Origin of the sequence: Micromonospora cathayae (genome assembly GCF_028993575.1) — a bacterium.
Lineage (GTDB): Bacteria > Actinomycetota > Actinomycetes > Mycobacteriales > Micromonosporaceae > Micromonospora > Micromonospora cathayae.
In genome coordinates, this window is the sequence record NZ_CP118615.1 from 4,453,407 (window position 1) to 4,511,077 (window position 57,671).

39 protein-coding genes (2 of these 39 cut by a window edge) are annotated in these 57,671 nt (G+C 73.1%); 25 read left to right on the forward strand and 14 right to left on the reverse strand.

What is annotated here, in order from left to right; all coding sequences use genetic code 11:
* Both PVK37_RS20260 and PVK37_RS20265 read right to left on the reverse strand, forming a co-directional pair.
* Nucleotides 1-1,129, reverse strand: partial view of a helix-turn-helix domain-containing protein gene (locus PVK37_RS20260; protein ID WP_275029134.1) — the 5' portion only. 74 nt of this gene lie to the left of the window's left edge; only the first 1,129 of its 1,203 coding nucleotides appear in the window; it begins with the start codon at nt 1,127-1,129; the stop codon falls past the left edge of the window.
* A gap of 340 nt (nt 1,130-1,469) precedes the next feature.
* A complete protein-coding gene (locus PVK37_RS20265) occupies nt 1,470-2,771 on the reverse strand; it encodes a helix-turn-helix domain-containing protein (protein WP_275029135.1) in 1,302 nt (433 codons plus the stop codon).
* 172 nt (nt 2,772-2,943) lie between these two features.
* On the opposite strand from PVK37_RS20265, the gene PVK37_RS20270 reads away from it, so the two are divergent.
* Both PVK37_RS20270 and PVK37_RS20275 read left to right on the forward strand, forming a co-directional pair.
* Nucleotides 2,944-3,309: a hypothetical protein gene (locus PVK37_RS20270; RefSeq protein WP_275029136.1), complete on the forward strand. Its 366-nt coding sequence runs from the start codon at nt 2,944-2,946 to the stop codon at nt 3,307-3,309.
* A gap of 150 nt (nt 3,310-3,459) precedes the next feature.
* Complete coding sequence (locus PVK37_RS20275) at nt 3,460-5,874, forward strand: ATP-binding protein (RefSeq protein ID WP_275029138.1); 2,415 nt, start codon at nt 3,460-3,462, stop codon at nt 5,872-5,874.
* Between the two features lie 67 nt (nt 5,875-5,941).
* Here PVK37_RS20275 and PVK37_RS20280 read toward each other — a convergent pair whose 3' ends face one another.
* The 3 genes from PVK37_RS20280 to PVK37_RS20290 form a co-directional block, all read right to left on the reverse strand.
* Nucleotides 5,942-7,627, reverse strand: a complete 1,686-nt coding sequence (locus PVK37_RS20280) for a glycoside hydrolase family 99 protein (protein WP_275029140.1) — start codon at nt 7,625-7,627, stop codon at nt 5,942-5,944.
* A gap of 113 nt (nt 7,628-7,740) precedes the next feature.
* On the reverse strand, nt 7,741-11,106 hold the full coding sequence (locus PVK37_RS20285) for a CARDB domain-containing protein (protein WP_275029142.1): 3,366 nt from the start codon (nt 11,104-11,106) through the stop codon (nt 7,741-7,743).
* Nucleotides 11,107-11,433: 327 nt separating this feature from the next.
* A complete protein-coding gene (locus PVK37_RS20290; protein ID WP_275029143.1) occupies nt 11,434-13,476 on the reverse strand; it encodes a glycosyl hydrolase family 28-related protein in 2,043 nt (680 codons plus the stop codon).
* A gap of 330 nt (nt 13,477-13,806) precedes the next feature.
* On the opposite strand from PVK37_RS20290, the gene PVK37_RS20295 reads away from it, so the two are divergent.
* From PVK37_RS20295 to PVK37_RS20395, 21 genes are all read left to right on the forward strand, one after another.
* Nucleotides 13,807-14,808 (forward strand): LacI family DNA-binding transcriptional regulator, encoded by a 1,002-nt coding sequence (locus tag PVK37_RS20295; protein WP_275029145.1) that lies wholly within the window; start codon nt 13,807-13,809, stop codon nt 14,806-14,808.
* Between the two features lie 468 nt (nt 14,809-15,276).
* A complete protein-coding gene (locus tag PVK37_RS20300) occupies nt 15,277-16,656 on the forward strand; it encodes an ABC transporter substrate-binding protein (RefSeq protein ID WP_275029146.1) in 1,380 nt (459 codons plus the stop codon).
* A gap of 83 nt (nt 16,657-16,739) precedes the next feature.
* On the forward strand, nt 16,740-17,696 hold the full coding sequence (locus PVK37_RS20305) for a carbohydrate ABC transporter permease (RefSeq protein WP_275029147.1): 957 nt from the start codon (nt 16,740-16,742) through the stop codon (nt 17,694-17,696).
* 12 nt (nt 17,697-17,708) lie between these two features.
* Nucleotides 17,709-18,596: a carbohydrate ABC transporter permease gene (locus PVK37_RS20310; RefSeq protein WP_275029148.1), complete on the forward strand. Its 888-nt coding sequence runs from the start codon at nt 17,709-17,711 to the stop codon at nt 18,594-18,596.
* A gap of 133 nt (nt 18,597-18,729) precedes the next feature.
* Nucleotides 18,730-20,370 carry a glycoside hydrolase family 13 protein gene (locus tag PVK37_RS20315; RefSeq protein ID WP_275029149.1) on the forward strand — a complete coding sequence of 547 codons (1,641 nt, stop codon included), beginning with the start codon at nt 18,730-18,732 and terminating at the stop codon, nt 20,368-20,370.
* A 148-nt stretch (nt 20,371-20,518) separates the two neighbouring features.
* The gene (locus tag PVK37_RS20320; RefSeq protein WP_275029150.1) at nt 20,519-23,431 is read left to right on the forward strand and encodes a discoidin domain-containing protein; all 2,913 of its coding nucleotides are present in this window, start codon (nt 20,519-20,521) and stop codon (nt 23,429-23,431) included.
* A 121-nt stretch (nt 23,432-23,552) separates the two neighbouring features.
* On the forward strand, nt 23,553-27,854 hold the full coding sequence (locus PVK37_RS20325) for a discoidin domain-containing protein (protein ID WP_275029151.1): 4,302 nt from the start codon (nt 23,553-23,555) through the stop codon (nt 27,852-27,854).
* 253 nt (nt 27,855-28,107) lie between these two features.
* Complete coding sequence (locus tag PVK37_RS20330) at nt 28,108-29,121, forward strand: sporulation protein (RefSeq protein WP_275029153.1); 1,014 nt, start codon at nt 28,108-28,110, stop codon at nt 29,119-29,121.
* A 343-nt stretch (nt 29,122-29,464) separates the two neighbouring features.
* Nucleotides 29,465-29,554 carry a K(+)-transporting ATPase subunit F gene (kdpF, locus tag PVK37_RS20335; protein WP_275029154.1) on the forward strand — a complete coding sequence of 30 codons (90 nt, stop codon included), beginning with the start codon at nt 29,465-29,467 and terminating at the stop codon, nt 29,552-29,554.
* The gene (gene kdpA / locus PVK37_RS20340; RefSeq protein WP_275029155.1) at nt 29,554-31,209 is read left to right on the forward strand and encodes a potassium-transporting ATPase subunit KdpA; all 1,656 of its coding nucleotides are present in this window, start codon (nt 29,554-29,556) and stop codon (nt 31,207-31,209) included. The genes kdpF and kdpA overlap by 1 nt, the downstream gene beginning before the upstream one ends.
* A 20-nt stretch (nt 31,210-31,229) precedes the next feature.
* Nucleotides 31,230-33,428 (forward strand): potassium-transporting ATPase subunit KdpB, encoded by a 2,199-nt coding sequence (gene kdpB / locus PVK37_RS20345; RefSeq protein WP_275029156.1) that lies wholly within the window; start codon nt 31,230-31,232, stop codon nt 33,426-33,428.
* Nucleotides 33,428-34,324, forward strand: a complete 897-nt coding sequence (locus PVK37_RS20350; protein WP_275029157.1) for a potassium-transporting ATPase subunit C — start codon at nt 33,428-33,430, stop codon at nt 34,322-34,324. The genes kdpB and PVK37_RS20350 overlap by 1 nt, the downstream gene beginning before the upstream one ends.
* 3 nt (nt 34,325-34,327) lie before the next feature.
* Nucleotides 34,328-36,880, forward strand: a complete 2,553-nt coding sequence (locus PVK37_RS20355) for a DUF4118 domain-containing protein (RefSeq protein WP_275029158.1) — start codon at nt 34,328-34,330, stop codon at nt 36,878-36,880.
* Nucleotides 36,877-37,566, forward strand: coding sequence for a response regulator (locus PVK37_RS20360; protein WP_275029159.1), 690 nt, complete (start codon nt 36,877-36,879; stop codon nt 37,564-37,566). Before PVK37_RS20355 ends, PVK37_RS20360 begins: the two co-directional genes overlap by 4 nt.
* A gap of 111 nt (nt 37,567-37,677) precedes the next feature.
* Nucleotides 37,678-38,709 carry a 3-oxoacyl-ACP synthase III family protein gene (locus tag PVK37_RS20365; RefSeq protein WP_275029160.1) on the forward strand — a complete coding sequence of 344 codons (1,032 nt, stop codon included), beginning with the start codon at nt 37,678-37,680 and terminating at the stop codon, nt 38,707-38,709.
* On the forward strand, nt 38,706-39,443 hold the full coding sequence (locus PVK37_RS20370; protein WP_275029162.1) for a glycosyltransferase family 2 protein: 738 nt from the start codon (nt 38,706-38,708) through the stop codon (nt 39,441-39,443). The genes PVK37_RS20365 and PVK37_RS20370 overlap by 4 nt, the downstream gene beginning before the upstream one ends.
* 41 nt (nt 39,444-39,484) lie before the next feature.
* Entirely contained in the window at nt 39,485-40,969 is a 1,485-nt protein-coding gene (locus tag PVK37_RS20375) for a class I adenylate-forming enzyme family protein (RefSeq protein WP_275029163.1), read from the forward strand.
* Between the two features lie 151 nt (nt 40,970-41,120).
* Complete coding sequence (locus PVK37_RS20380) at nt 41,121-42,203, forward strand: cytochrome P450 family protein (RefSeq protein WP_275029164.1); 1,083 nt, start codon at nt 41,121-41,123, stop codon at nt 42,201-42,203.
* A complete protein-coding gene (locus PVK37_RS20385; RefSeq protein ID WP_275029165.1) occupies nt 42,200-43,123 on the forward strand; it encodes an NAD-dependent epimerase/dehydratase family protein in 924 nt (307 codons plus the stop codon). Before PVK37_RS20380 ends, PVK37_RS20385 begins: the two co-directional genes overlap by 4 nt.
* A gap of 372 nt (nt 43,124-43,495) precedes the next feature.
* On the forward strand, nt 43,496-44,545 hold the full coding sequence (locus tag PVK37_RS20390; protein WP_275029166.1) for a S1 family peptidase: 1,050 nt from the start codon (nt 43,496-43,498) through the stop codon (nt 44,543-44,545).
* A 119-nt stretch (nt 44,546-44,664) separates the two neighbouring features.
* Nucleotides 44,665-45,768: an NYN domain-containing protein gene (locus PVK37_RS20395; protein ID WP_275029167.1), complete on the forward strand. Its 1,104-nt coding sequence runs from the start codon at nt 44,665-44,667 to the stop codon at nt 45,766-45,768.
* 55 nt (nt 45,769-45,823) lie between these two features.
* Here the strand turns inward: PVK37_RS20395 and PVK37_RS20400 are convergent, their stop codons facing one another.
* From PVK37_RS20400 to PVK37_RS20440, 9 genes are all read right to left on the reverse strand, one after another.
* Nucleotides 45,824-50,083, reverse strand: a complete 4,260-nt coding sequence (locus PVK37_RS20400; RefSeq protein ID WP_275029169.1) for an nSTAND1 domain-containing NTPase — start codon at nt 50,081-50,083, stop codon at nt 45,824-45,826.
* 113 nt (nt 50,084-50,196) lie between these two features.
* A complete protein-coding gene (locus PVK37_RS20405; protein ID WP_423790825.1) occupies nt 50,197-50,499 on the reverse strand; it encodes a DUF4190 domain-containing protein in 303 nt (100 codons plus the stop codon).
* 73 nt (nt 50,500-50,572) lie between these two features.
* On the reverse strand, nt 50,573-51,316 hold the full coding sequence (locus PVK37_RS20410) for a cation efflux transmembrane domain-containing protein (RefSeq protein WP_423790826.1): 744 nt from the start codon (nt 51,314-51,316) through the stop codon (nt 50,573-50,575).
* Nucleotides 51,307-51,651 (reverse strand): ArsR/SmtB family transcription factor, encoded by a 345-nt coding sequence (locus PVK37_RS20415; protein WP_480212887.1) that lies wholly within the window; start codon nt 51,649-51,651, stop codon nt 51,307-51,309. The genes PVK37_RS20410 and PVK37_RS20415 overlap by 10 nt, the downstream gene beginning before the upstream one ends.
* Before the next feature lie 202 nt (nt 51,652-51,853).
* Nucleotides 51,854-53,383 carry an MFS transporter gene (locus tag PVK37_RS20420; RefSeq protein WP_275029174.1) on the reverse strand — a complete coding sequence of 510 codons (1,530 nt, stop codon included), beginning with the start codon at nt 53,381-53,383 and terminating at the stop codon, nt 51,854-51,856.
* A gap of 155 nt (nt 53,384-53,538) precedes the next feature.
* Entirely contained in the window at nt 53,539-54,021 is a 483-nt protein-coding gene (locus PVK37_RS20425; RefSeq protein ID WP_275029176.1) for an SRPBCC family protein, read from the reverse strand.
* The gene (locus tag PVK37_RS20430; RefSeq protein ID WP_275029178.1) at nt 54,018-54,677 is read right to left on the reverse strand and encodes a flavin reductase family protein; all 660 of its coding nucleotides are present in this window, start codon (nt 54,675-54,677) and stop codon (nt 54,018-54,020) included. The genes PVK37_RS20425 and PVK37_RS20430 overlap by 4 nt, the downstream gene beginning before the upstream one ends.
* A gap of 17 nt (nt 54,678-54,694) precedes the next feature.
* Nucleotides 54,695-55,588, reverse strand: a complete 894-nt coding sequence (locus PVK37_RS20435) for a M56 family metallopeptidase (RefSeq protein WP_275029179.1) — start codon at nt 55,586-55,588, stop codon at nt 54,695-54,697.
* 37 nt (nt 55,589-55,625) lie between these two features.
* A complete protein-coding gene (locus PVK37_RS20440) occupies nt 55,626-55,997 on the reverse strand; it encodes a BlaI/MecI/CopY family transcriptional regulator (RefSeq protein WP_275029180.1) in 372 nt (123 codons plus the stop codon).
* A gap of 347 nt (nt 55,998-56,344) precedes the next feature.
* On the opposite strand from PVK37_RS20440, the gene PVK37_RS20445 reads away from it, so the two are divergent.
* A complete protein-coding gene (locus PVK37_RS20445) occupies nt 56,345-57,487 on the forward strand; it encodes a LuxE/PaaK family acyltransferase (RefSeq protein WP_275029181.1) in 1,143 nt (380 codons plus the stop codon).
* A 13-nt stretch (nt 57,488-57,500) separates the two neighbouring features.
* Nucleotides 57,501-57,671 carry the start of an iron-sulfur cluster assembly scaffold protein gene (locus tag PVK37_RS20450; protein ID WP_275029182.1) on the forward strand. The gene runs 231 nt beyond the window's last position, so 171 of the gene's 402 nt are visible here — the first part of the coding sequence; the start codon lies at nt 57,501-57,503; its stop codon lies beyond the right edge, outside the window.

A 57,671-nucleotide genomic window follows, 5' to 3' on the forward strand; every position in this document is an offset into this window, starting at 1 on the left:
GCAGGTCCCGGGCCACCGGCCGATGACGGATCTCGGCGGGCGCGGTCTGCACGGCCTCGGTCAGTACGCGGGCGGCGTTGGCCACGTCGTCGACGTGCAGGTAGGCGCGGGCGGTGTCGACCAGGTGGGCGGCCCGGTGCTCGGCCGGCAGCCACCGCCAACCCGCCTGCCTGGTGGTCCTCTCGTGCCAGTCGATGGCGTCGTGCGCGTTGCCGAGTTCGATCGCGGCGGCGGCACGGGCCAGGGCGACCGCGGTCGGTCCGAAGGCGGTGTGGTGGTGGTCGACCCCGTCCCGGAGGTGTCCGGCCATGCCGGTCGCCTCGTCGATCAATTCGGCGGTGGCGCGGTCGTCCCCGGCCTGCGCCGCCGCCAGCGCGGCCTGGACCAGCAGGGTCCCGCAGAGGGATACGTCGGCCGGGGTGCCGTACTCGATCACGGTCGGAGCGATCCGGTAGGCGGCGGCGAGCGTCACCGACTTCGCCGTCCCCGCCCGCCCCGCCGCCCGCAGCGCCTGGCCGAGCTGCACGGCCGCGGCGGCGACCAGGGTCCGGTCGCCGGTGGCGGCGATCATCGCCCGGTCCGCCGCCAGCCAGGCCAGGTCGGCGACCTCCAGCTTGACCAGCAGGGCGGCTGTGATCCGGTACGCGTCGACCAGCAGCGCCCGGCCGGTGTCCGGCGCGGTGGCGTGCGTGCGCGGGGCGTCGACCAGCAGATCCGGCAGCAACTCGACCACCTGCCGGTAGCGGGCGTGCTGGAAGGTGGTCCAGGCGTGGGTGACCTCGCGGGCCATCCGGTCGACGGGCAGCACCGGGCGGCGGCCGGTTGGGCGGCCGAGCGGAATCTCGTACCGGGACAGCGCTGTCCGAACCCGCTCCACCGCCTCGGCGCGCGCATCCACCTCGACCGGCCGGGCGACCCGGCCCAGCAGTACCGCCGGGTCGATCCGCAGCACGGCGGCGATGTCCTGGAGTGTGGACAGTCTGTCCAGCGTCCGGACGCCGCGTTCGACCTTGTCCACCCAGCTCTTCGACTTGCCGAGCCGGTCGGCGAACAGCTGCTGCGACAGCTTCCGCCGGATGCGCCAGTACGCCACCCGCCGGCCGATCGGCAACCGCTCAGTGTTGTCCACGCCGCCACCGCCGATCGGGTAGTGCCCGGGTGGTCTCCTCTACCGGTATCCGGTCGGCCTCGGCGAGCGCGAGAATCCGCCGTCTCGCGGCCTCCCGTTCCGCCGCCTGGATCCGCTCACCCCGGCTCTGCGCCGGATCGCCCTGCGTACCGTCGTCCACTCGCGTCCTCCCGGAATGGGGGCGCGGCGGTGGTGCTCGGGGGAAGACCGACCACCGCCGCGCCCGGCTGACGGACGCGACCGACAGCGGTACCGAAGGACCGGTGTCCGTTGCGCCCTGAACACAGCGTGTGACGAAGTGGCGGCGTGATCCAGGTGAACCTTGTCCTCTCCTGTCCGCCTAGCTGGATGTCCTGACGGCGGACAGGTCGGCCGACAGGTCCAGGAAGTCACTCACCGCAGCCGCGTTCGGGGCAGTCTCGGTCAGGATCCGGCGTAGCTCAGCCACTCGACGGACCGCCCGGTGCGACTGCGCCCGACGGGCCAGGTCCAGTGCCCGCTGTGCCGCGTCGGTCGCCTGTTCGATCTCCCCGGCCTGCACCAGGCTCTCGGCGAGCCAGGTGAGGTAGAGCGACGTCTCGCGGGGAACGTCCTGCCCGTACCGGGCAGTCACCCGCTCCAGGATCGGTACCGATCGCAGCGGTCGCCGCAGCTCCGTCCACACCCGGCCGGTCATGATCTCCACCTCGTCCGGCGTGAGCCAGTACGCCCACGGCGGAGCAGCGTCCGGGTCCCGGTCCGCGTACACCTCCTCCACGGCACCCAACGCCCGCTCCGCCAGGTCTGGGTCGCCAGCACGGGCATGAGCCCACGCCACCCGTTCCAGTAACAGCGCCTGGCCGGTGGCCTCGGCCGACTGCCGGCCACCGGCGTGCGCGGATCGGGCCAGGGTGACCGCCTCGCGCCGGTCTCCGATGTTCGCCTCGAGATAGCTGAGGGTGCTGAGACAGTTGGCCGCACTGGCCGGGTCGCCGCCGGCGTGTGCGGCCCGCAGGCCGGCCAGGTAGTACCGGCGGGCCTCGGTGACCAGACCGGCGTCCTCGGCCACGAAGCCGGCGAGCTGACACAGGTCTGCTATCACCGAGAGCAGTCGCCGGCTGACGAGTTCGGAGTGGCTGCCCTCGCGGAGCAGGTCAGCGGTTACCGCCAACTCCGCGGTGACCATCGCATGGGTCTCCGCGCCGCCGACGTGGTCGTCCAGGCGTCGAAGTTGGTGGACCCGTCGCTCGACGTGAACGACAGTGCCGAGTCCCACCCGCCGGCCGGCGCTCAACTCGTACCGTTGTGGGGGGTCTGCTATGAGCCACTGATGCGCCAGGGCGCTGGCGTTCTCCGGGGTCGGGCCGGTGCTGACGAGTTGTTCGGCGAGTTGTTCGGCGTCGCACTGCCGCCAGCCCAGCATCCGGTCGATCGTCCACCGTCCGCCATCCACCGTCATCGCGAGAGTGGCGAGTTCGTTGCCGGTGTGCAGAGCGTCATCCAGGCGTCGGGCCACCTCCATGGTCGGCGGCTTGCGACCGTGCGCGAGATCGTGGAGATAGCTTTTGCCGTAGTAGGTGCGGGCGGCGAGCGCGCGGTAGGTGATTCCCTGTTCCTTGAGTACTTCCCGTAGGCGTGCCGAGAAGCGCGAAGATGCAGACATGACAGGCTCCCAGTGATCGGCTGGGCGACGAGCTGGCAATCGTCGGTACGAGGGGCCGGCGCTTCGGACCGTACCCCGAAGGCCCGAGGCGAGCACACTGTGGGTGCGCGTTTCGTCACCCAGTGGTTCGTGGGGCTGTGGGTGATCCGGCGGTCACCGGGTCATTGGACAAATGCGAAAACTGCTGGCGGCGCGGGCCAACCGGCCGCCGGTGCCGTTCGCGGGTGTTCCGGCAGGATCTATAGTCATCGAAACTCATCGTTTCGAGGTCTCGGAGGACGCCGTGCGCCCCTCGATCCGCCGTACCCTGACCCGGGCCTTCGCCATCGGGGCCACCCTCGCCGCGGTCTCCACCGTGGCCCTCGTCGCCGCACCCGCCCAGGCGTACGAGATCACCTGGTACGGCCCGTACGGGTACTACGAGTGCGAGGCCGCGTACGACGCCCTGATGAACAGCGGCGCGCCGGTGCCCCGGACGGTGACCTGCCAGTACCACGACGTGAACGGTCCGGGCTGGTACTACGGCACCCTGGGCTGATCCTGCCGACCGGCCCCTCCTGGCGGGAACCTGACGGTGTGCCCGCGAAGCCGGCACGGGTAGTTACCCTGACGTCAGTCCATGGAGGACGGCCGGCGGGTACGGGCGGACCCTGGGCGCGGGCCGCGCCGGCGCGGGGAGGTTCGCGTCGTGTCGGAGAGCGGGCGGGAAGCGCTGCTGCGGTTCGTGGACGAACTCCGGCGGCTCCGGCAGGTCGCCGGTGGGCCGTCGCTGAACGCGCTGGTCGCGGTGGCCGCCCACCGGGGCCGTCCACTGGCCCGCTCCACCCTCAGCGACAAGCTCAACGCCAAGTCGTTGCCGGAGTGGGACTTCGTCGTCGGGTACGTCGACGCCTGCGCCGCGTACGCCGCGCAACTCGGGATCGACCTGCCGGCGGACCTGACCGACCTGGCCCGGTGGGACGCCGCGCACTGGCGACTGTTGCGGGCGGCCGACGCGACCCGGGCCGAGCACCGGCTGGCCGCCCAGGCCCGCACCGAACTGGGCCGCCAGGCCCGCACCGGCGGGACACCGGTGCCGGACACCCCGGCGGGACAGACCCGACCGTGGGTGGTGCCCCGGCAGTTGCCGGCGGCGGTCCGGCACTTCGTCGGACGGTCCGCCCCCCTCGCCGCGCTGAGCAGCCTGGCCGACGGCCCGGCCGACACGGTGGTCATCTCCGCGATCGGCGGTACGGCGGGGGTCGGCAAGACCGCCCTCGCCGTGCACTGGGCGCACCAGGTGGCCGACCGGTTCCCCGACGGCCAGCTCTACGTCAACCTGCGTGGCTTCGACCCGGACGGCAACCTGCTCGACCCGGCCGAGGCGCTCGGCGGTTTCCTGGAGGCGCTGGCCGTACCGGCGCACCGGATCCCCGCCGGGCTGCCCGCGCAGGCGGCGCTGTTCCGCAGCCTGCTGGCCGGGCGGCGGATGCTGGTCGTGCTGGACAACGCGCGCCACGCAGACCAGGTCCGGCCGCTGCTGCCCGGCACCCCGGGCAGTCTGGTGCTGGTGACCAGCCGGCACCAACTGCCGGGGCTGGTCGCCACCGAGGGCGCGCATCCGCTGGTACTGGACCTGCTGTCGCCGGCCGAGGCGCGCGACCTGCTGGCCCGGCGGGTCGGCGGCCGGCGGGTGGCCGACGAACCGGAGGCGGTGGACCGGATCGTCGACGCGTCGGCCCGGCTGCCGCTGGCCCTGGCCATCGTGTCGGCGCGCGCCGCCACCCACCCGGGTTTCCCGCTCGCCCGGCTCGCCGAGGAACTGACCGACTCCCGCCTGGACGCCCTCTGCGGCGGGGACACCGGCACCGACGTCCGGGCGGTGCTGTCCTGGTCGTACCGGAGTCTGGACCCGTCGGCGGCGGCGCTGTTCCGGCGGCTGGGCCTGCACCCCGGACCGGACCTGTCGGTCGCCGCCGCCGCGAGCCTCGCGGCGCAGCCGGTCGACCGGGTACGGCCGGTGCTGGCCGCGCTGACCAGGGCGAACCTGCTCACCGAGCACACCCCCGGCCGGTACCTGCTGCACGACCTGCTCGCCGCGTACGCCGCCGAACAGGCCCGGACCGTCGACCCGGAACCGGACCGGCGGGCCGCCGTGGGCCGGCTGCTCGACCACTACCTGCACACCGCCCACCGCGCCGACCTGCTGCTGCACCAGCACCGGGACCCGGTCGACCTGTCGGCGGCCCGGACCGGCACGACGGTGCCGGAGCTGGTCGACCGGGACGGGGCGTGGGCCTGGCTCAGCGCCGAGCATCGCACCCTGCTGGCCGCCGTCATGCTGGCGGAGGCCGACGGTTTCGACGCGCACGCCTGGCAGATCGCCTGGTGCGTGAACACCTACCTGGACCGGGTGGGCGCCTGGCGGGACCAGTCGACCGCACAGCAGGTGGCGCTGCGGGCCGCCGCGCGGGCCGGGGACCGTAACGGGCAGGCGCGGGCGCACCGCAACCGCGCGGTGGCGTGCCTGCGGTTGGGCGGCCATGACGAGGCCCGCGCGCACCTGGACCGGGCCGTCGAGCTGTACGACGCCCTCGGTGACCTGGTCGGTGGGGCACGGGCCCAGCTCAACCTGGGCAACGTGGCGGAACGGCTGGGCGAGCACCGGCGGGCCCTCGCGCACGCGCAGCGGGCCTACGACCTGTTCGAGGCGGCCGGCCACGACCACGGGCAGGCCAACGCGCTGAACAACATCGGCTGGTGCCACGGCCAGCTCGGTGACCACCAGCGGGCGCTGGACTACTGCCGGCGGGCGCTGACCCAGCAGCAGCGGGTGGGTAACCGGTACTGGGAGGCGCACACCTGGGACAGCGTCGGCACCGCCCACCACCATCTCGGCGAGTACCCGCAGGCCGTCGAGTGCTACACCAGCGCGCTGGCGATCTACCGGGAGGTGGGCGAACGGTACTTCGAGGCCACCACCCTGACCCACCTGGGCGACACCTGGTGTGCCGCCGGTGACCCCGAGCAGGCGCGTACCGCCTGGCGACAGGCGGTCGACGTCCTCGACCGGCTCGGCCACCCGGACGCCGCGCAGGTCCGGGCCCGGCTCGACGGCCGCTGAGCACCCCCGATGGCTGTCGCCCACCGCGCCCGGCCGACGGCCGCCGGCCGTCGAGCCGGGTCCTCGGTCAGCCGGCGTACAGCTCCACCTGGGCGAGCTGGCCGGCGGGCCATCCGGTGTTGCCGGTGACGTGGACCCGCACGTACCGGGTGGCGGTGCCGGGCAGGGTGATCGTCACCTGGTTGCCGGTGGCGGGGTCGAAGACCCGGCCGGCCGACCCGGCCAGTGTGCCGAAGGTGGTGCCGTCGGTGCTGCCCTGCACGGACAGGGTCTGGGTGCGTCGTTCCCAGCCGGCCGGCAGGGCCAGCACCAGTCGGGTCACCGGCTGGTTGCCGCCCAGGTCGACCTGCCACCACTGGGGGAACGCGCCGTTGGCCGACTCCCAGTAGCTGCCCCGGTCGCCGTCGACCGCGTTCCCGGGCGGGTACGGGCCGTTCTGGCTGCTGCTGGCGGTGGCCGGCCGGCCGGCGGCGAGGTTGCCCCCGGGCGGTGGTGGCGTGCCGACCACCGGCGGGGTGGGCCGGACCGGGGTCAGCGCGAGCTGACCCTTGAGCATCCGGCCGCCGTCGGCGGTGATCCGTAGGTAGTAGTCGGCGGAGCAGAAGGTGCCGTCCTCGTCGAGGGCCCGGATGCCGACGCCGGCCGGCGTGGTCGCCTGCGTCTCGCTGGTCTTGGCGATCTGGTTGCCCTCGTTGTACTCGTCGAACATGGACACGTACAGGCCCTGGGCGGGCAGCCGGATCATGTTGTAGAGGTGCCGCCAGTAGAAGTCGCCGTGCCGGCGGTGCCCGGCCGACAGGTCGCCGGGCATCACACAGGGCTGGTAGTCGATGCCGTGCGCGGCGCAGTCGGCCAGGTCGGGGACGTTGACGTTGGTGTGGAACCAGTCCAGCCCGTCCAGGGTGCCGGTCCGGCCGACCATCCACGGCGAGAGCATGTCGAACGCGTGGTACACCTCGGAGAAGCCGGGCCGGGAGTCGTTGATGCCCTGCCGCCAGTACGTCGGCACGCCGCCGATGACGTAGCAGCCCTGCGCCTTGAACCAGCGCACCACGTCCAGGCAGGGGGCCGGGGCGAACGGTCGGCCGTCGTCGTTGAACCCGAACCCCCAGATGCAGACGACCGGTCTGCCGTTCTGCCGCGCGTACGCCGGGGAGGCGGTGTGCGCGGACATCTTCGTCGTCCAGTCCTCCTTGAGCTGGGACTGCATCGCGGTCCAACTCGTCACGTCGTACATGACGTAGAACTTGCGGCCGTACCGTTCGGCGGCGCTGCGGACCTTGACCGCCATCGCGTCCCGGGTCGGTCCCTCGTCGCCGAACGGGTTGAACCGCTGCAACGCGGCGGTGTCGCAGCCGTGCTCGCGCATCCACCGGAAGTGGGTGTCCACGGTCTGCTGGTCGTAGGAGGAGAACAGCCGGGCCGGCTGGCCGTTGCCGAGCGCCGGGTACGCGGTGGAGTAGCCGTGCGTGTAGTCCCGCATGTCCGGCCAGGAGACGATGGTGGTGTTGGCCGGCGAGGGCGGCTGGAAGCGGTCCCGGCTCCAGTGCCACCAGCCGCCGATCGGCGCGCCGTCACCGGGGCAACTGAACCAGCCCTGGTAGCCGACGGTGATCTTGCCGACCACGTCGCCGGGCGGGCTGGCCGCGGCGGCGGACGCGATGCCGCCCGGCATCAGGTCGCGGGGCGGGACGGCGGCCAGTGCGGTTCCGGCCGCCACGGATCCGATGAGCGTACGGCGGGTGAGTCCCATGACGATCCCTCCTCATGAGGGCTGAGCGGAACGGACGGTTGTCGTGCGGGCAGGCCCGGCGTGGGATGTCACCGTCGGCGAGCGGCGACATCCCACGCCGAGGATCACGGGGCTCAGCCGCCGGTGATGGCGAAGCTCGAGCCGGGTTGCGTGACGATGTGGCCGTCGGCCGAGTTGGTGATGGTGACGTTGGTCAGCCGGGCGTTGCCGCGCGCGCCGGCCATCGCCAGGATGCCGGCCCCGTGGTTCGACTTGTCGATCTTCACGTTGGTGACGGCGACGTTCGGCATGTTGCCGCCGCCGGTCTTGAACTGGATGCCGTCGTAGGTCGAGTCGTGGATCTCGGTGTCCCGGATGGTGACGCCGGTGATGTCGGAACCGGCCGGGAACAGCGTGATCGCCCCGAACTCCTGGTCCTCGTTCCAGAAGACGCCACCGCACCGGTAGAGCGCGTTGTTGGCGATCAGCGTGGTACCCGAGAACGGCAGCGGACTGTGGTCCGTCGCCAGCATGATGCCCGGGTAGTTCATCGTGTCGGAGATCAGGTTGTTCTCGATGGTGTTGCCGTAACCGCCGTAGACCGCGATGCCGTTCGCCCGCCAGGGCAGCTGGATGGTGTTGTTGACGAAGTGGTTGTCGTGCGCGACGTCCACCGTCGTGTCCTTGACGCGGGGGTTGGCCCAGACCGCCAGGGCGTCGTCACCGGTGGTGCGGAACGACGAGTTGAACACCCGGGAGTTGCGGGTGCCGTTGGAGAAGTTGATGCCGTCGGCGTAGGTGTCGCGGATCCGCATGCCGCTGAACTCGAGGCCGTCCCCGGGGTTCCAGTACGCCGGGGTGTCCGAGTAGTCCCGGCCGACCCAGGCACCGACGTTGACGTGTTCGATCCAGACGTTGCTGATCTTCGTGTTCCGGCCGAGCCGTCCGTTGATCCCGTGGCCGCGATGGGCCCGGTTGGTCGTCATGCCGAAGATGGCCAGGTCGGAGATCTGGGTGTTGTCGTCGATGTCGAAGCCGACGTTGCCCTCATGCGGATGGTTGATGTTGCCCACCACGTTCTGCGGCTCGGTCAGCGTGTAGAGCTGCGAGTGCCACATGCCGGCGCCCCGGACGGTGACGTTGCGGATGCCCTGCTGGTTGTACTGCCCCCGGTTCGGGTCCGGGGAGAGGATCTTCTGCTCCTGCCGCCACTGACCGGCCGGGATCCAGACGCAGCCGATGACGCCGTTCTGGTCGTCCGTGACGGCCCGCTGGATGGCGGCGGTGTCGTCGAGCCCGTCGTTCGGCACCGCCCCGTACGAGGTGATCGAGGTGCACTCGGCCGGCTTGCTGGCCGCAGGTGCCACCTGCTCCAGGTCGATGACGTCGATGACGTAGAACGCGGCCGTGTCGGTGGCGTCCCGTTGGAGCCGGAACCGGGTGCCGGCCGGGTAGGACTGCGCCAGCAGCGCGTGCGACTCGTCGAACAACCGCCGCGCGTCGGCCTGCGGGGTGTTCGTCAGCGACTCGGTGTCGTCGGTGGTGCCGTAGAGCCAACTGTGCTTCGACGACAGGGTCAGCTTCCGGACGAACGTGTCGTTGACGTAGAGGCTGATGCTGGCGTTGGTGCCGCCGCCGTTCGGGGCGTCCGGGATGGAGTTGCGCACCACGATGGAGTTGGCCGGGATGGTCGAGGTGAACTCGACGAACTGCCCGGTGCCGGTCAGCCGCACCGACCTGCGGCCGGAGGACTCGGTGCCGAAGTTGGTGTGCCCGAACGTGCGCAGCGGGTCGGCCTCCAGCAGGGTGCCCTGGTAGCGGCCGGCCTCGGCCTCGTACGAGACCCACGGTGCCGCCGCGCCCCGCCCGACCACGATCGAACGGGAGAACACGTTGTTGGCCTCGTTGGTCTCCGCGACGACGTTGGTGGCGTCGGCGGTGGCGGTGACGGTGGCCCCGCCGGCGGTGGCGGTCCAGGTGCCGCTGACCGGCACGCTGACCGTTGCCCCGGCGGCCACCCCCGGGGTGGTGCCGTTCAGGGTGGTGCCGCCGACGACGAGCCGGGTGACCGAGGTGGCGCTGGTGCCGGTGATGCCCCGGTTGCGGACCGCCACGGTGAAGGAGACCGCCGCGCCGACCGCCGGGTTCGGCGGGTTGGGGGTGACGTCCACGACCTGGAGGTCGGGGCCGGGGGCCGGGGTGACCACCAGGTCGGTGGCGGCGGTGAAGGTGTTGTTGTCGTTGTTCTGCTCGGCGACCGTGTTGGCCGGGTCGACCACCGCCGAGACGCGGTAGCTGCCCGCCGTCCGGGTGCCGACGGTCGCCGTGACGGTGGTGGTGGCACCGGCGGCGAGGGCCCCGACCGGGGCGCTGCCCACCACCGTGCCGCCCAGCCGGAAGTCCACCGTGGTAGCGCCCGCGGCGGCGGTGCCCGCGTTGCGGACCGTGGCCGACAGCGTGACCGGGGTGGCCTCGCTCGGCGTGGCCGGGGTCCAGCCCGCCGTGGTGACCACCAGGTCGGGGTTGGGCGCCCAGGCGCCCCGTACCTGGAGGTCGGCCACCTGCCCGCCCGGCGCGCCGGTGTTGCCGAGGAACCTCAGTTGCAGGTCGGCCACCCGACCGGTGACCGGGATCGTCACGGTGTTCTGGTTGCCCGACGGGCTGAAGGAGTAGTCGGCGGCAGCCTTCAGCGAGGTGAAGCCGCCGGCCGGGTCGGCGCGGCCGAGGACCTGGACGTTCTGGGTCCGGGGTCCCCAGACCGGGTCCGGGTTGAGCCTGATCACGATCGCGGTGAGGTCGGCGGTGGCGCCCAGCTTCACGGTGAGGGTGGCCGGGAACCCGGCGGACTCCCAGTACGAGGTGAGGCTGCCGTCGGTGGCATTGGCCGCGACGAAGGAGAACGTCGACGAGGACGCCTCGATCGGCTTGCCGGTGGCCAGGTTCGTGCCGCCCGGGTCACCGGGATCGACCGGGCCGCCGGCCACGCCGTAGACCTCGAACTCGGCGACCTGGGCGGCGGGCCAGCCGGTGTTGCCTGTGACGTGCACCCGTACGTACCGCACCCGGGTCGCGGCGACGTCGATGGTGACGGTGTTGGCCGAGGCCGGGTCGAACACCCGCCCGGCCGACGCGGAGAGCGTGCCGAAGCTGCCGCCGTCGGCGCTGCCCTGCACGGCGAGGGTCTGCGTCCGGGTGCCCCAGTCGGTCGACGGTGGCAGCTTCAGCTTCACCTGGTCGATCTCGACGCTGCCGCCGAGGTCGACCTGGACCCACTGCGGGAACGCGTGCGACGGGCTCTCCCAGTAGGTGGCCGGGTTGCCGTCGGTGACGTGGGAGGCGACGTAGGGGCCGTTGGCCCCGCTCGCCGTGGCCGGTCGGCCGGCGGCCAGGTTGGGGCCGCCGGCCGCGAGCGCCGGGGTGGGCGCGAGCGCCGCGCCGCCGACCAGCGCGACCGCGAGGAAGCCGCCGACCAGCAGCCTGCGGATTCGGGTACGTGTCATGACGTCCTTCCTGGAGCACCACAGAGATCCGGGCGTGCGGCGACAGGCCGGTCCGGGCACCGGGCGGCGCGCCGTACGCTGCGCCGCGCGGACGCCGGGAGGGGGAGAGGCGGGAGGCGGTGCCCAGGCCGCGACCGGACGACCACGCTTATTTCATCTGTCGATGCAGAGCTTGCACCTCTACGTCGACTTCTTTCAGTGCGATGGGTCTCAATGTTTCAGACGGGATACGGATCCGTCAATGGTTGGGGTCGGCCGGCCCTGGAAGCACGGCGTCCCCGGCGCCGGAGTGGACGACCACCCTCGGCACCGGGGACGACCGGTGGGTCACCAGGCCGACGGCGGCGGTGGCGGCACGACCGGCGGGCGGTCGTCGCAGGTGATGGTGTTGGGCAACTGCCACGGGGCGAGCCAGCCGCCGTCGTTGCCGCCGAGGTCGGTCAGGCCGAACTCGGACCCGGCCGGGGTGAAGTGGAAGGAACCGCAGTTGTTGACGCCGACCGCGCCCACGTGTCGGGCGTCGACGTTGGCGAACGCGGCCGAACCGGCGGTACGGGCGCTCACCACCGAGGTCCCGGTCCCGTCCACCCGGAGGTCCGAGAAGCGCACGTTCGTGATCGAGTACCGGTCCTTCACCGCCCACTCGCTGACCAGCATGACGGCGTTGTAGGTGCTGTCCAGGTAGTGGTCACCGACCACCCGGATGTCGGCGTCGATGCTGCGGTCCAGGGCGTAGAACCAGATCGCGCCCAGACCGATCTTCCAGTTCAGCTCGTAGGTGCCGGCGCGGACGGTGGTGTTGTCCCGGATCGACAGGTGCCCGGTGAACGGCTCCGCGCCGAACCGGGCGCCGACCTGGATCGCGCTGCCCTCCCGGACCGGGTCGGCCACCAGGTTGCCGGAGACCGTGTTGTCCGTGCCGCCGTAGAGGGCGATGCCGTTGGCGAGGACCGGCGACTGCACGGTGTTGCGGTCGATGGTGTTGCCGGCGTTGCCGACCTTCTCCGACCACATGGCGAGGGCGTCGTCGCCGGTGTTGCGGACGAAGTTGTTCCGGACGACGGAGTTGGTCACGCCGGTGTGGAGGTTCAGCCCGTCGGCGATCTGGTCCACGATGATGGTGTTGGTGACCCGTACGTCGGTCATCGGCCCGTCGAACCAGAGCCCCACCTTGGTGTGGCGCAGGTGGAGCCCGTCGATGCTGGAGTGGCTCAGCGCCCCGCCGACCCCGTTGACCTGGTCGGTGTCGATCCGCTCCCGGACGTCGCCCTCGACCGCGAAGCCGGACAGGTGGACGTTGCGGCTGCCGCCCTCCGCCGCCGGCCGGCCGTAGAAGCCGACCCCGGTGTGCACCGAGCCGTCGGGGGCCGGGGTGTCCAGCGCGACCTCGCGGCCCTTGACCACGGTGTACCAGTTGCCGGCGCCCAGGATGGTGACGTCGTCCACGACGATGTGCCGGTTCACCTGGTACGTGCCGGGCGGCAGGTAGACCGGGAGCTTGGTCCGGTGGGCGACGGCGACCGCCCGGTCGATGGCGGCGGCGGAGTCCCGGCGACCGGTCGGGTCCGCCCCGAAGGCCAGCACGTTCGCCGCGACCGGCACGATGCGGGGCGGCCCGACCAGCTCCGAGTCGAGCAGGTCGATGACCGTCCAGGCGGCGACGCTGCGCCTTGGGACGGTCAGCCGCAGCACGCTGCCCGCCGGGTACGTCCGGTCGAGGCGCAGCCGCTGCTCGTCGTAGAAGTGGTGCGGCCGGAACGGCTTGGCGACCACCGGCGCGGGGGTGGTCTCCGCCGGCACGCAGGAGCACTCGGTGATCCACCAGTCCGGGTGCAGCAGGTCGGCGGTGGGGTCGTTGGTGAACGGGTACTGGTTGTACAGCCAGGCGTACTGCGAGGTGAGCGTCATGGTCCGGACCGGCCGGCGGTCGACCGAGACGTCCAGCGGCGCGGTGATGCCACCGCCGGTGGGCGCGTCCGGGATGCTGTACCGGACGGTGACCGCGTTGGTTGCGGCTGGCAGGGTGAACTCGACGTACTGGCCGGGGGCGAGGCTGACCGCCCGGCGGCCGGACGCCTCCGAGGTCAGGGTGTACGGCGTCCGGTCCGGACCGATCGGTGTGCCGTCGGTCCGGGCGTGCTCCGCCTCCTGCTCGAGGAACCTGACGTCGGCACCCCGGCCGGCGACGAGCGCCGGGTCCAGGGCGGCCCGGGTGACCACCGGGACGGGGTTCGCGGGGGAGCCGCCGTGGGCGCGGGCGGTACCGACGCCGCCGCCGGTCACCGTGGTCGCCACGACGACGGCCAGGGTGGCCGCGACGGTTCGCCAGCGGGCCCGTCGATCCGGCCGGGTGGTGGTGGGTCGAGACATCGCGTGTCTCCGTTTCTGCTGCGGGACCCGACGACCGGCATCGACGCCGCGAACGCCCCCGACGTGTCGCGGTGGGATGCCAGAAGCGAGGCGAATGGTTCCGGCGATGTTATTTCCATGACCTGCCTCTCTTCAAGCACGTCTCTGTCCGGTACTTGCAGGACGGCTCGCCCGGCCTTTACCTCGGGAGAGCTGCCCCGCCCCCGCAGCCGGACCGGCGCGTCGGGCGGACCCCGAGGGCGCGGCGGATGCCTGCCGCCGCTCGAAACGTGACGTGACACGTCAACAGGCAGCTCATTTCTTGCAGAACCAGTGCAGTACCATCACGGCGTGACGAAGCGACTGACCGAGGTGGCGAAGAAGGCCGGCGTCAGCGAGGCCACCGTGAGCCGGGTGCTCAACGGTCGCGGCGGCGTCGCGGAGGCCACCCGGACAGCCGTGCTGACCGCGCTGGACGTGCTCGGTTACGAGCGGCCGACCAAGTTGCGCGGGGAACGGGCCCGGCTGGTGGGGCTGGTGCTGCCGGAGTTGCAGAACCCGATCTTCCCGGCGCTGGCCGAGGTGGTGACCGGGTCACTGGCCCAGCGTGGCTTCACCCCGGCGCTGGTCGCCCGCACCATCGGTGGCGTCTCCGAGGCCGACTACGTCGAGATGCTGCTGGACCACCAGGTGTCGGGTCTCATCTTCGCCGGCGGGTCGTACGCGTTCGTCGACGCCCCGCACGACCACTACCGGCGGTTGACCGACCGGGGCCTGCCGGTGGTGCTGGTGAACGCGGGTGTGGACGGGCTGGGCTTCGCCCGGGTGTCGACGGACGACGCGGTCGCGGTGGAGCAGGCGTACGGGCACCTGCGGTCGCTCGGGCACGAACGGATCGGCCTGGTCCTGGGGCCGGAGGGACACGTGCCGTCGCGCCGCAAACTGGACGCGATCGTGGCGGCGGCGAGCTGGGCCGACGCCGCGAAGTGGGTGGAGCGCTCCAGCTTCTCCATGGAGGGGGCCCGGGTCGCCGCGGCCCGGTTGATCGAGCGGGGCGTGACCGGCATCGTCTGCGCCAGCGACGTGCTGGCGCTCGGCGCGATCCGGGCCGCCCGGCGACTCGGCCGTACGGTGCCGACCGACGTGTCGGTGGTCGGCTTCGACGACTCCGCGTTCATGACCTGCACCGACCCGCCGTTGACCACGGTGCGGCAGCCGATCGAGACGATGGGGCAGGCCGCGGTCGACCTGTTGGTCACCCAGATCGAGGGGGCCGGCGTGCTCCACGACGAGCTGCTCTTCGAGCCCGAGCTGGTGGTACGCGGCTCCACCGCCCCGGCCCCGGGCCGCTGACCCGCCGTCCCTCCGCTCCGGGCCGTCCTCCGCTCCGGGCCGCCCCCGCTCCGGGCCGCTGACCGTCGCCCAGCCCCGGGTCGCTGACCCGCCGCCGACGTCCCGCCCGCTGACCCGGACCCTGTCCCGGGTCCGCTGACCCGCGTCCGTGCGGGCCTCTCTCCCGACGCCCCGGCCCCGGTCGGGCCGTCGGGCTGCCCAGCAGGGCGGCGAGCCGCCACATCCCGGCCCTGCGACACGACCGAGCTGCCGTCTGTTGGCGTCCAGTCGTGTCTTTTCATCATGACGTCGAAACCTTGCCGTCATCAGTCCGTCTCGTTACAGTGTCCCCACTCACACCTGACACCACCCAGCTCCACGGCCCGGTCACCTGCGCACGGGGATCGGCGGCTGCGCACCACCACCACCTGACGGTCCCGTGGATCGGCAACGGCCCTGGAGACTCACGTTCGGCGAAGGGATGGACGGATGTCCGTACCGCAGTACCGGAGGGCCGCGGCGTTGGCGCTCGCGGCCGGCCTGGGGCTCGGCCTCACGGCCTGCTCCACCAAGAGCGACGACGGCGGCACCACCGCAGCCGGCAAGGTCACCATCACCGTCGACTGCCAGCCGGTCGGCTCGCAGCAGGAACTACTGAAGAACTGGAACGACGACGTCGCCGAGTTCCAGCGACAGAACCCGGACATCGTCGTCAAGAGCGTCAGCGTCGGCGAGCAGTGCAACAACCCGCCGGACTTCACCGCCCGCCTCGCCGGCGGCACGGTGACCGACGTGTTCTACGGGTACATGACCGACCTCCAGCAGGTGCTCGACTCCGGTCAGGCGATGGACCTCACCGGGTTCGTCACCAAGGACACCGTCCCGACCTGGGACAGCGTCGACCCGGCGCTGAAGGAGGCGTTCAGCGACGGCGGCAAGCTGTACGCCGTACCGGTGAAGAACTACTCGATGGGTCTGGTCTACAACAAGGTCCTGTTCCAGCGGGCCGGACTCGACGTGAACAACCCGCCGAAGACCTGGCCCGAGGTGCGGGCCGCCGCCAAGAAGATCGCCGCGCTCGGCGACGGCATCGCCGGCTACGCCGAGTACAGCGCCGGCAACACCGGCGGCTGGCACTTCACCTCGCTGCTCTACTCCCAGGGCGGCCAGGTGCTCACCCCCGACGGCAAGAAGGCCGACTTCAACAACGCCCTGGGCAGGCAGGTCCTCCAGAACCTCAAGGACATGCGGTACGGCGACAACAGCATGGGCGCCCGGCAACTGCTCCAGTGGGGCGACCTGCTGACCAACGCGGGTGCCGGCAAGGTCGGCATGTTCGTCGGCGCGCCGGACGCCACCCAGGCGATCGTCAGCCAGTTCCAGGGCACGTTCCAGGACTGGGCGATGGGTCCGCTGCCCGGCCAGGACGGGCCGGCCAAGGGGACGCTCGGCGGCGGCGAGGGCTACTTCTTCAAGAAGGGCCTCACCCCCGAGCAGGTCGAGGCCGGTCTGAAGTGGATCGCGTACCAGAAGCTGACGCCGGGCAAGGGCCAGTTCGACTACGTCCGGGCCAAGCCGCAGAACTACCCGGTGGGCCTGCCGCAGCCGCTGCTGTTCGCAGGCGGTAGCGAGGCCCAGAAGCAGGAACTCGAGCTGCGCAAGGCGAACGCCAACGTGGACACCGCGAACTTCGCGGTCTTCGAGGCCAACCCGGTCCCGATCAAGGGTGAGCCGCGCAACGCGCAGGCGATCTACGCGGTGCTCGACGCCGCGATGTCCGGGGTGCTGACGAACCCGAACGCGAACATCGACGCGCTGCTCAAGACGGCCGAGGAGAAGGTCAACAAGCTGCTCGCCGCGCAGAGCTGACCCGCCCGGTGGGGGCCGGCGTCCCCGGCCCCCACCCCGTCCGCGCCGCACCGTCCGGCCACCGAAACCCATCAGGAGTCGCCTTGGCGATCACCACCGCCCCGGGGATCACGAGAACACCGGGTCGCCCCGCGTCGCCGTACCCGTCCGGGCCCCGCCGTCCGGGCCTCGGCCGCCGGGTACGGGACAACCTCACCGGGCACGCGTTCCTGATCGGCGCGGTGGCCTGCTTCGCGTTCTTCTCCTGGTACCCGATGATCCGTGGCGTCGTGATGAGCTTCCAGCGCACCCGGCGCGGGGTCACCACCTGGGTGGGCTGGGACAACTACGAGCGCATCCTCGCCGACCCCAGCTTCTGGGCCGCCTGGAAGAACACCTTCTCCTTCACCTTCCTCGCCCTGCTCCTCGGGTACGCGGTGCCCTTCTTCGTGGCGATCGTGCTCAACGAGTTCCGGCACGCCAAGGGGTACCTGCGGATCCTGGTCTACCTGCCGGTGATGCTGCCGCCGGCCTCGGCGCTGTTCCTGTTCAAGTTCTACGCCTACGACCCCAGCGACGCCGGACTGTTCAACTCGATCCTCACCGCGCTGCACCTGCCCACCTCACAGTGGATGCAGAGCGCCGAGATGACCATGCCGGCGATGGTGATCGCGTCGACCTGGATGAACATGGGCGGCGCGGTGCTGATCTACCTGGCCGCTCTCCAGAACATCCCCGGCGAACTCTACGAGGCGGCCGAACTCGACGGCGCGGGGATCTGGCGGCGCATCCGGCACGTGACGATCCCGCAGACCCGGCTGATCCTCGCGCTGCTGGCGATGCTCCAGATCGTCGCCACCATGCAGTTCTTCGTCGAGCCGCTGATCCTCGCCAACGGCACCGGCACCGAGGACTCCGCGACCTCGGTGGCGTACCTCATCTACCAGCACGGGTTCTTCCAGAACGACCTCAACGGCGCGGCCGCCCTCGGCGTGATCATGCTCGTGGTGCTGGCCGGCTTCTCCGCCGCGTACCTGCGGCTCAGCGCGAGACAGGACTAGGAGGGGCCAGCCATGGCACCGGACACCGCGAGCCGGACGCTCGTCTCTCCCGCCCAGCTCCGCCGGGGACGCGGCAGGGTCGTCTACTGGACGCTGCTCACCGTCGTCGTGGTGGGCTTCACCCTGGTCTTCCTCGGACCGCTGTACTGGATGGTCACCGGCGCGCTGAAATCCGGCCAGGAGATCGCGCAGACCCCGCCGACGCTGTTCCCGAAGGACCCGCAGCCGCAGAACTACGTCGACGCGTGGCACAATCTCGACCTCGCCAAGCTGCTGTTCAACACGTTCTACTACGCGGCCGGCGCGCTGGTCTTCCAGCTCGTCCTCGACACCGCCGCGGCGTACGCGCTGTCGAAGCTGCGACCCGTGTTCGGCAACCTGATCCTCGGGCTGATGCTGGCGACGCTGATGATCCCGGCGATGGTGCTCGTCGTCCCGCAGTACGTGACCGTGATCGACCTGCCGATCCTGCACGTCAACCTGCTCGACTCGCCGTTCGCCATCTGGCTGCCGGCGGTCGCCAACGCGTTCAACATCTTCCTGCTGAAACGGTTCTTCGACTCCATACCCGAGGAGCTGATGGCCGCCGCCCTGGTGGACGGGGCGACGCCGCTGCGCACCCTCTGGTCGATCATCCTGCCGATGTCGCGGCCGATCCTGGGGGTGGTCTCGATCTTCGCCGTGACGGCGGTCTGGAAGGACTTCCTCTGGCCCAAGCTGGTCATGCCGTCACCCGAGACCCGGACGGTCAGTGTCGGCATCTACGCCTTCTCCGGCGGTACCCCGATGAACGTGGTGATCGCCGCGTCGGTCATCGCCGCGATCCCGACCGTCCTCATCTTCCTGATCTTCCAGCGGAACATCATGTCCGGCCTGACCACGGGCAGCCTCAAGGGCTGACCCGCCCGGGCGGGAACCCGAACGCACCGACGCGCCACCAGCACAACCCCCCGCGGCGAACGACGACCGTTCGCCCGGAACCCATCCAGGTCCGGCGAAGCCGCCGACGTGCCGACGCAGAAAGCAGGTGCTCGTGACCACAGCAGACGGTAGTCCGTGGTGGCGTGGTGCGGTGATCTACCAGGTCTACCCGCGCAGCTTCGCCGACGGCAACGGTGACGGCATCGGTGACATCGCCGGCATCCGGGCCCGGCTGCCCCACCTGTCGGCGCTCGGCGTCGATGCGATCTGGTTCAGTCCCTGGTACCCGTCCCCGATGGCCGACGCCGGCTACGACGTGGCCGACTACCGCGACATCGACCCGGTCTTCGGCACCCTCGGCGAGGCGGAGGCGCTGATCACGGAGGCACACGACCTCGGCATCCGGATCATCGTGGACGTGGTGCCGAACCACTGCTCCGACGCGCATCCCTGGTTCCAGGCGGCCCTCGCCGGCGGACCGGGCGCGCCGGAGCGGGAGCTGTTCTGGTTCCGCCCCGGCCGGGGCCCGGGCGGCGACCTGCCGCCCACCGACTGGGTGGGCGAGTTCGGCGGCGGAACCTGGACCCGGACCACGAACCCGGACGGCACCCCCGGCGACTGGTACCTGCACCTGTTCACCGCCCAGCAGCCCGACTTCAACTGGGACCACCCCCGGGTGCGGGCCGAGTTCACCGACATCCTGCGGTTCTGGTTCGACCGGGGCGTGGACGGCATCCGGATCGACTCGGCCGGACTGCTGGTCAAGGACCCCACCCTGCCCGAGACCCGGCCCGACCGGCCACACCCGTTCCGGGACCTGGACGGGGTGCACGAGATCTACCGCTACTGGCGGCGGCTCGCCGACGGGTACCCCGGCGACCGGGCCCTGATCGGCGAGGTGTGGATGCCGGACCGGCAGCGGTTCGCCAACTACCTGCGCCCGGACGAACTGCACGCCGCGTTCAACTTCGACTTCCTCGGCTGCGCCTGGGACGCCGCCGCGCTGCGCGCGTGCATCGACGGGACGTTGCACGCGCACGCGCCGGTCGCCGCGCCGGCCACCTGGGTGCTGTCCAACCACGACGTCACCCGGCACGTCACCCGGTACGGCCGGACGGACACCACGTTCAGCTTCGCCGCCAAACGCGAGGGCATCCCCACCGACCTGGAGCTGGGCACCCGCCGGGCCCGCGCCGCCGCGCTGCTGTCGCTGTCGCTGCCCGGCGCGGTCTACGTCTACCAGGGCGAGGAACTGGGCCTCTACGAGGTGGAGGACATCCCGTACGCGCTGCGCCAGGACCCGATGTGGGAACGCTCCGGCCGGGTCGACCCCGGTCGGGACGGCTGCCGGGTGCCGCTGCCGTGGGCCGGCGACGAGCCGTCGTTCGGGTTCAGCCCGGACGGCGCGACGGCCGCGCCCTGGCTGCCGCAGCCGGCCGACTGGAAGGACCGCACCGTCCAGGCGCAGACCGGCGACCCGACCTCGATGCTGGAGCTGTACCGGGCGGCGATCCGCATCCGGCGCGCCGAGGCGTCCCTCGGCGACGGCGAGCTGACCTGGCTGCCCGCCCCGGCCGGGGTGCTCGCCTTCCGCCGGGGTCCGGGCTTCCGCTGCCTGGTGAACCTCGCCGACGTACCGGTCCCGCTGCCCACGGACGGGACACCGCTGCTGGCCAGCGGGCCGCTCGACGACGGCCTGCTGCCCCCGGACACCGCCGTCTGGCTGCGCACCGTCACCCCGACCGACGACTGACCACCCCGGATGCCGGCGGCGCGTCCCCGCCGCCGGCACCCGGTCACCGCGGCCCGCACCGGGCTGCCGGACAGAAGGAGGAACCGGGACCGCACCGCCGCACCGCACACGGGGACCTGGCCGCCGGACGAAAGGGAGAGCACCGCTCATGGCCGACCACACCACCCCGCACCACCGTCCACCCCGAACCCGGGTCCGCGCCGGCCTGGCCGCCCTCGCCGCGACCACGCTGGTCGCGGCCTCGGTCACCGTGGTCGCGCTGACCTCCACCGCCACCCCGGCGCGGGCCGCCGGGCTGTCCCCGTTCGACATTCCCGGCCGGGGCGCGACCGTCCCGTTCGTCGAGCACGAGGCCGAGGAGGTCACCCACACCGGCACCCGGATCGGCCCGGACCGCCGCTACGGCACCCTGCCGTCGGAGGCGTCCGGCCGGGAGGCGGTCACCCTCGACGCGGTCGGCGAGTACGTCGAGTTCACCCTCACCGCCCCGGCCGACGCGGTGACCTTCCGGTACAGCCTGCCGGACAACGCCGCCGGCACCGGCCGGGACGCCACCATCGACCTGCGGGTCAACGGCACCCTGGTCCGGGCGGTCCCGGTCACCTCCCGGTACGGCTGGTACTACGGCGGATACCCGTTCAACAACAACCCCGGCGACACCAACCCGCACCACTTCTACGACGAGACCCGCGCCTTCCTCGGCGGCACCCACCCGGCCGGCACGAAGGTCCGCCTCCAGGTGTCCTCGACCGCCCAGTCGCCCACCTTCACCATCGACCTGGCCGACTTCGAGCTGGTCGGCGCGCCGATCGCCAAGCCGGCGGGGGTGCTGGACGTGGTGACCGACTTCGGGGCCGACCCGACCGGAGCCACCGACTCCACCGCGAAGTTCCAGGCCGCCGTGGACGCCGGCAGGACTCAGGGGCGGGCGGTGTGGATCCCCACCGGCACCTTCACCCTCTGGGACCACGTGGTCGTCGACGGGGTCACCCTGCGCGGCGCGGGCCCGTGGTACTCGGTGCTCGGCGGCCGGCACCCCACCGACCGCAAACGTGCCGTGGGCATCTACGGCAAGTACGTGCCCGGCGGCGGTTACACCGGCGAGATCCGCCCGCACGAGGCGAACGGACCGAGCCGCAACGTCACCCTGCGGGACTTCGCCATCATCGGCGACATCCGGGAACGGGTGGACGACGACCAGGTCAACGCCATGGGCGGCGCGATGACCGACTCGGTGGTGGACAACGTCTGGATGCAGCACACCAAGGTCGGGGCCTGGATGGACGGCCCGATGAACAACTTCACCATCCGCAACAGCCGGATCCTGGACCAGACCGCCGACGGGGTGAACTTCCACACCGGCGTCACCAACTCGACGGTCACCAACACGTTCGTCCGCAACACCGGCGACGACGCCCTCGCCATGTGGGCGCAGAACGTGCCGAACGTCAACAACGCCTTCACCTTCAACACCATCGGCGTGACCATCCTCGCCAACCACCTGGTCAGCTACGGTGGCCGGGACATCAGGATCACCGACAACGTGACCGCGGACTCGGTCACCAACGGCGGGGGCATCCACATCGCGAACCGGTACCCCGGGGTGCAGGGGCCGACCGCCGTGCTGGGCACCTGGACGGTCGCCCGCAACACCCTGATCCGCAACGGCAACTCCGACTACAACTGGAACTTCGGGGTCGGCGCGATCTGGTTCTCCGCACTGAACGAGGCGTTCCAGAACCCGACCGTCAACATCACCGACACCGACATCCTGGACAGCTCCTACGCCGCGCTGCACTGGATCGAGGGCCAGACCAACGGGATCAACCTCAACAACGTCCGCATCGACAGGGCGGGCACGTACGCGCTCCAGGTGCAGGCCGCCAGCCGGGTCTCGTTCACCAACGTCCGGGCCACCGGCATCGCCCAGGCCAACCCGATGCACAACTGCGTGGGTAGCGGGTTCCAGATCACCCAGGGCGCCGGCAACTCCGGCTGGTACACGTCCACCCCGTACTGCGGGCCGTGGCCGGAGCCGCGGTGGGGGAGCGGCCCGACCACCCCGCCGACCACCGGTAACCCGACCACCCCGCCGCCCACCACGCCCCCGCCCACGACCCCACCGCCGACCACGCCGCCCCCGTCCGGTGGCAACCTGGCCGCCGGCCGCCCGGTCACCGCGTCCAGCAGCAACCAGACGTACGCGCCGGCCAACGCGGTCGACGGCAACCCGGCCAGCTACTGGGAGAGCGCCAACAACGCGTTCCCGCAGACCCTGACCGTGGACCTCGGCGCGGCCCGGTCGGTCGACCGGGTGGTGCTGAGACTGCCCGCCGGCTGGGAGCGCCGGACCCAGACCATCGCGGTGGCCGGCTCCACCGACGGCGGCACGTACACCACCCTCGCGGCGGCGTCCGGCCGGACCTTCGACCCGGCGACCGGCAACACCGTCACCGTCGGCCTGCCGGCCGGTGACCGCCGCTTCGTCCGGCTGACCGTCAGCGCCAACACCGGCTGGCCGGCGGCCCAGGTGTCGGAGTTCGAGGTGTACGGCGGCACCCCGCCGACCACGCCCCCGCCGACCACGCCCCCGCCGACCACGCCGCCCCCGACCACGCCCCCGCCGACCACGGCCCCGCCCACCGGGAACCTCGCCGCCGGCCGTCCGGCCACCGCCACCAGCCACGCCGACGTGTACGTCGCCGGCAACACCACCGACGGCAACCCGAACACCTACTGGGAGAGCGCCAACAACGCCTTCCCCCAGTCGCTGACCGTGGACCTCGGCACGGTCCGGCCGGTGTCCCGGCTGGTGCTGCGGCTGCCCCAGCAGGCGGCCTGGCAGACCCGCACCCAGACGCTCGCCGTGCTCGGCTCCACCGACGGCACGACGTACACCACGCTGCGGGCCTCCGCCGGCTACACCTTCAACCCCACCAGCGGGAACGTCGTCACCATCAGTTTGCCGGCCGGGGACCGCCGCTTCCTCCGGCTCACCGTCACCGGCAACACCGGCTGGCCCGCCGGACAGCTCGCCGAGTTCGAGGCGTACGCCACCTAGCGGTGCGGGGCCCTTTCTGACGCCTCGTGCACCGGAAGGGCCCCGCCCGACACGTCACCCCCTGGCACCACCCGCCCCTCCGCACCCCCACCCCCGCCCCGGAGAGAGGTGTACCCCCACCATGTCCAGAATCCGTACCAGACTTGTCGCGGCGCTGGCCGCGCTCGGCCTGGCCGTCACCGTGGCACCGGCACTGCCCGCCGCGCCCGCCGCCGCGGCCGGCGGTCCCAACCTCGCCGCCGGCCGACCCGCCTCGGTCAGCAGCACCAACGGCCCGTACGTCGCGGCCAACCTGACCGACGGCAACCAGGCCAGCTACTGGGAGAGCAGCGGCGCGCTCCCGCAGTGGGCCCAGGTCGACCTGGGCGCCGCCGTCGCCGTCGACCAGGTCAGGCTGAAGCTGCCGGCCGGCTGGGAGGGACGTACCCAGACCCTGTCGGTCCAGGGCAGCACGGACGGCGGCGGCTTCAGCACCCTCGTCGCCTCGGCCGGGCAGGCGTTCGGCCCGGCCAACGGCAACACCGTCACCGTCAACCTGCCGGTCGCCACCGTCCGGTACGTCCGGGTCGCCGTCACCGCGAACACCGGCTGGCCCGCCGCCCAGCTCGCCGAACTCGAGGTGTACGGGGTCTCCACCTCGTCGACCAACCTCGCCCTCGGCCGGAGCACGACGGCCAGCGGACACTCCGACGTGTACGTCGCCGGCAACGCCACCGACGGCAACCCGGGCAGCTACTGGGAGAGCCCGAACAACGCCTTCCCGCAGTGGCTCCGGGTGGACCTGGGCAGCGCCGTCGGCGTGAACCGGGTGGTACTGAAGCTGCCGCCCGGCTGGGAGGCCCGCACCCAGACGCTGACCGTGCAGGGCAGCACCGACGGGTCCACGTTCTCGACGCTCGTCGCCTCGGCCGGGTACGCCTTCAACCCGGCCAGCGGCAACACCGTGACCATCACCTTCGGCACCGCCACCACCCGGTACCTGCGGCTGCACGTCACCGCCAACACCGGCTGGCCCGCCGGGCAGCTCTCCGAGCTGGAGGTCTACGGCCCGTCGACCGGTGACACGGTCGCGCCGACCGCGCCGGGCAACCTCGCGTTCACCGAGCCGGCCCCCGGGCAGATCCGGCTGACCTGGTCGGCGTCGACCGACAACGTCGGGGTGACCGGGTACGACGTGTACGCCAACGGCACGCTGCGCACCAGCGTGACCGGCACCACCCTGACCTACACCGACACCCAGCCGGCCAGCGCCACGGTCACGTACCACGTCCGGGCGAAGGACGCCGCCGGCAACCAGTCCGCCAGCAGCAACACCGTCACCCGGACCGGGGACACCGGCGACACCGTCGCGCCGTCCGCGCCGACCAACCTGGCGTACACCCGGCCCGCTGCGGGGCAGATCCGGTTGACCTGGTCGGCGTCGACGGACAACGTCGGGGTGACCGGGTACGACGTGTACGCCAACGGCACCCTTCGGGGCAGCGTGAACGGTACGACGCTCAGCTACACCGACACCCAGCCGGACACCGCCACCGTCTCGTACCACGTGCGGGCGAAGGACGCGGCGGGCAACGTGTCGGCGACCAGCAACACCGTCACCCGGCCCGGTGACACCCCGGGCGGCGGCACCAACCTGGCCGTCGGCAAGCCGGCCACCGCCTCGTCGGTGGTGCACGTGTTCGAGGCGGCCAACGCCGTCGACGACAACGTGGCCACCTACTGGGAGGGCGCGCCCGGGGCGTACCCGAGCACGCTGACCGTGGCGCTGGGCGCGAACGCCAGCATCAGCGCGATCGTGGTCAAGCTCAACCCCGACCCGGCGTGGGGACCGCGTACCCAGACCTTCCAGGTGCTCGGCCGCGAGCAGTCGGCGTCGGGTTTCACCAGCCTGGTCGGCTCGGCGACGTACTCGTTCAGCCCGGCCGGCAGCAACACGGTGACCGTCCCGGTCAGCGCGACCGCTGCCGACGTCCGCCTCCAGTTCACCGCGAACTCCGGTTCGTCCAACGGGCAGGTCGCCGAACTCCAGGTGATCGGTACCCCGGCCCCGAACCCGGACCTGACGGTCACCGGCCTGACCGCCTCGCCGTCCGCGCCGGTCGAGACCGACCCGATCACCCTGTCGGCCACCGTCCGCAACGCCGGCACCGCCGTCGCCGGGGCCACCGCCGTGGGCCTCTACCTGGGTACCACCAAGGTCGGCACCGCCACCGTCGGGGCGCTCGCCGCCGGGGCGTCGACCACCGTCTCGGCGGCGGTCGGGCCGCAGAACGCCGGCACGTACCCGCTGACCGCGAAGGTCGACGAGGCCAACACGGTCATCGAGCAGAACGAGGCGAACAACAGCTTCACCAGCCCGACCGCGCTGACGGTACGCCCGGTGGACAGCTCCGACCTGGTCGCCTCGGCGGTCACCTGGTCGCCGGGCACCCCCAGCGCCGGCAACACGGTCAGCTTCGCGGTCACCATCCGCAACCAGGGCACCGTCGCCTCGGCCGGCGGCGCGCACGGCATCACGCTGACCGTGCGCAACGACGCCGGCACCGTGGTCCGGACCCTGACCGGCTCGTACACCGGCACCATCGCCGCCGGGGCGACCGCCGGCCCGCTGAACCTGGGCACCTGGACGGCGGCGAACGGCCGGTACACCGTCCGGGTGGTGCTCGCCGACGACGCCAACGAGCTGCCCGTCAAGCGGGCCAACAACACCAGCGACCGGCCGCTGTTCGTCGGTCGCGGGGCCAACCTCGGCTACGACATGTACGAGGCCGAGGACGGCACGGCCGGCGGCGGGGCGCAGGTGATCGGGCCGAACCGGACCATCGGCGACCTGGCGGGTGAGGCGTCCGGCCGGCGCGCGGTCACCCTCAACACCACCGGCGCGTACGTCGAGTGGACCACCAAGGCCCCGACGAACACCCTGGTCACCCGCTTCTCCATCCCGGACGCGGCCGGTGGCGGGGGGATCAGCTCGACGTTGAACATCTACGTCGACGGGGTGCTGCACAAGCCGATCAGCCTCACCTCCCGCTACACCTGGCTGTACGGCGCGGAGGCCAGCCCCGGCAACTCGCCCGGCGCGGGCGGCCCCCGGCACATCTACGACGAGGCCAACGTGATGTTGAACTCGACGATCCCGGCGGGCAGCCGGATCCGGCTCCAGAAGGACCCGGCGAACAGCACCACGTACGCGATCGACTTCGTGAACCTGGAGCTGGTCGCGCCCCGGGCCAACCCGGACCCGGCCCGCTACCGGGTGCCCAACGGGTTCAGCCACGCCGACGTGCAGGCCGCGCTGGACGCGGTCCGGATGGACACCACCGGCAACCTGGTCGGGGTGTACCTGCCGGCCGGCAGCTACGAGACCGCGCAGAAGTTCCAGGTGTACGGCAAGCCGGTCCGGGTGGTCGGCGCGGGCATGTGGTACACCCGGTTCCAGACCCCGCAGTCCCAGGAGAACACCGACGCCGGGTTCCGGGTGGAGTCCTCGGCCAGCGGGTCGACCTTCGCGCACCTGGCGTTCTTCGGCAACTACACCAACCGGATCGACGGGCCGGGCAAGGTGTGGGGTGAGCTGAAGGACGTGGACAACCTGACCCTGGACAGCGTCTGGGTGGAGCACACCGTCTGCGCGTACTGGGGGGTGAGCGTCAGCGGGTTGCAGATCCGGGACAGCCGGTTCCGCAACACCTTCGCCGACGCGGTCAACCTCACCAACGGCAGCACGAACAACCTGGTCACCAACTCGGAGGGCCGGTCCAACGGGGACGACGCGTTCGCGTTGTTCTCCGCCACCGACCAGGGCGCGTCCACCGGCAACCACGGCAACGTGTTCGAGAACCTGACCGCCACGCTGACCTGGCGGGCGGCCGGGGTGGCGGTGTACGGCGGCTACGACAACGTGTTCCGCAACATGTACATCGCGGACATGCTGACGTACTCCGGCATCACCATCAGCTCGCTGGACTTCGGGTACCCCTTCGTCGGGTTCGGGGCCAGCCCACCGACCCGGTTCGAGAACATCTCGCTGATCCGGGCCGGCGGTCACTTCTGGGGCGCGCAGACCTTCCCGGCGATCTGGGTCTTCTCCGCCTCGAAGGAGTTCCGGGGCATCCGGGTCAGTGACGTCGACATCGTCGACCCGACGTACTCGGGGATCATGTTCCAGACCAAGTACAACGGGGCGGGGCAGCCGGAGAACCCGGTCACCGACACGGTCTTTACCAACGTGTCGATCTCCGGGGCGCGCAGGAGCGGGGACGCCTTCGACGCGAAGTCCGGCTTCGGTGTCTGGGTCAACGAGATGCCCGAGCAGGGACAGGGCCCGGCGGTCGGCTCGGCCACCTTCGTCAACCTGCGGCTGAGCGACAACCACCAGGACATCCGGAACACCACGTCCACCTTCACCATCAACCGGAGCTGACCGGTACGTCCCGGTACGCCGTCGGGAGGGCTCCCCGGCGGCGTACCGCCGTGCACGGCACATGACGGTTCCGTGACATTACCGGGAGTCGCGGTGGCGGGCGGCCGTTTGCCAGGTTGCCCTGCTAGCTTCCGCCGCCGACGGGATCCACTGAGGACGGCGTGGATTCCGTTGCCCCGCAAGGGCCGTAGCTGGGAATCCCACGCGACATGCCGTTGGTGGGCTCCGGTCAGCCGTCACAGGAGGACGATTCGTGATGTTCAAGAGGATGCTGGGTGCCTTCGGCGTCGGCGGCCCCAGCGTCGACACGGTCCTGTCCAATCCGAGCACCCGACCCGGGCTGGTCCTGGGCGGGCAGGTGAACCTCACCGGCGGCAGCCACGACGTGGAGATCGACCACGTCACCGTCGGACTGGTCACCCGGGTGGAGATGGACGGCGCCGAGGAGGAGTACGACGCGTTCGTCGAGTTCCACCGCGTGCAGGTGGCCGGCGGCGTGCACCTGCGGGAGGGGGAGCACCTCGCCCTGCCGTTCCAGGTCGCGATGCCGTGGGAGACCCCGGTGACCGACCTGTACGGGCAGAACCTGCACGGTATGACCATGGGCCTGCGCACCGAGGTTGCCGTCCGGGGCGCGGTCGACAAGGGCGACCTCGACCAGGTGTACGTGCACCCGCTGCCGGTGCAGGAGCGCATCCTGGAGGCGTTCGGCCGGCTCGGGTTCGCCTTCAAGGGGGCCGACCTGGAGCGGGGGCACATCCACGGCCTGCACCAGACGCTGCCGTTCTACCAGGAGATCGAGTTCTTCGCCGCCCCGCAGTACGCGCACGGCGTGAACGAGGTCGAGGTGACCTTCGTCGCCAGCGAGTACGGGGTGGACGTGGTCCTCGAGTTCGACAAGCGCGGCGGCCTGTTCACCGAGGGCCACGACTCGTACGGTCGCTACCACGTCGCCCACGCCGACGCCGACCACGTCGACTGGGCGGCGCAGGTCGACGGCTGGGTCCGCCAGGCCCTCGACCAGTACCACGTCCTCCGGTCCGGATACGCGCAGCCCGGGTACGGCGCGCCCGGCTACGGCCACCCCGGCTACCACGGGCACAAGGAGGAGCACCACCACGAGGGGCACGGCGGCTCCGGGATGGGTGCCGTCGCCGCCGGCGTGGTCGGCGGGGCCGCACTCGGCTTCGCCGGTGGGATGGTCGCCGACGAGGTCTTCGACGCCTTCGAGGGCGACGAGGACGAGGACGGCGACGAGGAGGAGTAGCCCGCCGCCGGACGACGCCGCGGGTGACAGCCGGTCGCCCGCGGCGTCGTGGCGTCCGGGGTCCGTCCCGTCAGCGGGCCCCGGACGTGGCGGTGACCGGCCTCACCCGGCCGGCGGCCGGTGTGAAAAGCGCGTCAAGGAACACCCGGTCGCCGTCATGGTCGCGTTATGGGCCGTGCCCGAACCGCGGTCGGAGCGTTGTGATTGCCCGGCACGGCCGGGAGGCGGCCGTGCGGGACCCGTTCCGCGATGAGGAGTCGGCCGTGTCTGACGTGGTGTTCGTACTGGTGACGGTGGGGCTGTTCGCGGCGCTCGCCCTCGTGGTGAGGGGCGTGGAGAAGCTGTGAACGCCGTCAACGCCGTCGGTCTGGTGCTGGCGCTCGGCCTGGCCGTACTGCTGGTGGTCGCGCTGCTGTTCCCGGAGCGGTTCTGATGGGCACGGCGACCGCCGGGACGCTGTTCGTCGTCTCGCTCGTGGTGGTGCTGGCCGTGGCGCACCGGCCGGTCGGCGACCACCTGTACGCCGTGGTCGCCGGACGGCGGCACTCCCGCATCGAGCGGGGCGTCTACCGGCTGGTCGGGGTGGACCCGGCCGGCGAGCAGTCCTGGGGGGTGTACGCCCGCAGCGTGCTCGCCTTCTCCGCCGTCTCGATCCTGTTCCTGTACGCGTTCCAACGGTTGCAGCAGCACCTGTGGCTGTCGCTCGGGGTCGACGCGGTCCCCGCGCACGGGGCGTGGAACACCGCCGTGTCGTTCGTGACCAACACCAACTGGCAGTGGTACGCGGGCGAGTCGACCATGGGCCACCTGGTGCAGATGGCCGGGCTGGCGGTGCAGAACTTCGTCTCCGCCGCCGTCGGCATCGCGGTGGCGGTGGCGCTGGTCCGCGGGTTCGCCGGCAGCCGTACCGACGGGCTGGGCAACTTCTGGGTCGACCTGACCCGGATCGTCCTGCGGGTGCTGCTGCCGCTCTCCGTGCTCGGCGCGATCGTGCTGATGCTCGGCGGGGTGGTGCAGAACCTCTCCGCCGGCACCGAGATCGGCACCCTGACCGGGGGAACCCAGAGGATCACCGGCGGCCCGGTGGCCAGCCAGGAGGTGATCAAGGAGCTGGGTACCAACGGCGGCGGCTTCTACAACGCCAACAGCGCCCACCCGTTCGAGAACCCGACCACCTGGACCAACTGGTTCGAGATCCTCCTGCTACTGGTGATCCCGTTCAGCCTGCCCCGGGTGTTCGGCCGGATGACCGGCCAGCCCCGGCAGGGCCACGCGGTGGTCGCGGTGATGGCGGTCCTGGCGGTCGCCAGCGTCGCCCTGACCAACGTCTTCGAGTTGGCCGGCGACGGCACCGTCCCGCAGGCGGTGGGCGCGGCGCTGGAGGGCAAGGAGGTGCGGTTCGGCGTGTCGGACTCGGCGACCTTCGCCGCCGCGACCACGCTCACCTCCACCGGCGCGGTCAACTCGTCCCACGACTCGTACACCGCGCTGGGCGGCATGCTGCCGATGGTCAACATGATGCTCGGCGAGGTGGCCCCCGGCGGCGTCGGCGCCGGCCTGTACGGTCTGCTGGTCCTCGCGGTCGTCACGGTGTTCGTCGCCGGACTGATGGTCGGGCGGACCCCGGAGTACGTCGGCAAGCGGATCAGCTCCCGTGAGATCAAGCTGGCGTCGCTGTACTTCCTGGTCACCCCGGCCCTGGTGCTGGCGGGCACGGCGACGGCGTTCGCCACCGGCAACAACGCGACCGCGCTGAACACCGGCCCGCACGGACTGTCCGAGGTGCTCTACGCCTTCACCTCGGCCAGCAACAACAACGGCTCCGCGTTCGCCGGCCTCACCGTCGGCACGCCCTGGTGGAACACCGCCCTGGGGGTGTGCATGCTGCTCGGCCGGTTCCTACCGATCATCCTCGTGCTCGCCCTGGCCGGCTCGCTGGCCCGCCAGCGGCCGGTACCCGCGTCCGAGGGCACCCTGCCGACCCACCGCCCGCTGTTCGTGGGAATGGTCGTCGGCGTCACGGTGATCCTGGTCGCGCTGACCTTCCTGCCCGCGCTCGCGCTCGGCCCGCTTGCCGAAGGGCTGTGACCACCATGGGAGCGAAGGACATGACCATCTCCACGCCGGCACCGCACACCACCACCGGTACCCCGGCCACCCGGGGGAACCCGCCGGGCGACGGCCGGCCCGACCCGGGCCGGTTGCGCGGCGCGCTCCCCGACGCGCTGCGCAAACTCGACCCGCGCACCCTGTGGCGCAACCCGGTCATGCTGATCGTCGAGATCGGCGCGGCCTTCACCACCGTCCTCGCGGTCGCCGACCCGTCGGTGTTCGCGTTCGCCGTCACCGGCTGGCTGTGGCTGACCGTCCTGTTCGCCACCTTCGCCGAGGCGGTCGCCGAGGGACGGGGCAAGGCGCAGGCGGCCTCCCTGCGGCGCGCGAAGCAGGACACCGTCGCCACCCGACTGGTGGGCTGGACCCCCGGCGCGGCGGCGGACACCCACCGGGAAGAGGCCGTTCCCGCGCCGGACCTCAGGCCGGGGGACATCGTGCTGGTCGAGGCCGGTGGCATCGTCCCGGGCGACGGCGACGTGGTCGAGGGCATCGCCAGCGTCGACGAGTCCGCCATCACCGGTGAGTCGGCCCCGGTCATCCGGGAGTCCGGCGGGGACCGCAGCGCGGTCACCGGCGGGACGCGGGTCCTGTCCGACCGGATCGTCGTCCGGATCACGCAGAAACCGGGGGAGAGCTTCATCGACCGGATGATCACACTGGTGGAGGGGGCGGACCGGCAGAAGACCCCGAACGAGATCGCGCTGAACATCCTGCTCGCCGCGCTCACCGTCGTCTTCCTGCTGTCCGTGGTCACCCTCCAGCCGCTGGTGATCTTCTCGAAGGGCTGGCAGGCCGCCGCCCCGGACACCGGCGCGGTCACCGACGCGGGCGTGACCGGGATCGTGCTGGTCTCGCTGCTGGTCTGCCTGATCCCGACCACCATCGGCGCGCTGCTGTCCGCGATCGGCATCGCCGGCATGGACCGCCTGGTGCGGCGCAACGTCCTCGCGACGAGCGGCCGGGCGGTCGAGGCCGCCGGTGACATCGACACCCTGCTGCTGGACAAGACCGGCACGATCACCCTGGGCAACCGGCAGGCCGTCGCGTTCCTCCCGGTCGACGGGGTAACCGTCGAGCAGCTCGCCGCCGCCGCTCACCTGTCCAGCCTCGCCGACGAGACCCCGGAGGGCCGTTCGGTGGTGCTGCTCGCCGGGACCGGCTTCGGGATCCCGGACCGCGAGCCGGGGCTGGTCCCGGACGCCACGTTCGTGCCGTTCACCGCGCAGACCCGGATGAGCGGCGTCGACCTCGGTGCTGCGGCCGGCACCGGTGCGGCGGCCGGACCCGGCGCGGCCCGCCGGGTCCGCAAGGGCGCGGCCGCCACGGTGACCAGGTGGGTCCGCGAACACGGCGGCGACCCCACCGGGCAGGTCGGGCAGATCGTCGACCGGATCAGCGACGTCGGCGGCACCCCGCTGGTGGTGGCCGAGCACATCGACGGCCAGCCGGCCCGCGTCCTCGGGGTCGTCCACCTCAAGGACGTGGTCAAGGCCGGCATCCGGGAACGCTTCGACGAGCTGCGCCGGATGGGCATCCGCACCGTGATGATCACCGGCGACAACCCACGTACCGCGCAGGCCATCGGCGAGGAGGCCGGGGTCGACGACGTCCTCGCCGAAGCCACCCCCGAGGACAAGCTCGCGCTGATCCGGCGGGAACAGGAGGGCGGCCGGCTGGTCGCGATGACCGGCGACGGCACCAACGACGCGCCCGCGCTCGCCCAGGCCGACGTCGGCGTCGCCATGAACACCGGCACCTCCGCCGCGAAGGAGGCCGGCAACATGGTCGACCTGGACTCCGACCCGACCAAGCTGATCGAGATCGTGGAGATCGGCAAGCAGTTGCTGATCACCAGGGGGGCGCTGACCACGTTCAGCATCGCCAACGACATCGCGAAGTACTTCGCGATCGTCCCGGCCATGTTCGCCGGCATTTACCCCGGCCTGGACACGCTGAACGTCATGCGGCTGGCCAGCGCCGAGTCGGCGATCCTCTCCGCGGTCGTCTTCAACGCGGTGGTCATCGTCGCCCTGATCCCGCTCGCCCTGCGGGGGGTGCGGTACCGGCCGGCGTCCGCGTCCCGGCTGCTGCGCCGCAACCTGCTGGTCTACGGTCTCGGCGGCATCGTGGTGCCGTTCGTCGGCATCAAACTCATCGACCTGCTCGTCCAGTTCGTCCCGGGGATCTCGTGATGCGCCCACCAAGCTGGCTCGGCCAACACCTGGCCGCCCTGCGTGCCCTGCTCGTCCTCACCGTGCTGCTCGGGGTCGGCTACCCGCTCACGCTGGTCGCGGTCGGCCGGCTCCCCGGGCTCGCCGACCGGGCGGACGGTTCGCTGGTCGAGGCCGACGGGCGGGTCGTCGGCAGCGCCCTGATCGGCCAGTCCTTCACCGACGCCGACGGCAACCCGGTCCCGCGCTACTTCCAGTCCCGCCCGTCGGCCGCCGGCTACGACCCGACCGCCACCGCCGCCGGCAACCTCGGCCCGGAGAGCGTGGTCGACACCCACACCGTCGACCCGGCCGGGTCGACGCCGAGCCTGCTCACCCAGGTCTGCGCGCGCAGCCTGGCGGTCGGGCGACTCGAGGGTGTCGACGGCCGCCGGCCGTACTGCACCCCCGACGGGGTCGGCGCGGTGCTGGCGGTGTTCCACCGCGACGGGTTCACCGGCCCGGTCACCCGGGTGGTCAGCGTCAACCAGGTCGCGCCCGCCACGCCGTTCCTCATCAGCTACCGGGGCGTACCGGTGGAACCCGCCACCCCCGGCGAGGACTACCGGGCGGCCGGCGGGGTGATCACCCCGGTCCGGGGCGACGCCCCCGCCGAACCCGCCGTACCCGCCGACGCGGTCACCGCCGGCGGCAGCGGCCTCGACCCGCACATCTCCCCGGCGTACGCCGAGATCCAGGTGGCCCGGGTGGCGCGTGAGCGCGGCGCGGACCCGGCGGCGGTACGGCGCCTGGTCGCCGCGCACACCAGCGGCCGGACGCTCGGCTTCCTGGGCGCGCCCCGGGTGGCCGTGCTACCCCTGAACCTGGCCCTGGACCGGGAGTTCCCGATCGGAGTGACCGGCCAGCGGGGAGGATGAGTCGTGGCCCGTGGTGAACTGCGCATCTACCTGGGCGCCGCGCCCGGCGTCGGCAAGACGTACGCGATGCTGGAGGAGGCCCGGCGGCGCGCCGCACGCGGCACCGACGTGGTGATCGGGCTGGTCGAGACGCACGGTCGTCGGCACACCGCGGCGATGGTCGGCGACCTGGAGGTGGTGCCCCGCCGGTCGGTCAGCCACCGTGGCGTCACCCTCACCGAGCTGGACCTGGACGCGGTGCTGGCCCGCCGCCCCGAGGTCGCCCTGGTCGACGAGCTGGCCCACACCAACGTCCCCGGCTCCCGCAACGCCAAGCGCTGGCAGGACGTCCAGGAACTCCTCGACGCCGGCATCTGCGTGCTGTCGACGGTGAACATCCAGCACCTGGAGTCGGTCAACGACGTGGTCGCCCGGATCACCGGCGCCAGCCAGCGGGAGACCGTGCCCGACCAGGTGGTCCGGGCGGCCGGGCAGATCGAGCTGGTGGACATGACCCCGGAGGCGCTGCGCCGCCGGATGGCGCACGGCAACATCTACCGGCCGGACCGGGTCGACGCCGCGCTGGGCAACTACTTCCGGGTCGGCAACCTCACCGCCCTGCGGGAACTCGCGCTGCGCTGGCTCGCCGACGAGGTCGACGACCAGCTCGGCGCGTACCGGGCGCAGCAGGGCATCTCCGAGACCTGGGAGGCCCGGGAACGGGTGGTGGTGGCGCTCACCGGCGGCCCGGAGGGGGAGACCCTGATCCGGCGGGCGGCCCGGATCGCCGCCCGGAGCAAGGGCGCCGACCTGCTCGCCGTGCACGTGGCCCGCCGCGACGGCCTGGCCGGGGCCGACCCGGCCCAGCTCGCCCGGCAGCGGGTGCTGACCGAGAGCCTCGGCGGCACGTACCACGAGGTCCTCGGCCCGGACGTGCCGACGGCGCTGCTCGACTTCGCCCGGGGCGTGAACGCCACCCAGCTCGTGCTGGGCGCGAGCCGACGCGGCCGGTTCGCGCAGCTGCTGTCCCGGGGGGTCGGGGTCACCACCACCGCCCGGTCCGGGCCGATCGACGTCCACCTGGTGACCCACCCGCAGGCCGAACGGGGCCGCCGGGCGGCGGGGATGCCGGCGGCGCTGTCGCGGCGGCGTCGGCTGCTCGGCTTCGGCCTGGCCGTCCTCGGCATGCCGCTGCTGACCCTGCTGCTGCGGGCGCTGCCCGACCTGACGCTCACCAACGACATCCTGCTCTTCCTGGCCGCCGTCGTGGGCGTCGCGCTGGTCGGTGGGCTGTGGCCGGCGCTGGTCGCCGCGCTCGGCGGATCGCTGCTGCTGAACTGGTTCTTCACCCCGCCGTACCGGACGCTCACCATCGCCGAGGCGGACAACCTGCTGGCCCTGGGGGTGTTCGTCGGGGTGGCCGTCGCGGTCAGCTGGGTGGTCGACGTGGCGGCCCGCCGGACCCGGGAGGCGGCCCGCGCCTCGGCCGACGCGCAGACCCTGGCCACCGTGGCCGGCAGCGTGCTCCGCGGCCAACGACCGCTGCCGGCGCTGCTGGACCGGCTGCGGGAGACCTTCGCGTTGCGCGCGGTCAGCGTCCTGGAATCCGTCGCCGACGCGCGCCAGCGACCCGACCGGGACCGGGAGCCGGACGCCTGGCGGGTGGTGGCGAGCGTCGGCGAGCAGCCGGCGGGCAGCCCCGGCGCGGGGGAGAGCGCGGTGCCGGTGGACGACCGGCTCACCGTGGTGCTGTCCGGCCGCCGGCTGGAGGCCGCCGACCGGCGCATCGTCGAGGCGTTCGCCGCCCAGGCCGCGGTGGCGCTGCGGCAGGAACGCCTCGCCGAGGAGGCCGCCACCGCCCGTCCGCTGGCCGAGGCGGACCGGATGCGGACCGCGCTGCTCGCCGCCGTCAGCCACGACCTGCGTACCCCGCTGGCGTCGGCGAAGGCCGCGGTGAGCAGCCTGCGCAGCCCGGACGTGGAGTTCGACGACGCCGACCGCGCCGAGCTGCTGGCCACCGCCGACGAGTCGCTGGACCGGCTCGGCCGGCTGGTGGCCAACCTGCTGGACATGAGCCGGTTGCAGGCCGGCGCGTTGGGGGTGACCCGGCGGGCCGTCGGCCTGGAGGACGTGGTGCCCCGGGCACTGGACGAGATCGGCCCGCCCGCCGCGCCGATCGCCACCGCGATCCCGGCCGACCTGCCCGCCGTGCTGGCCGACCCGGGACTGCTGGAACGGGTGCTGGTGAACGTCGTCGCCAACGCGCTGCGGTACAGCCCACCCGGGCAGCCGCCCACGATCACCGCGAGCGCGCACGCCGGGCAGGTGCAACTGCGGGTCATCGACACCGGGCCGGGCATCCCCGAGGACCAGTGGGAACACGTCTTCCTGCCGTTCCAGCGGCTCGGTGACCGGGACAACCGCAGCGGCGTCGGGCTCGGCCTCGCCCTGTCCCGGGGGCTGGCCGAGGCGATGGGTGGCAGCATCACCCCGGAGACCACCCCCGGCGGGGGACTGACCATGGTGCTGCGGCTGCCCGCCGCCGTACCGGGAGACGCGGAGGAGCCGCCGGAATGAGCCGCATCCTGGTCGTCGACGACGAACCGCAGATCCTGCGCGCGCTCCGGATCAACCTGCGGGTCCGGGGGTACGACGTGACGCTCGCCGAGACCGGCGCCGCCGCGCTCAAGGCGGCGGCCGGTCATCCCCCCGATCTCGTGGTGCTCGACCTGGGGCTGCCCGACCTGGACGGGGTGGAGGTCATCCGGGGCCTACGGGGCTGGACGTCGGTACCGATCATCGTGCTGTCCGGTCGGGCCGGCAGCGCGGACAAGGTCGCCGCGCTGGACGCGGGCGCCGACGACTACGTCACCAAACCGTTCGGGATCGACGAACTCCTGGCCCGGATCCGGGCGGTCACCCGCCGGCTCGGCACCCCGTCGACCGGTGGTGCCGCGACCGCCACCGCCCGGGTGGGCCGGCACACCGTCGACCTGGCCGACCGGACCGTCACCCGGGACGACGGCGACGAGGTCAAGCTGACCCCCACCCAGTGGGCGGTGCTCGACAAGCTGCTGCGCCACCCCGGCAAGCTGGTCACCCAACGTCAGCTGCTGCACGACGTGTGGGGGCCGGAGTACCAGCACGAGACCAACTACCTGCGGCAGTACATGGCGCAGTTGCGGCGCAAGCTGGAGGACGACCCGGCCCGCCCCCGGCACCTGATCACCGAACCCGGCATGGGGTACCGCTACCGCCCCTGACCGGACGATCCGGACGCCGATCCGGTGGCGTTGGGTGGCGGCCCGGCGACGGACCGAAGGTGAGCACCCCTACTCATTCGCCGCCCACCGGTTCTACGGCAAGCTGCACGCATGATCGACCCCTTGTCGCCGTCGTCCCCGGCCCGGACCCGGGTGGGCATCACCGCCGTCGGCGCCAGCCTGCCCGGCCAGGTGGTGTCCACCGACGCGCTGCAACAGCGGATCGCCGAGGCCAGCGGGATCGACCTGCCGGCCGGGCTGCTGTACCGGACCACCGGGATCGGGTCCCGCCGGGTCGCCGCCGACGGCGAGTACGCCTCCACCCTCGCGGTCCGGGCCGCCCGGCAGGCCCTCGCCGCCGCCGGCCGGGACCCCGAGGAGGTGGACCTGCTGCTGTTCGCCTCCGCCACCCGGGACGTCGCCGAGCCGGCCACCGCGCACATCGTCCAGGCCGAACTGGGCGGGCGGGCGCACGCCCTGGACGTCACGAACGCCTGCAACAGCTTCCTCAACGGCATCGACCTGGCCCGCGCCATGATCCTCGCCGGCCGGGTCCGGCGGGCCCTGGTGGTCACCGGGGAGACCCCCACCCGGGCGATGCGCTGGCAGCTCACCGGCCTCGACCAGGCCCGGACCGCGCTCGCCGGCTACACGTTCGGCGACGCCGGGGCGGCGGTGCTGGTGGAACCGGTGCCGGCCGGCGGCATCCTGGACGTCGACACCGAGACCTGGTCCGAACACTGGACGGTCGGCGGCATCCCCGGCGGCGGCTCCCGGCACCCGCGCGGCGACGAGCACACCTACTTCACCGGCGACGGCCGGGCGCTGCGGGACGTCTTCGAGAAGATCGGCACCGACATCCTGCACCGGGTCCGGCACCGCACCGGGCTGGACTGGGCCGACTACGCCCGGGTGCTGGTGCACCAGGTGACCCTGCCCTACCTGGACCGGTTCGTCGAGGTCACCGGCGTACCCCGGGACAAACTGGAGGTCAGCGTCACCGACCTCGGGAACCTGGCCAGCGCCACCCTCGGCGTGCAGCTCGCCCGCGCCGACGCCGGGCTGCGCCCCGGCGACCGGGTGCTGTTCGTCGGCCTCGGCGGCGGCGTCAGCCTGATGACCATGGTCTGGGAGAAGTCGTGACCGCGCTGTGGGTGGTGGTGCCCGCCTTCGACGAGGCCGAGCGGATCGGGGCCACCCTGGACGCGCTGGCCGCCCAGACCGACCGGGACTTCACCCTGCTGGTGGTGGACAACGCCTCCACCGACGGCACCGCCGAGGTGGCCCGCCGGTTCGCCGCCCGGTCCCCGGTGCCGACCCTGGTGATCGAGGAACGATGCAAGGGCGTCGGCGCGGCCGTGGACACCGGCTTCCGGTACGCCATCGCGCGCGGGGCCACCCTGCTGGCCCGTACCGACGCCGACTGCCTGCCCCGACCCGGCTGGGTGGCCGCCGCCCGGCGCACCCTCACCGGCGGGGCGGACATGGCGTGCGGCCGGATCGTGGCCCGCCGCGACGAGCACGGCCCGCTCGGCCGGGCCGGGTTCCGTTGCCTGGTCACCGTCGCCGCCACCTTCGGGCGGCTGCGTCCCGCCCACCGGGAACCCGGCTACCGGGCCCCGTACCGGATGCACGCCGGCAACAACATGGCGATCACCGCCGGGACGTACCTGGCCGTCGGTGGGATGCCGCGCCGGCCGTCGCCGACCGACCGGGAGTTCCTCAACCGGGTACGCCGGCACACCGCCGGCATCGTGCACGAGCGGACCATGGTGGTGGAGAACTCGACCCGGCGGCTGCGGGCGTACGGGCTGCGTCGCACCGCCGCCTGGTACCTGGACCGGGGCAGCGGCCGGCTCTCCCCGGACCCGCGCTGACCGGCTGATCAGGAGAATCCGCGCCCCTTTCAGGAGAGTCCGTGTTCGACGAACTGGCCGCCGCGCTGCGCCGGCACCCGGAGCGGCCGGCCGTGCTGACCGCCGGGGTGTCCGGCCGGCCCCGGGTCGCCGCCACCCGGGGTGAACTGGCCGACCTCGCCGACGGGTACGCCGCCGCCCTGCACCGGCACGGGCTGGTCGCCGGGGACACCCTGGGGGTGGCGGTGCGGCCCGGCCCCCGGGCGCTGTCGGTGCTGCTGGCCGCCTACCGGCTCGGCCTGCGGGTGGCGGTGCTCGACCCCAGCGCCGGCCCGGACGTGCTCACCGCCCGGCTGGCCCTGGCCCGGCCCGCCCTGGTGGTCGCGGACGCGGCGGCGCAGGCGGTCGCCGGCTGGGCGCGTCCGCTGGCCGGCCGGGCCAGCCTGGCCCTGCCCCGGCTGGCCGACCTCGGCCCGGTGCGGACCGTCGGCCGTCGGCTGCCCGGCTGCGCCCCGGCGCTGCCCCGCCGGTCCGGTCCGGCCCCGGACCGGGGCGGCCCGGACGGCGACGCGGTGATCATCTTCACCTCCGGCACGACCAGCCGGCCCCGGGCGGTGGTGCACCGGCGGCACGGCCTGGACGCCGGGCTGCGGGCCGTCGCCGACCTGGTCCGCCCCCGCCCCGACCAGCCGGTGCTCGGCGGCACGTTCTTCGTGCTGGTGCCCGCCCTGACCAGCGGGGCACCGGTCGCCCTGCCGGCCCGCCGGCCCCGGGTGCTGGCCCGGCAGGTGGCCCGGCTGCGCCCGCAGGCCAGCTACCTCACCCCACCCCAGTTGCGGGCGCTGCTGGCGCAGCGTCCCCGGCTCACCGGCCGGTTCTACAGTGGCTCCGCGCCGGTGAGCGCCGCCCTGCTCGACCGGGTCCGGCGGGCCGGCGCGGAGCAGGCGTGGGGGGTGTACGCGCTCACCGAACTCTTCCCCGCCGCCGCCGTCGAGGCCACCGAGAAGGCCGCCCACACCGGCGACGGCGACCTGGTCGGGGCACCGCTGCCGGGGGTGACGACCCGGACCGGCCCGGACGGGCGGCTGCTGCTGCGCGGCCCGGGGCAGGCGCACCGGTACCTGGGCGAGGAACCGTACGACTGGGTGGACACCGGTGACGTGGCCCGGCTGGCCGGCGACCGGATCGTGCTCGCCGGCCGGAGCAAGGACATGATCCTGCGCGGCGCGGAGAACATCTACCCCGGGCTGTACGAACCGGCGCTGCACGTGCCGGGCGTCAACCTGGCGGTGCTGGTCGGCGTACCGGCCGACGACGGTGACGAACGGCTGGTCGCGGTGGTCGAACCGGAACCGGGCGCCGACCCGGCCCGGCTCCGCCGGACCCTCGACCCGGTGCTGGCCCGGATGGGCGCGGCCCGCCCCGACGGGCTGGTCTTCGCGGCCGTACCGACCAGCGGACGGTCCCGCAAACCGGACCGGCGGGCCGCCGCCGCGCTGGCCGCCGCCCGTACCACCGGCACCCCGACCGGCGGACGCCGTGGCTGAGCCGCCGCCCCGGGTGGGGAGCACCGGGCCGGCGTCGGCCGCCCGGACGGCCGACGCCACGGCTGAGCCGGCACCCCGGGCGGGGAACGCCGTGCCGGCGTCGGCTCCGGCCGGGTCGACGCGCGGCCGGGGCCGACGCCGGGACCGCCGGGTGTACCTGCGCCGGTACCCGGTGCTGTTCACCCTGCTCGCCGCCACCCGCCGCTGGCCGACGCTTCGACTCGGCCGGACCGTGCTGGTGCACGACCCGGACGCCTACCTGGACGCGTTGACCCGGATTCCGCTGGACCGGCTGGCCGCCGGCACCGTCGGCGGCACCGCCCACCGGCTCGGCACCGACGGGCTGCTGTTCGACCAGGAGGGGCCGGTGCACCGGCAGGCCCGCCGGGCGCTCGCCGACGGGCTGGGCCCGACCGGGGTGCGGCGGGTCCGTCCGGTCTGGACCGAGCTGCTGCGGCGCCGGCTGGCCCCGCTCGCCGACGGCGGGTCGGTGGACCTGGTCCCGGTGGTGGCCGAACTGGCCGGGGCGACCACGGCGGCCCTGCTCGGGGTGACCGCCGAGCCGACCGCGCTGGCCGCCGCCGCCCGCCGGGTCGCCGCCACGGCCGCCGCCGAACAACTTCCCGGCCCGCGCCCGCCCGGCCGCGCGCGGGCCGCCCGGACCGCGGTGGCCGACCTCGCCGCCCTGTTGGACGTGCCGCCGGACCGGCTCGGCCTGGCCGGCATGCTGACCGTCGCCGCCGTCAACACCACCGTCGCCGGCATCCCCCGGGCGGTGGCCTGGTGCGCCGACGACCGGCTGTGGGACCGGGCCGGGTCGCCCGACAGCCGGGACGTGCTGGTCGACGAACTGCTGCGGGTGACCGCGCCCAGCCCGGTGCTGCCCCGGGTGGCCGGGGCGGCCGTCCCCACGACGGCGCGCCTCGGCCAGCGCGCCGGGACCGCCGCCGGCTGCCCGGTCCGGTCCGGGGACCGGCTGCTGCTGGTCGCCCGGCACGCCGCCGGGGCCCACCACGGCGACCCGGACTGCGCCGCGCCCGCGCCGGCCCGTACCGCCCGGCTGGTCTTCGGGGCCGGCGCGCACGCCTGCCCGGGAGCCCGGCTGGCCCGCGCCCAGCTCGCCGACACCCTCGCCGCGCTGGCCCCGTACCGGCCGGTGGTGGTGTCGGCCCGCGCCGACGGGCGGGCCGCGCTGCCCGGCTGGGCGCGCCTGGTGATCAGGGCCGGGGCGTGAACCTGACCGGGGTCCGGGTGGCGGTCACCGGGGCGAGCGGGTTCTGTGGCGCCGCCGTGGCCCGGACCGCGGCCGACGCCGGGGCCGAGGTGGTCTGCCTGGGCCGCCGCCGGGGGCCGGTCGGCCGGCACGTGCCGTGGGACGCCACCGTCGGGCCGCCCGACCTGGCCGACGCCGACCTGGTGATCCACCTCGCCGCGGCGGTCGGCGACCCGGCTCCCGGCCGGGCGGCCGAGCGCGCCTACCGGGCGGTCAACGTGGACGGCACCGCCCGACTGCTCGACGCGTCCGGGGACCGGCCGCTGGTCTGGGTGAGCAGCGCCAGCGTGTACCGGCCCGGGGGAGCGGGCCCGGTCACCGAGGAGCATCCGGTCGACGGGCAGCTGTCGGCGTACGGGCGGACCAAGGCCGCCGGGGAACGACTGGCCCTGGCGGCCGGGGCCGTGGTGCTGCGCCCCCGGGCGGTGTACGGGCCGGGCGACCCGCACCTGCTGCCCCGGCTGCTCGCCGCCCGGCGGGGCCGCTGGCTGCCGGTGCCCGGCCCGGACACCCGGCTGAGCCTCACCGCGGTGGAGAACCTGGCGGACGCCTGCCTGGCAGCGACCGGCTGGCCGGCGGGGGCGTACAACATCGCCGACGACCTGCCGTACTCGCGGGACGCGGTGCTGCGGGCGGTGCTGGCCGCGTCGGGGATCCCGGCCCGGCTGGTGCACCTGCCGGTCCGGTCGGCGATGGTCGCCGCGGACGCGGCCACCGGCTGGTCGCGGTTGAGCCGTCGCCCGCCCCGGCTGACCCGGTACGCCGTCGAGCAGCTCGCCCGGGGCATGGTGCTCGACCTCGGCCGGGCCCGCGCGCAGGGCTACCGGCCCCGCCGGAAGCTCGCCGACCACCTGGCCCGGATCGGCTCCGGCCGGGGCTGACCCGGTGCCGCCGGCCGTCGCCCCGGACCGCCGGGAACGCCGGATCGGGCGCTAAACCTGTCAATTTTCCGGTCGCCGATGGTGTCCCGGATGGTGGTCGGCGGGGTGGCCGCCGGCGGCCGGGGAGCCGTCGGGAGACTTCCGTTGACCTGCGAAGAATCCGCGAATCGCCACCAATCGTCCGACATGCCGCCGGTCGGGCCGACGGGGCTCAAGTGCTGAGATGTGGCGGAGCGTAACCAACTGTGACTCTTGCCATGAATATGAGACCTATGAATACTTCGACACACCCGTTCGGTGGAGCCTCACCGGCCGAACGGGTGTCCGGGGCCACCTGACCGGTGGCCCGCCCTCGCTCATGGAGGTGAGTACATGCGTCTCTCCGGGTCCCCGCTGCGCCACGCCACCGTCACCGCGGTGGCCGGCGTGCTGGTCATCGGCACCATGACCAGCCCCGCCCAGGCCGCACCCGCGACAGTCGCCTCCCCCGACCAGGCCACCGCGCTCGCCGCCGCACTCGGCGACCGCTCCGCCGGGGCGTACGCCCAGGCCGACGGCACCATGGTCGTCACCGTGACCGACGACGCCGCCGCCAAGAAGGTCCGCGCGGCCGGCGCCACACCCAGGACCGTCACCCGGGGCGCGGACGAGTTGGCCCGCGCCACCGCAGCCCTGGACAGCTCCGCGAAGATCCCCGGCACCGCGTGGTGGACCGACCCGGCCACCAACCAGGTCGTCGTCTCCGTCGACAGCACCGTCACCGGCGCGAAGCTCCAGCGCGTCGAGGCGGTCGCCGACCGGCTCGGCGGCACCATCCGCATCGAACGCGAGTCCGGGGTGCTCGGCACCCGGATCGCCGGCGGCGAGGCCATCTGGGCCGAGGGCGGCGGACGCTGCTCGGCCGGCTTCAACGTCCGCAACGCCAGTGGCTCCTACTTCCTCACCGCCGGGCACTGCACCGACATCGCCGCCAACTGGTACGCCGACTCCGGGCAGAGCTCCCTGCTCGGCTCCGGCGGCACCGGCAGCTTCCCCGGCGACGACTACGGCATCGTGCAGCACACCGACGCCGGAGCCGCCGACGGCAGCGTCTACCTCTACGACGGCACCACCCGGGACATCACCGCCGCCGCCGACGCGTACGTCGGTCAGTCGGTGGAGCGCTCCGGCAGCACCACCGGCCTGCACAGCGGCACCGTCGAGGCGGTCGACGCCACGGTGAACTACGCCGAGGGGTCGGTCAGCGGCCTGATCCGTACCACGGTCTGCGCCGAGCCGGGCGACAGCGGCGGCGCGCTGGTCAGCGGCAGCACCGCGCTGGGCCTGACCTCCGGCGGCAGCGGCAACTGCTCCTCCGGCGGCACCACGTACTTCCAGCCGGTCACCGAGGCGCTCAGCGTCTACGGCGTAGAGATCATCTGATCGTCCCACCACCACCCCCAGCGATGGCCGTCACCCCCAGGTGGCGGCCATCGCCGTGTCCGACGGTGGACGTCGGCCCGGCTACCGGCGTCGCGCCGACGGGCGCGTAGGGTGGTCGCGTGGAGCAGGAAGACCGGATCGCCCTTTTCCTCGACTACGAGAACCTCGCGCTGGGGGCCCGCGACCACCACGGCGGCAAGGCGTTCGACTTCCGGCCCATCGCCGACGCGCTCGCCGAGCGCGGCCGGGTGGTGGTGCGCCGGGCGTACGCCGACTGGTCGTACTTCGACGAGGACCGCCGGATGCTCACCCGCTCCCACGTGGAACTCATCGAGATCCCGCAGCGGATGGGCGCGTCCCGGAAGAACGCCGCCGACATCAAGATGGCCGTCGACGCGGTCGAGCTGGCCTTCGAACGCGGCTACATCTCGACGTTCGTGATCTGCACCGGCGACAGCGACTTCACCCCGCTCGTCCACAAGCTCCGCGAACTCAACAAGCGGGTCATCGGCGTCGGGGTGGAGAAGTCCACCTCGGCCCTGCTCCCGCCGGCCTGCGACGAGTTCCTCTACTACGACCGCCTCGAAGGGGTCGACATCCCGCCGGTCCGGGAACGGCGCGCCCGGCCGACCCGGCAGCCCAGCCCGGAGCCGCAGCCGGTGGAGCGGGCCACACCGTCCACCGAACCCGACGTCGAGACCGCCCCGGCGGGGGAGGAGCCGGCCCGGGACGTCGACACCCTCGCCGTGCTGGTCGCCCAGACCGTGGCCGGACTCCAGGGCAGCTCCAGCGGCGAGGTGACCGCCTCCACGTTGAAGCGCACCCTGCTGCGCAAGGACCCCACCTTCAGCGAGTCCGACTACGGGTTCCGTACCTTCGGCGAGCTGCTGCGGCACCTCGCCGCGCACAACGTCGTCGAGCTGGCCGAAGGGCCGGCCAAGGGCGACCCGGAGGTGTCCCTGCCCGAACACGGCGACCGGGAGGTGGCCTTCGGGCTGCTCCGCTCGGTGGTCCACGACCTGGCCGGTGACGACGGCACGGTGGCGCTGTCCGGGCTGAAGAACCAGCTCCGCCGGGCCCGCCCCGACTTCAGCGAGAAGAAGCTCGGCTACCGTAGCTTCCTCCAGTTCTGCCGGGCCGCCGCCACCGGCGGCGCGGTCGACCTGCGGTGGAGCCCGGACGCCGAGGACTACCTGCTCACCACCCGGACACCGCCCGGCTGACCTGATCCCGCACCCACCCCGCCGCCCACCTCGACCGCACCCACCGGCGACCCCGTCACGGGCAGGGCTTTCCGGTGGTGCCGCTGTGCCGCCCGATCACCTCCCGCTCGTCCGGGGTGTACGGTCGGTCGCTCAACCCGCACAGCCGCCTCATCCACTGCTCCGGGTCCAGCGGCAACGTACGGACCTGGGAGCCCTGGACGCTCGACAGGGTGCCGCCGGTCAACGACCACAGCGGCGCGTTCTCCGTCGACGCGACGGGCAGCGCCGCCAACAGCTTGCCGGTCCGTTCGTCCCACAGCTTGGCCCCGGGCGCGCCGGCGGAGCCCACCGTGACCAGCCCGCTGTCCCCGGTGAAGCCGAGCATGCTGTCGACCGGACCGGTGGGGATGATGCCGCCCCGGCTCCGGCCGCTGTCGACGTCCCACACCGTCACGTCGCCGTTGGACGACTGCACGGCCATCCGCGTGCCCTCCGGGTGGAACACCACCGCCCCCTGGTTGCGGGCGGCGCTCACCTCGAGCCGGACGACGACGTCGCGCCGGGGAACGCTCCACACCTCGACGTCCCCGCTGGGCTGCACGACGGCGACCTCGCCGGCCCGGCCGGGCCTCGGCTGCCGGCCGAGGTAGGCCAGCACGGCGGACCGGGCCAGCCCGTCGACGTCGGCCCGGACCGGCAGCGGCTCGTCGACCCGCGTGCCCGAGGCCACGTCCCACCGGGTGAGGACCCCCGCGTGCAGCACGACCACCCGACCGTCGGTGTCGAACAACACCGAGCTGGACCAGTCGTCGGCGCCGAAGGGCGGTGGTGGCGTACCGATGTCCGGCGGCACCGGGAGGGCGAGCCGGTGCGTGACCGCCAGACCGGGCAGGGCGTAGACCACCAGGGAACCGCTGTGCACCGCCGCGAGCCGGGTGCCGTCCGGGGAGAACGCCACCCACAGGCCGTTGTACATGACCTTGACGATGTCGGGGGGAGGCGGCGCGGAGGCACTGCCGAGCCGTTTCCGGGTCGCCACGTCGGTCAGCTCGATCCGGCCGCTCTCGCCGTCGACGGTCAGTTCGTACCGGCCGCGCGGGCCGGTCACCCGGACCGAACCCGGCGCGGCTGGCCGGGCCGGCCCGGAAGCCGCGAACGGGTCGGCCGCGCGGAGCCGGTAGCCCAGGTTCTTCCCACCCAGCAGGGTCACCGGACGGCCGTCGGGGCCGGACACGGCCACGGTCAGCCCGACCGATCCGGGCACCACCGGGCTGACCGGTGGCGCGGCGACCCGGTACACCCGGCCGGAGCGGAGGTCCACGATGGTCAGGTCCGTGTTGACGGCGTCGTCCGCGTGGCCCGCGAAGACCGCGTAGTCCGTGCCGACGTCCGCGTCCAGATAGGCCGAACACCGGACGCCCGGTGACACCGCCACCACCTCCCGGCCGGTCGCGGTGTCCAGCACCCGGAGCCGGTCGTCGTCGCACCGGGTGACCGCCGCACCGTACCGGACGATCGCGTCGCCCACCCCACCATCGACCGGGAAGGACCGCAGCCGCCGACCGGTCCGTAGGTCGTACAGGTGCGTCGGGCCGACGTGGGAGGAGACCACGAGGGTGCCCGGATCGGGGCCGAAGGAGACCTGTCCGGGGCGTTCACCGGCACCGATCGGGTTGACGATGGCGACCGGGGTTCCGCTGGCGGTGTCCCAGACCCGCAGGACCGAAGAATCACCGCTCGGCAGGGCCCAGCGCACCATGACCCGGCTGCCGTCGGCCGCGAAGCTCACCGAGGCGACCGTGAACTGGACGGCGGGATCCGGGTCCAGGGGCGTGTCGGCGAGGACCACCGGCCCACTGGTCCGTTCGACGTCCCAGAGCAGCACGCTGCCCCGGGCGTTGGCGTAGGCCAGGGTCCCGCCGGAGGGGCTCAGCGTCCAGGTGCCGCCGATGTCGGTGCGGCCCCCGGAGGGCAGGAACACCTCCCGGGGGTGGGGGCCGGCCATCCCGGTCCACACCGCCGGCCGGCCGGTCGCGTTCTCGAAGACCACCACGTCGCCGTCCCGGCTGGTCGCGATCCGCCGCAGGTCGCCGTCCCAGCTGTCCTGGTACACCGCGTCGACCGACTGGGTGGCCGCGTACCAGGAGAACAGCGCCCCGTACGCCTCGGCGGACCGGTCGTGGTGCCAGGCGGCCTGGGCCAGTTGCAGCGACATCCGCGGATCGACCTGCCGGGTCCGGTTGGCGTCGTCGGCCAGGGCCCGGGAAGCGGCGGTGCGCAGCCGGGCGTCGGCCTGCGCGGTCTGCCGGGCGGCGACCACCGCCAGCCCGGTCGCGGCCAGCGCCAGCACCGAGATCACCGCCACCACCGTCCACAGCACCCGGATCCGGCGCTGCTCCCGCGCCCGGCTCGACCGGAGGTAGGCGTGCTCGGCCGGGCTGATACCGGCCGGATGCTCGCGCCGCCACCGTTCGGCGGTCGCCAACGGCACACCGCGCAGCAGGCCGCCGGGGTCCCGGCCGTCGGCCTCCCACCGGGCCAGGTCGGCCCGCAGCTCCTCCTGCCAGGTACGGAAGTCGCGTTCCTCGGTCAGCCAGCCGTGCAACTCCGGCCAGTGGGCGATCAACGCCTGGTGGGCGAGGTCGGCGACCTCGGTGCCGTCGGTGCCCCGACCGACCACGACGAGCCGGCTGGCCACCAGCCGGGCCAGCACCTCACCCGACTCGTCCCCGAGGTGGGCCAGCCGGACCGGCCGGCGCAGGAAACCCCCGTCGGCCTCCGGTCGGGCCAACTGGACCAGGAGGCGGCGGGCCTCCGGTCGCCGCTCGGGCGGCAGGTGCCGGTACACGTCCTCGGCGTACCGGGCCAGCGCGCCGGACACGCCGCCGATCTCCTCGTACGCCCGGTGGGTGAGCGTGCCGGCGGTACGGCGTTCCCAGAGCCGGGCCAGGGTGAACTCGACCAGCGGCAGGTGACCGGGCGCGGTGCCGGCGTCGTCCAGGATCCGCTCGACCAGGCCGCTCTCGAAGTCGACGTCGGCGGCGGTGACCGCGGCCCGCAACTGTTCCCGGCTCATCGGGGGGACGAACACCACCCCGTCGGTGGCCTCGGCCGCTGTGTCGTCGGTGACCAGGGCGTCCAGAGTGCCGGACCGCATGGTCAGCGCGACCAGGATCCCCGGCCCGCCGGTGGGCCGGCGCGGGGTCGCCCGGACCAGCCGGTGCAGCAGCCGCCACAGCTCCCGGGCGTCGTCGGTGGGGAGTTCCTCGAACTGGTCCCCGAAGATCAGCAGCCCGCCGTCACCGGCCCGGTCGGCCAGCCGTCCGGCCAGCCACGGCAGGGTGTCGGTGACCGACGTGTCGAGCCGGTCGGCCAACGCCGTCGCCTCGTCGTGCCGGCGCAGCTCGCCGAGGTCCGGTTCGAGTACGCCGATGACGGCCCCGGCCAGCAACGCGGCGGGCCGGACCCCGGGCAGCGGCCGGAAGCCGGCGACCAGGGTGCCGCGTTCGCGTAGCCGGGGGATCAGTCCGGCGTAGACCAGGGACGACTTTCCGCTGCCGGACGGGCCGGCGAGGGTCAGCAGCGGGTGCTGCCGTACCTGTGCCAGCATCCGCTCGACCAGCGCCTCCCGACCACGGAAGTGGGTGGCGTGCTCCTCGAGGAAGGGCGCGAGTCCACGGTACGGGCAGGTCTCCGCCGGGTCGGGGGCGGCGATCTCCGGGTGGGCGTCGACGAGGGCCTGGGTCGGGATGAGGTACGACGTGGTGGTGTGGGCGGACCGTTCGGCGGCGACGACCATGCCGACCACCCCGCCGGAGGTCGGGCTCCACACCGGAGCGCCGCTGAACCCGGGGCCGATGGCCCGGCGGTGCGGCGGGGACTCCAGTTGCAGCCAGCCGGCCCCCTGCCGGGCGCGCAGTTCGGCCTCCACCCACACACCGAAGCCCTCCGGCAGGTCGGCGGGGAAGCCGAAGACCCGTACCTCGTCGCCCCAGGCCGGTTCGGTGCGGGTCAACCGGGCCGGTCGGGCGTCGGGTGGTGCCGGCCGGTCGAGCCGCAGGACGGCGCTGTCCCCGCTGCCGTCGGCCCGGCGCGGTTGCCAGCCGACCACCACGGCCCGCCGGCCGGCCCCGGTGTCGTCGTCCAGCAGCGGGAACTCGGCGGTCAGCGCGCCGGCCGGGGGTTCCGGGCCGGGGTGGCCGAGGGCGGCGGCGACCACGTGGGCGCAGGTGACGACGAGGTCGGCGGCGACCAGGAAGGCGGTACCGACCACCCGGCCGGACGGTCCCCGCAGCCGGACGAGCGCGGACGCCGGCACCGATCCATCGATCATGTCGCTCCCGGGCCGGGGCCGCTCCGTCCGTCGGAGCGGTCGATCCGGCGGGGATCCATGCTAGTCAACCACCGGGCCGGCGGGACGGTGGGACGGATGACCGACAGTGGACCTCAGACGGTGGCTCCGGAGGTGAGCAGCGAACCGGCGAGGGCGCACCAGATGACCAGGAAGACCACGTACATGATGGTGAAGACCCAGCCGACCACGATGCCGGCGGTGGCCAGCTCGACGCCCCGCTCCCCGGTCCGTTCGATCTCGCGCTTGGCCCGGTTTCCGAAGTAGATGCCCAGCGGCGGGAAGACCGCCACCCCGAAGACCAGCGACAGGATCGCGTACGTGTTCATCGGCGGGTACGCCGGATAGTACGGCGGGGGCGGCCCGTGCGGGGTGGCGGGCGGCTGCTTGTCGTCCATGGTGTCCTCCGGGTGACGGCTGCCTGCCAGTCTGGACGAGCCCCGCAAGTCGCCGACCACCCGGCGGACGGGCTCAGGCCGGCGGGCGGGAGCCTGCCGGCGGGTGGGGCCCGGTGCCGCAGCAGCCGTCGGCGCATCCGGTGACGACGGCGGTCGGGGTGGATGCCGGAGTGGGGGCGCAGCAGGTGTCGCCGCGCCAGGCGTCGAGCCCTTCGCGGACCGCCACCGCCGCGATGACCAGCGCCGCCACCGGGTCGGGCCAGGACCAGCCGAACAGGCTGTTGAGGCCGAGACCGACGAGCAGCACGGCGGACAGGTACGTGCACAGCAGGGTCTGCCGGGAGTCGGCGACCGCCGACCGGGAGCCGAGTTCCCGGCCGGCCCGCCGTTGGGCGTTCGACAGCCCCGGCATGATCAGCAGGGAGAGCGCGGCCAGCAGCAGGCCGACCGTGGAGTGGTCCGCCTCGGCCCCGGTGACCAGCGCCCGGATCGACTCGGTGCCGACGTATGCGGCCAGCGCGAAGAAGGACACCGCGATGACCCGTAGCGCCACCTTCTCCCGGGCGTGCGGGTCGCGGCCGGTGAACTGCCAGGCCACGGCGGCGGCGGAGGACACCTCGATGACCGAGTCGAGGCCGAAGCCGATCAGGGCGGTGGACGAGGCGATCGTGCCGGCGGTGATCGCCACGACGGCCTCGATCACGTTGTAGGTGATGGTGGCGGCGACGAGCAGTCGGATCCGCCGGACCAGCAGCGCGGTCCGGGCCGGATCCGGGTGGACCGGTAGGAGCGGGAGCAGCCCGGTCATCAGCAGCATCCCTTGCGGGCCGAGTCGGGGCAGGCGCTCGGGTCGACGGTGAGCATCAGGCCGAGCAGGTCCCCGAGGGCGTGGGCGAGCCGGGGGTCGGCGAGTTCGTACCGGGTGCGCCGGCCCTCCGGGGCGGTGACGACCAGGCCGCAGCCGCGCAGGCAGGCGAGATGGTTGGAGACGTTCTGCCGGGTGGTGCCGAGCAGGTCGGCGAGGTCGGCCGGGTAGCCGGGGCCGTCGCGCAGGGCGAGCAGCAGTCGGGCCCGGGTCGGGTCGGACAGCGCGTGGCCGAAGCGCGCGAGCACCTGCCCGTGGGTCAGTGTCTGCACCGCCCGACTATACATCGTCCGCTGTACTGTTGGTCGGCTCCGGGGTGCGCCGACGACCGGGCCGGGCGGGTCGGTGGTGGGTCGGTGCCGGCGGCTGCCGGGAGGGGCACCCGCCGGCACCGACGTCGGCGCGGGGCACCGGGAGGAGTTCCCACGCCGAGGCCGACGTCGGCTCAGCCGTGCACCGGGAGGCCGGCCGCCCGGCACCGACGTCGGGTCAGCCGCGCACGGTGGCGGCGGGGCGGGCCGGGTCGGCACCGAGCTGCCGGCCGCGTGCCGGCATGAAGACCACCGTGAGGACGGCCCCGACCGCGGCGATCACCGCGCAGGTGAGCAGTACCAGCTGCATGCCCTCGACGTACGCGGCGTGGGCGCTGTCGACCAGGGCCGGGTTGCCGACCCGGGCAGCCACCGCCACCGCGCCCGCGATCGAGTCGTGGGCCACCTCCACCGCCGGGGCGGGCAGGCCGGTGACGTCGAGCCGGTCCACGTACACCTGGGAGAGCAGGCTGCCCAGCACCGCCACGCCGAGTGCGCCGCCGGCCTGGCGCAACGTCATGGTGATCGCGGTGCCGGAGCCGGCCCGCTCCGGGGGCAGGACGGCCAGCACGGCGTCCATCGACGGGGTGAGGGCGGAGCCGATGCCCAGCCCGGCGACGGCGTACCACCCGGCGGCGAAACCGAACCCGCTGTCCACGGTGGTCGTCGCCCCGATGCCCAGGCCGACCGCGGTGAGCAGCAGACCGGTGGCGATGGGGATCCGGTGGCCGATCCGGCCGGCGATCCGGGTGCCGACCCCGACGCCGACGACGAACCCGGCGATCAGCGGCAGCAGTCGCAGCCCGGTGGCCAGGGCGTCGTACCCGAGTACGAACTGGAGGTAGAGCGGCACCACGAAGAGCAGCCCGAACAGCGCGAAGCTGACCACGGTGGCGTTGATGTTGCCCCAGGTGAACTGCCGGCCCCGGAACAGGCGCAGGTCGATCATGGGCTGCCGGGTGCGCAGTTCCCACCAGACGAACGCGCCCAGCAGCAGCGCCGCGACGGCGAAGCCGCCGAGCACCACCGGGTCGCCCCAGCCCCGGTCGGGGGCCTCGATCGCCGCCCAGACCAGGCTGAGCAGGCCGGCGATGGAGAGCAGGCCGCCCAGCACGTCGGGCCGGGGTGGCGCGGGGTCCCGGGACTCGGGCATGAGCAGCGCGATGGCCACCATCGCGGCGGCGATGATCGGGACGTTGACCAGGAAGATCGAACCCCACCAGAAGTGTTCGAGCAGCCAGCCGCCGATGATCGGGCCGAGCGGGATGCCCGCGCCCATGCCCATGACCACGATGGACAGCGCCTTGCCCCGGTCGGCGGGGGCGAACAGCACGGCGATGGTGGCCAGCGTGGTCGGCATGATCACCGCCGCGCCGGCGCCGAGCACCGCGCGGGCGGCCACCACGGCGTCGGAGGTGTCGGCCCAGGCCGCCCAGAGGGACGCCCCGGCGAAGATGGCCAGCCCGATGAGCAGTACCCGGCGGCGGCCGTACCGGTCGGCGATCGCGCCGACGGGCAGCATCAGGCCGGCGAACAGCAGGATGTACGAGTTGACGATCCACTGCAGGGCGTCGGTGCCGGCGGACAGTTCGGTGGCCATGGTCGGCAGGGCCACGTTCATGATCGTGACGTCGAAGCCGATGGTGAGCACGGCCAGGGTCAGTGCCCCGAGCGCCCACCATCTCTGTCGTTCCGCTGTGCTCGGCATGGGCCGTCTCTCTCCACTTCTCGGCGGTGGGACCACCGGGTACCAGGGTGGGCGGCGGCCGGGACACCCCGGCCCGCCGGACAGTACATCACATGCTGGATTCAGCATATGTCGAACAGTGGGCGGCCCGGGACGATCTGACCCGGGCCCCGGGGCTACCCGGTCGGCTGCTCCAGGTGGTCGCGGAGCCGGCGCAGGGTGACCTGCATCGACTGTTGGTTGTGGCTGGCCCGGTCCCGGATACCGGAGACCAGCACGGCGATGGCACGCATCAACCGGCCCCGGTTGTCGTGCCAGACCTCCGTCAACCGGGTGCCCGCGCCGCCGTCCAGCGGCTCCAGCCGGTAGCTCCAGGTGGCGATGGGCAGCCCGATGGCGGCGCTGTCGAAGGCGAACTCCCGGCCGGGGTCGGCGACGGTCACCCGGCAGTGCGTCGTCCAACGGCGTACCGGACCCCGCCGGTTGTGGCCGGAGAACCTGCTGCCCACCCCGAGGGGACCGCCGCCGGACACCACCGTGGCACCGGTGCACTCGGGACTGAACCGGCCCCACCGGGTGACGTCCACGATGGTGGCGTACACCAGCTCGGGCGGTGCGGCGATGTCGATGCTCTCCTCGACGTGGACGACGTGCGTCATGGCGTTCCTTCGCTGGCGGTCGACGGGTGGAGGCGGTGGTACCGGGAGGCGTGCCGGACGAGGGGATCGCCGTCCCGGTGCGTGGCGTGCTCGACCGCGCCGATGACGATGGCGTGGTCGCCGCCCAGGTAGGTGTGCCGGTGCCGGCAGGTGAACCAGGCCAGGGCCCCGTCGACCACCGGCAGGCCGGCCAGCTCCGCGCAACTCTCGGCGGCGGTGCCCGGATCGCGGGGCCGGGCGAACGCGTCGGCGACCGGACCCTGGTCGGCGGCGAGCACACTGACCGCGAAGCGGCCCCGCTCGGCGAGGAGTTCCAGACTGGTGGAGCCCCGGCGCAGACACACCAGCAGCAGGGGCGGTCGCAGCGACAACGAGGTCAGCGAGCCGACGGTCATGCCCCAGACGCCACCGTCGTGCCGGGTGGTCAGCACGCTGACCCCGGTGGGCAGGGCGGCCATCGCGGCGCGGAACGCGTCCGGCCCGACCAGGCCGAGATCGTCGGACCAGCCGCCCCCGGACCGGTCGTCACCGGACCAGCCGTCACCGGACTGATCGTCGCCGCGCCGACCGCCGTCAGGCCGGTCGTCGTCCGGTTGGCGGGCGTCGGCGAGCAGGCCGGCGTAGTGCAGATCGAGCGCGGCGTCAAGGCCCGCCACGGCGGGTGCCGGCCGGTTCACGCGACACCCGGCAGGCAGAGGTCGACGATCTGGTTGAGCAGGGCGACCGTCGGGGCCAGCGCCAGCATCGCCACGGCGGCGGCGTACACCCCGGCCGCCCGGCCGGCCTGGCAGCAGTCGGCCGGCCGCCGCAGCACCGCCAGCCGCAGCGCCACGGCGTGGTGCCCGGCCGCCAGCATCCCGTCCGGGACCGGGGTGCCGGCCAGCACGGTCAGCGCGTCGATGGTGTGCTGGCGGCCGATCCGCCGCCGGGCCCGGCAGTCGGCGGCCATCTCGATCAGGGTCGGGATCCGGCCGGTGGCCGTCCCGCCGGTGCCCAGCCGGGGGAACATCTGGGCCAGCGCGGTGGCCAGTTGCAGCACCAGGTGGTGCCGGGCGACGAGGTGCGCGCGTTCGTGGGCCAGCACCGCACGCAGCGGCTCGGGGTCGAGCTGGTCGAGAGTCCCCTGGGAGAGCACGATCCGGCCGGACACCACACACGGCACGCTGTAGGCGAACAGCCGGGCGTCCGGCACGACGTCGACCCCGGGCAGCTCCGGATGGCGTACCGCGAACAGGTCGATCAGCATCTCGTGTCGCCGCCGCCGCTGCCGGGCGGCCCGGTTGAGCCGGCGGAACCGGACCGCTATCCGCCCGGACAGCACCAGCAGTGCGGCGCTCACCCCGACCGTCGGGACGGTGGACCACAGCTGGGTCGTCTCCGGGGTGTGCCGGTCCGCCGCCAGGATCAGCAGCGCGGCCACCGCGCTGACCGGCACCATGAGGACCGCGCCGACCCAGAGGCCCAGCACGGCGCACGGCATCCGGTACGTCCAGGTGCCCGGTGGCGCGCCGGCCGTGGCCCGGAACGCGCAGCCGGTCGCGACGATGGTGAGCAGCAACGGCCACATGACTTGCCTCCCCCAGGGGCCGCCTGCCGCCCCACTGCTATCCGACTCGACGATCCTCGACGTCGCGGTCAAGAGCGTCGCGCAGCGCCGCCCGGTCCTCGGCGTCCAGCCCGTCGACGAACCGGACGAACGCCCCCGGCTCGCCGCCGGCCACCCCCAGCGCGTCGGCGAGCAACTCGGCGAACATCTCGGCCCGGCTGGACGCCGCACCGTAGCGGTGCGCGCGCTCGTCCCGGGACTGGTTCACCAGACCCTTGCGGGCCATGCGTTGCAGCGTCGTCAGGACGGTCGTGTACGCGAGCTGGCGGTCCTCGAGCAGTGTCTCGTGAACCTCACGCACCGTCATGGCACGGTCCGCCGTCCAGAGGCAGTCCATCACTGCCCGTTCGAGCGCACCGAGTCGGATCACCGCACCATCATAGGCCCACCCGGACCGGGTGACTACCACCGTAGTACTACCACGGTAGGAGAAGTTCCGGGGGGACGGGTTTCCGGCCGGCGAACACCACGTGACGCTCGGCGTTCCGATCCATAGTGGACCGGAGACCGTACCGTGGCGGCGGTCACCCCGATCGGTCCGGGGGTGATCGTCCACTCGGTCACAGCCGTGCGTCCATCGTCCGAGCCGACTTGACTACCGCAGTAGTACTACCCCCATAGTTGACCGTCCGTTAACCGGAGTTGTTAACGCGTTTCGTGACGGGGCGTCACGACGACGGCCACCGTCCGGGGCCGCGTATGGGGGAGGGAACAGGCATGGACCTAGCGACGATGCTGGGCGCGCCGGGGACGGCGTCCCGGCTGCCGCAGCAGCAGTGGGAGGCCGCGGCCACCGCGGTGCTGCGCGACGCGTTCCGGTACCACTTCGACCGCAACGACTTCTTCCGCGCCCAGTGCGACGCCGACGGCGTCACGCCGGACGACGTCACCAGCCGCGCGGACCTGCCCAGGATCCCGCTGCTGCCGGTGAGCATGTTCAAGCGGCCCGACGCGCACGTGCTGCTGACCGCGCCACTGACCGACATCGAACTGGAGATCCGCTCCACCGGCACCGGCGGGGTGCCCAGCGTGGCCCGCCGGGACACCGCCACCGTCACCCGCGCGGTCACCGGCATCTTCGGCTCCTACCGGGACTTCTTCGCCCTCTCCAAGGGCGCCGGACTCTTCCTCTGCCCGTCCACGGCCGAGACGCCGGAGATGGGCATGGTCAAGGTGTTCAACCTGCTCAACGGGGTCTTCGACGACCACGTGTACCTGGTGAAGGACTACGCCTTCGACCCGGACGAGGCGCTGGAGTACCTGCGCAGGTGGGACGGCGAGATGACCCGGCACGTGATCGGCCCGCCGTTCCTGATCAACCGGCTGCTGCGCTACCTGGAGCTGGAGGAGATCGAGGTCAAGCTCGACCCGGAGTCGATGGTCATCACCCTCGGCGGCTGGAAGCGGTACACCGGTGAGTCGATCAGCCGGGCCGACTTCGACGGCAAGATCGAACGCTACCTGGGCGTCGCGCCCGACCGGATCCGCGACATGTACGGGATGATCGAGTCCAACATGCTCGCCGTGGAGTGCGAGCACCACCGCAAGCACGTGCCGCCGTGGTGCTACGTGTCCATCCGGGACGTCACCGACCCGTCCGTCGAGCTGCCCGCCGGCCAGACCGGTGGCATCGCCATCCTCGACGCGCTCAACACCGCGTACCCCGGGTTCCTGCTCTCCGACGACGTCGGCGAGGTCGACGAGAGCGGCTGCCCGTGCGGGCGTACCGGCCAGACGGTGTCGTTCCGCCGCCGCCGCCAGGGCGCCGAACTCGGCTGCTGCGCGGTCAGCATCGAGAAGTTCCTCGACTCGCGGGAGATCGTCGCCGAGTGCGCGGTGCCCGCGCCCGCCGGGCAGTAGGGGCGGCGGCGCGATGGCCCGGTTCAGCCCCACCGTGGTGGACCACTTCACCAACCCCCGCAACTCCGGGGAGATCACCGACGCCGACGTCCGGGCGTTCGTCGGCAACCCGGTCTGCGGCGACCAGATCCTGCTCACCGCCCGGGTCCGCGACGACGTGGTCACCGACATCCGGTTCCAGGCG

What these genes read in the sequence shown, in the direction of transcription:
- PVK37_RS20265 (WP_275029135.1), bottom strand. Translation starts at nt 2,771, where the DNA reads ATGTCTGCATCTTCGCGCTTCTCGGCACGCCTACGGGAAGTACTCAAG.
- PVK37_RS20270 (WP_275029136.1), top strand. Translation starts at nt 2,944, where the DNA reads ATGCGAAAACTGCTGGCGGCGCGGGCCAACCGGCCGCCGGTGCCGTTC.
- PVK37_RS20280 (WP_275029140.1), bottom strand. Translation starts at nt 7,627, where the DNA reads ATGGGACTCACCCGCCGTACGCTCATCGGATCCGTGGCGGCCGGAACC.
- PVK37_RS20285 (WP_275029142.1), bottom strand. Translation starts at nt 11,106, where the DNA reads ATGACACGTACCCGAATCCGCAGGCTGCTGGTCGGCGGCTTCCTCGCG.
- PVK37_RS20290 (WP_275029143.1), bottom strand. Translation starts at nt 13,476, where the DNA reads ATGTCTCGACCCACCACCACCCGGCCGGATCGACGGGCCCGCTGGCGA.
- PVK37_RS20300 (WP_275029146.1), top strand. Translation starts at nt 15,277, where the DNA reads ATGTCCGTACCGCAGTACCGGAGGGCCGCGGCGTTGGCGCTCGCGGCC.
- PVK37_RS20310 (WP_275029148.1), top strand. Translation starts at nt 17,709, where the DNA reads ATGGCACCGGACACCGCGAGCCGGACGCTCGTCTCTCCCGCCCAGCTC.
- PVK37_RS20320 (WP_275029150.1), top strand. Translation starts at nt 20,519, where the DNA reads ATGGCCGACCACACCACCCCGCACCACCGTCCACCCCGAACCCGGGTC.
- PVK37_RS20325 (WP_275029151.1), top strand. Translation starts at nt 23,553, where the DNA reads ATGTCCAGAATCCGTACCAGACTTGTCGCGGCGCTGGCCGCGCTCGGC.
- kdpA (WP_275029155.1), top strand. Translation starts at nt 29,554, where the DNA reads ATGGGCACGGCGACCGCCGGGACGCTGTTCGTCGTCTCGCTCGTGGTG.
- kdpB (WP_275029156.1), top strand. Translation starts at nt 31,230, where the DNA reads ATGACCATCTCCACGCCGGCACCGCACACCACCACCGGTACCCCGGCC.
- PVK37_RS20350 (WP_275029157.1), top strand. Translation starts at nt 33,428, where the DNA reads ATGCGCCCACCAAGCTGGCTCGGCCAACACCTGGCCGCCCTGCGTGCC.
- PVK37_RS20360 (WP_275029159.1), top strand. Translation starts at nt 36,877, where the DNA reads ATGAGCCGCATCCTGGTCGTCGACGACGAACCGCAGATCCTGCGCGCG.
- PVK37_RS20365 (WP_275029160.1), top strand. Translation starts at nt 37,678, where the DNA reads ATGATCGACCCCTTGTCGCCGTCGTCCCCGGCCCGGACCCGGGTGGGC.
- PVK37_RS20390 (WP_275029166.1), top strand. Translation starts at nt 43,496, where the DNA reads ATGCGTCTCTCCGGGTCCCCGCTGCGCCACGCCACCGTCACCGCGGTG.
- PVK37_RS20400 (WP_275029169.1), bottom strand. Translation starts at nt 50,083, where the DNA reads ATGATCGATGGATCGGTGCCGGCGTCCGCGCTCGTCCGGCTGCGGGGA.
- PVK37_RS20405 (WP_423790825.1), bottom strand. Translation starts at nt 50,499, where the DNA reads ATGGACGACAAGCAGCCGCCCGCCACCCCGCACGGGCCGCCCCCGCCG.
- PVK37_RS20410 (WP_423790826.1), bottom strand. Translation starts at nt 51,316, where the DNA reads ATGCTGCTGATGACCGGGCTGCTCCCGCTCCTACCGGTCCACCCGGAT.
- PVK37_RS20415 (WP_480212887.1), bottom strand. Translation starts at nt 51,651, where the DNA reads ATGTATAGTCGGGCGGTGCAGACACTGACCCACGGGCAGGTGCTCGCG.
- PVK37_RS20420 (WP_275029174.1), bottom strand. Translation starts at nt 53,383, where the DNA reads ATGCCGAGCACAGCGGAACGACAGAGATGGTGGGCGCTCGGGGCACTG.
- PVK37_RS20425 (WP_275029176.1), bottom strand. Translation starts at nt 54,021, where the DNA reads ATGACGCACGTCGTCCACGTCGAGGAGAGCATCGACATCGCCGCACCG.
- PVK37_RS20435 (WP_275029179.1), bottom strand. Translation starts at nt 55,588, where the DNA reads ATGTGGCCGTTGCTGCTCACCATCGTCGCGACCGGCTGCGCGTTCCGG.
- PVK37_RS20445 (WP_275029181.1), top strand. Translation starts at nt 56,345, where the DNA reads ATGGACCTAGCGACGATGCTGGGCGCGCCGGGGACGGCGTCCCGGCTG.